This is a genomic window from Mesorhizobium sp. M1227, from assembly GCF_040318315.1.
Lineage (GTDB): Bacteria > Pseudomonadota > Alphaproteobacteria > Rhizobiales > Rhizobiaceae > Mesorhizobium.
Window position 1 is genome coordinate 1 of record NZ_JAMYLZ010000035.1, and the last position, 57,671, is coordinate 57,671.

General features: G+C 60.6%; 51 protein-coding genes and 4 pseudogenes (1 of these 55 running past the window's edge). 18 read left to right on the top strand and 37 right to left on the bottom strand.

Features of this window, described 5'->3' with window-relative positions; all coding sequences use genetic code 11:
• The 5 genes from NKH28_RS27825 to NKH28_RS27845 form a co-directional block, all read left to right on the top strand.
• The coding region (locus tag NKH28_RS27825; RefSeq protein WP_352980898.1) for an IS66 family transposase at positions 1–422 on the top strand (422 nt) is incomplete at its 5' end.
• A 92-nt stretch (positions 423–514) separates the two neighbouring features.
• Positions 515–2,497: a hypothetical protein gene (locus tag NKH28_RS27830; RefSeq protein WP_352980899.1), complete on the top strand. Its 1,983-nt coding sequence runs from the start codon at positions 515–517 to the stop codon at positions 2,495–2,497.
• 424 nt (positions 2,498–2,921) lie between these two features.
• On the top strand, positions 2,922–4,418 hold the full coding sequence (locus NKH28_RS27835; protein ID WP_352980900.1) for a tyrosinase family protein: 1,497 nt from the start codon (positions 2,922–2,924) through the stop codon (positions 4,416–4,418).
• Between the two features lie 46 nt (positions 4,419–4,464).
• Positions 4,465–5,094, top strand: a complete 630-nt coding sequence (locus tag NKH28_RS27840; protein ID WP_352668495.1) for a DJ-1/PfpI family protein — start codon at positions 4,465–4,467, stop codon at positions 5,092–5,094.
• Between the two features lie 378 nt (positions 5,095–5,472).
• Complete coding sequence (locus NKH28_RS27845) at positions 5,473–5,763, top strand: hypothetical protein (protein WP_352668496.1); 291 nt, start codon at positions 5,473–5,475, stop codon at positions 5,761–5,763.
• Here the strand turns inward: NKH28_RS27845 and NKH28_RS27850 are convergent.
• Positions 5,760–8,489, bottom strand: coding sequence for a ferritin-like domain-containing protein (locus NKH28_RS27850; RefSeq protein WP_352668498.1), 2,730 nt, complete (start codon positions 8,487–8,489; stop codon positions 5,760–5,762). The two genes, NKH28_RS27845 and NKH28_RS27850, sit on opposite strands and share 4 nt — an antisense overlap.
• A 420-nt stretch (positions 8,490–8,909) precedes the next feature.
• On the opposite strand from NKH28_RS27850, the gene NKH28_RS27855 reads away from it, so the two are divergent.
• From NKH28_RS27855 to NKH28_RS27885, 7 genes are all read left to right on the top strand, one after another.
• Positions 8,910–10,637: a hypothetical protein gene (locus NKH28_RS27855; RefSeq protein WP_352980901.1), complete on the top strand. Its 1,728-nt coding sequence runs from the start codon at positions 8,910–8,912 to the stop codon at positions 10,635–10,637.
• A 36-nt stretch (positions 10,638–10,673) separates the two neighbouring features.
• Positions 10,674–11,465 carry a hypothetical protein gene (locus NKH28_RS27860; RefSeq protein ID WP_352668501.1) on the top strand — a complete coding sequence of 264 codons (792 nt, stop codon included), beginning with the start codon at positions 10,674–10,676 and terminating at the stop codon, positions 11,463–11,465.
• Complete coding sequence (locus tag NKH28_RS27865; RefSeq protein WP_352668504.1) at positions 11,462–12,817, top strand: radical SAM/SPASM domain-containing protein; 1,356 nt, start codon at positions 11,462–11,464, stop codon at positions 12,815–12,817. The genes NKH28_RS27860 and NKH28_RS27865 overlap by 4 nt, the downstream gene beginning before the upstream one ends.
• On the top strand, positions 12,814–14,271 hold the full coding sequence (gene qhpG / locus NKH28_RS27870; protein ID WP_352668506.1) for a flavin-dependent monooxygenase QhpG: 1,458 nt from the start codon (positions 12,814–12,816) through the stop codon (positions 14,269–14,271). The genes NKH28_RS27865 and qhpG overlap by 4 nt, the downstream gene beginning before the upstream one ends.
• 494 nt (positions 14,272–14,765) lie before the next feature.
• On the top strand, positions 14,766–16,109 hold the full coding sequence (locus tag NKH28_RS27875; RefSeq protein WP_352668508.1) for a hypothetical protein: 1,344 nt from the start codon (positions 14,766–14,768) through the stop codon (positions 16,107–16,109).
• Between the two features lie 37 nt (positions 16,110–16,146).
• Entirely contained in the window at positions 16,147–16,539 is a 393-nt protein-coding gene (locus NKH28_RS27880) for a hypothetical protein (protein ID WP_352980902.1), read from the top strand.
• 9 nt (positions 16,540–16,548) lie between these two features.
• Entirely contained in the window at positions 16,549–19,176 is a 2,628-nt protein-coding gene (locus tag NKH28_RS27885) for a caspase family protein (RefSeq protein WP_352980903.1), read from the top strand.
• A gap of 15 nt (positions 19,177–19,191) precedes the next feature.
• Here the strand turns inward: NKH28_RS27885 and NKH28_RS27890 are convergent, their stop codons facing one another.
• Both NKH28_RS27890 and NKH28_RS27895 read right to left on the bottom strand, forming a co-directional pair.
• Positions 19,192–19,446 carry a hypothetical protein gene (locus tag NKH28_RS27890; protein ID WP_352668513.1) on the bottom strand — a complete coding sequence of 85 codons (255 nt, stop codon included), beginning with the start codon at positions 19,444–19,446 and terminating at the stop codon, positions 19,192–19,194.
• Positions 19,443–20,472 (bottom strand): annotated as a pseudogene (locus tag NKH28_RS27895) (ferritin-like domain-containing protein). Before NKH28_RS27895 ends, NKH28_RS27890 begins: the two are co-directional and overlap by 4 nt.
• Before the next feature lie 409 nt (positions 20,473–20,881).
• Here NKH28_RS27895 and NKH28_RS27900 point away from each other — a divergent pair.
• The 3 genes and pseudogenes from NKH28_RS27900 to NKH28_RS27910 form a co-directional block, all read left to right on the top strand.
• On the top strand, positions 20,882–21,574 hold the full coding sequence (locus NKH28_RS27900) for a hypothetical protein (RefSeq protein WP_352668514.1): 693 nt from the start codon (positions 20,882–20,884) through the stop codon (positions 21,572–21,574).
• 103 nt (positions 21,575–21,677) lie between these two features.
• Positions 21,678–21,830 (top strand): annotated as a pseudogene (locus NKH28_RS27905) (IS5/IS1182 family transposase); the annotation flags it as partial.
• Positions 21,824–22,213 (top strand): annotated as a pseudogene (locus tag NKH28_RS27910) (integrase core domain-containing protein); the annotation flags it as partial. The pseudogenes NKH28_RS27905 and NKH28_RS27910, both read left to right, overlap by 7 nt.
• A gap of 152 nt (positions 22,214–22,365) precedes the next feature.
• Here the strand turns inward: NKH28_RS27910 and NKH28_RS27915 are convergent.
• The 6 genes and pseudogenes from NKH28_RS27915 to NKH28_RS27940 form a co-directional block, all read right to left on the bottom strand.
• Positions 22,366–22,702 (bottom strand): annotated as a pseudogene (locus NKH28_RS27915) (transposase); the annotation flags it as partial.
• Between the two features lie 14 nt (positions 22,703–22,716).
• Entirely contained in the window at positions 22,717–23,178 is a 462-nt protein-coding gene (locus NKH28_RS27920) for a hypothetical protein (protein WP_352980904.1), read from the bottom strand.
• 77 nt (positions 23,179–23,255) lie between these two features.
• Complete coding sequence (locus tag NKH28_RS27925) at positions 23,256–24,947, bottom strand: outer membrane protein assembly factor BamB family protein (protein WP_352980905.1); 1,692 nt, start codon at positions 24,945–24,947, stop codon at positions 23,256–23,258.
• Positions 24,948–25,759: 812 nt separating this feature from the next.
• Positions 25,760–26,290: a hypothetical protein gene (locus tag NKH28_RS27930; RefSeq protein WP_352980906.1), complete on the bottom strand. Its 531-nt coding sequence runs from the start codon at positions 26,288–26,290 to the stop codon at positions 25,760–25,762.
• Between the two features lie 154 nt (positions 26,291–26,444).
• On the bottom strand, positions 26,445–27,188 hold the full coding sequence (locus NKH28_RS27935) for a DEAD/DEAH box helicase family protein (RefSeq protein ID WP_352980907.1): 744 nt from the start codon (positions 27,186–27,188) through the stop codon (positions 26,445–26,447).
• A complete protein-coding gene (locus NKH28_RS27940; protein WP_352668522.1) occupies positions 27,185–27,652 on the bottom strand; it encodes a hypothetical protein in 468 nt (155 codons plus the stop codon). Before NKH28_RS27940 ends, NKH28_RS27935 begins: the two co-directional genes overlap by 4 nt.
• An 830-nt stretch (positions 27,653–28,482) precedes the next feature.
• On the opposite strand from NKH28_RS27940, the gene NKH28_RS27945 reads away from it, so the two are divergent.
• Entirely contained in the window at positions 28,483–28,713 is a 231-nt protein-coding gene (locus NKH28_RS27945; RefSeq protein ID WP_095521422.1) for a helix-turn-helix domain-containing protein, read from the top strand.
• Between the two features lie 71 nt (positions 28,714–28,784).
• On the opposite strand, the gene NKH28_RS27950 is transcribed toward NKH28_RS27945, so the two are convergent.
• The 15 genes from NKH28_RS27950 to NKH28_RS28015 form a co-directional block, all read right to left on the bottom strand.
• Positions 28,785–29,036, bottom strand: coding sequence for a hypothetical protein (locus NKH28_RS27950; protein ID WP_352980908.1), 252 nt, complete (start codon positions 29,034–29,036; stop codon positions 28,785–28,787).
• Between the two features lie 261 nt (positions 29,037–29,297).
• Positions 29,298–29,798 carry a T3SS effector XopP-like protein gene (locus NKH28_RS34545; protein WP_502906672.1) on the bottom strand — a complete coding sequence of 167 codons (501 nt, stop codon included), beginning with the start codon at positions 29,796–29,798 and terminating at the stop codon, positions 29,298–29,300.
• Positions 29,795–31,129, bottom strand: coding sequence for a hypothetical protein (locus NKH28_RS27955; protein ID WP_502906673.1), 1,335 nt, complete (start codon positions 31,127–31,129; stop codon positions 29,795–29,797). Before NKH28_RS27955 ends, NKH28_RS34545 begins: the two co-directional genes overlap by 4 nt.
• 261 nt (positions 31,130–31,390) lie before the next feature.
• Positions 31,391–33,361 carry a relaxase/mobilization nuclease RlxS gene (gene rlxS / locus NKH28_RS27960; RefSeq protein WP_352980909.1) on the bottom strand — a complete coding sequence of 657 codons (1,971 nt, stop codon included), beginning with the start codon at positions 33,359–33,361 and terminating at the stop codon, positions 31,391–31,393.
• A gap of 184 nt (positions 33,362–33,545) precedes the next feature.
• Complete coding sequence (locus NKH28_RS27965) at positions 33,546–34,232, bottom strand: lytic transglycosylase domain-containing protein (protein ID WP_352980910.1); 687 nt, start codon at positions 34,230–34,232, stop codon at positions 33,546–33,548.
• Positions 34,220–34,768, bottom strand: a complete 549-nt coding sequence (gene lepB, locus NKH28_RS27970; protein ID WP_352683957.1) for a signal peptidase I — start codon at positions 34,766–34,768, stop codon at positions 34,220–34,222. Before lepB ends, NKH28_RS27965 begins: the two co-directional genes overlap by 13 nt.
• The gene (locus tag NKH28_RS27975; protein ID WP_352980911.1) at positions 34,765–35,034 is read right to left on the bottom strand and encodes a helix-turn-helix transcriptional regulator; all 270 of its coding nucleotides are present in this window, start codon (positions 35,032–35,034) and stop codon (positions 34,765–34,767) included. The genes lepB and NKH28_RS27975 overlap by 4 nt, the downstream gene beginning before the upstream one ends.
• A gap of 151 nt (positions 35,035–35,185) precedes the next feature.
• Entirely contained in the window at positions 35,186–35,509 is a 324-nt protein-coding gene (locus tag NKH28_RS27980) for a DUF736 domain-containing protein (RefSeq protein ID WP_023672372.1), read from the bottom strand.
• A 544-nt stretch (positions 35,510–36,053) separates the two neighbouring features.
• Positions 36,054–37,775, bottom strand: a complete 1,722-nt coding sequence (locus tag NKH28_RS27985; RefSeq protein ID WP_352980912.1) for a ParB/RepB/Spo0J family partition protein — start codon at positions 37,773–37,775, stop codon at positions 36,054–36,056.
• A gap of 77 nt (positions 37,776–37,852) precedes the next feature.
• Positions 37,853–38,272 carry a DUF2958 domain-containing protein gene (locus NKH28_RS27990; RefSeq protein WP_352717940.1) on the bottom strand — a complete coding sequence of 140 codons (420 nt, stop codon included), beginning with the start codon at positions 38,270–38,272 and terminating at the stop codon, positions 37,853–37,855.
• A gap of 17 nt (positions 38,273–38,289) precedes the next feature.
• The gene (locus NKH28_RS27995) at positions 38,290–38,493 is read right to left on the bottom strand and encodes a hypothetical protein (protein ID WP_352549568.1); all 204 of its coding nucleotides are present in this window, start codon (positions 38,491–38,493) and stop codon (positions 38,290–38,292) included.
• Complete coding sequence (locus NKH28_RS28000) at positions 38,490–39,452, bottom strand: ArdC family protein (protein WP_352618503.1); 963 nt, start codon at positions 39,450–39,452, stop codon at positions 38,490–38,492. The genes NKH28_RS27995 and NKH28_RS28000 overlap by 4 nt, the downstream gene beginning before the upstream one ends.
• 487 nt (positions 39,453–39,939) lie before the next feature.
• The gene (locus tag NKH28_RS28005; protein ID WP_352529543.1) at positions 39,940–40,260 is read right to left on the bottom strand and encodes a sunset domain-containing protein; all 321 of its coding nucleotides are present in this window, start codon (positions 40,258–40,260) and stop codon (positions 39,940–39,942) included.
• A 58-nt stretch (positions 40,261–40,318) separates the two neighbouring features.
• Positions 40,319–40,546: a hypothetical protein gene (locus NKH28_RS28010; protein ID WP_352529541.1), complete on the bottom strand. Its 228-nt coding sequence runs from the start codon at positions 40,544–40,546 to the stop codon at positions 40,319–40,321.
• Between the two features lie 154 nt (positions 40,547–40,700).
• Positions 40,701–40,934 carry a helix-turn-helix domain-containing protein gene (locus NKH28_RS28015; RefSeq protein WP_023679646.1) on the bottom strand — a complete coding sequence of 78 codons (234 nt, stop codon included), beginning with the start codon at positions 40,932–40,934 and terminating at the stop codon, positions 40,701–40,703.
• Positions 40,935–41,039: 105 nt separating this feature from the next.
• Between NKH28_RS28015 and NKH28_RS28020 the strand changes: the two genes are divergently transcribed.
• Positions 41,040–41,321 (top strand): DNA -binding domain-containing protein, encoded by a 282-nt coding sequence (locus NKH28_RS28020; protein WP_352610886.1) that lies wholly within the window; start codon positions 41,040–41,042, stop codon positions 41,319–41,321.
• 95 nt (positions 41,322–41,416) lie between these two features.
• Here NKH28_RS28020 and NKH28_RS28025 read toward each other — a convergent pair whose 3' ends face one another.
• From NKH28_RS28025 to NKH28_RS28075, 11 genes are all read right to left on the bottom strand, one after another.
• Positions 41,417–43,324, bottom strand: a complete 1,908-nt coding sequence (locus tag NKH28_RS28025; protein WP_352980913.1) for a putative bifunctional diguanylate cyclase/phosphodiesterase — start codon at positions 43,322–43,324, stop codon at positions 41,417–41,419.
• A 303-nt stretch (positions 43,325–43,627) separates the two neighbouring features.
• A complete protein-coding gene (gene ubiM, locus NKH28_RS28030) occupies positions 43,628–44,809 on the bottom strand; it encodes a 5-demethoxyubiquinol-8 5-hydroxylase UbiM (RefSeq protein ID WP_352980919.1) in 1,182 nt (393 codons plus the stop codon).
• Between the two features lie 423 nt (positions 44,810–45,232).
• Positions 45,233–45,385, bottom strand: coding sequence for a cbb3-type cytochrome oxidase assembly protein CcoS (ccoS, locus tag NKH28_RS28035; RefSeq protein WP_023679633.1), 153 nt, complete (start codon positions 45,383–45,385; stop codon positions 45,233–45,235).
• Positions 45,382–47,670, bottom strand: coding sequence for a cation-translocating P-type ATPase (locus NKH28_RS28040; protein WP_352980914.1), 2,289 nt, complete (start codon positions 47,668–47,670; stop codon positions 45,382–45,384). The genes ccoS and NKH28_RS28040 overlap by 4 nt, the downstream gene beginning before the upstream one ends.
• A complete protein-coding gene (locus NKH28_RS28045; protein WP_352474118.1) occupies positions 47,667–48,164 on the bottom strand; it encodes a FixH family protein in 498 nt (165 codons plus the stop codon). The genes NKH28_RS28040 and NKH28_RS28045 overlap by 4 nt, the downstream gene beginning before the upstream one ends.
• Positions 48,161–49,720, bottom strand: coding sequence for a cytochrome c oxidase accessory protein CcoG (ccoG, locus tag NKH28_RS28050; RefSeq protein ID WP_352980915.1), 1,560 nt, complete (start codon positions 49,718–49,720; stop codon positions 48,161–48,163). Before ccoG ends, NKH28_RS28045 begins: the two co-directional genes overlap by 4 nt.
• Positions 49,721–49,852: 132 nt before the next feature.
• Positions 49,853–50,716, bottom strand: a complete 864-nt coding sequence (ccoP, locus tag NKH28_RS28055; RefSeq protein WP_352980916.1) for a cytochrome-c oxidase, cbb3-type subunit III — start codon at positions 50,714–50,716, stop codon at positions 49,853–49,855.
• A gap of 2 nt (positions 50,717–50,718) precedes the next feature.
• Positions 50,719–50,868, bottom strand: coding sequence for a cbb3-type cytochrome c oxidase subunit 3 (locus NKH28_RS28060; RefSeq protein ID WP_352457387.1), 150 nt, complete (start codon positions 50,866–50,868; stop codon positions 50,719–50,721).
• A gap of 11 nt (positions 50,869–50,879) precedes the next feature.
• The gene (gene ccoO, locus NKH28_RS28065; protein WP_352979912.1) at positions 50,880–51,611 is read right to left on the bottom strand and encodes a cytochrome-c oxidase, cbb3-type subunit II; all 732 of its coding nucleotides are present in this window, start codon (positions 51,609–51,611) and stop codon (positions 50,880–50,882) included.
• Positions 51,602–53,233, bottom strand: coding sequence for a cytochrome-c oxidase, cbb3-type subunit I (ccoN, locus tag NKH28_RS28070; RefSeq protein WP_352517895.1), 1,632 nt, complete (start codon positions 53,231–53,233; stop codon positions 51,602–51,604). Before ccoN ends, ccoO begins: the two co-directional genes overlap by 10 nt.
• Before the next feature lie 604 nt (positions 53,234–53,837).
• On the bottom strand, positions 53,838–54,584 hold the full coding sequence (locus tag NKH28_RS28075; RefSeq protein WP_352493084.1) for a Crp/Fnr family transcriptional regulator: 747 nt from the start codon (positions 54,582–54,584) through the stop codon (positions 53,838–53,840).
• A gap of 154 nt (positions 54,585–54,738) precedes the next feature.
• On the opposite strand from NKH28_RS28075, the gene hemN reads away from it, so the two are divergent.
• Positions 54,739–56,088 (top strand): oxygen-independent coproporphyrinogen III oxidase, encoded by a 1,350-nt coding sequence (gene hemN, locus NKH28_RS28080; RefSeq protein WP_352778478.1) that lies wholly within the window; start codon positions 54,739–54,741, stop codon positions 56,086–56,088.
• Positions 56,089–56,648: 560 nt separating this feature from the next.
• Here the strand turns inward: hemN and queE are convergent.
• Complete coding sequence (queE, locus tag NKH28_RS28085; protein ID WP_352474110.1) at positions 56,649–57,383, bottom strand: 7-carboxy-7-deazaguanine synthase QueE; 735 nt, start codon at positions 57,381–57,383, stop codon at positions 56,649–56,651.
• On the bottom strand, positions 57,380–57,671 hold the 3' portion of the coding sequence (gene queD / locus NKH28_RS28090) for a 6-carboxytetrahydropterin synthase QueD (protein ID WP_023679623.1). Its footprint extends 65 nt past the window's final position; 292 of the gene's 357 nt are visible here — the last part of the coding sequence; its start codon lies off the right edge, out of view; its stop codon occupies positions 57,380–57,382. Before queD ends, queE begins: the two co-directional genes overlap by 4 nt.

A 57,671-nucleotide genomic window follows, 5' to 3' on the forward strand; every position in this document is an offset into this window, starting at 1 on the left:
TTCGCCGCTTCCGCCAGCAACATAGTGTCCCCATCCTCCATGCTCTCAAGGCATGGCTCGACGACATCGCCCCAAAAGTCTTGCCGGACAGCAAGCTCGGCGAGGCCGTCTCCTACACGCTGAACCAATGGGGATATCTGACTCGTTACACCGAGGACGGCAGCATGCCGATCGACAACAATCTTCTCGAGCGTGACATCAGAATCTTTGCCACTGGCCGGAAAAGTTGGCTGTTCAGCGATACCGTCGACGGAGCCAGGGCCAGCGCCGTCATCTACAGCCTGATGTTGACCTGCCGCGCTTGTGGCGTCGAGCCGTTAGCGTGGCTGCGCCACGTCCTCACCGAATTGCCTCAACGCAACGAGGACGCTGATATCTACGATCTGCTGCCCTTCAACTTCGCCAAAGCAACAGCAGCCTGATCAGACCAGATACCGTTCCCAATTCGAAGGCCATCCGTCGAAAGCGCCGGCGTCAACGTGCAGGGAAAATCGCGCTTACGATCATTCTGCTGATGGCGGCAGTGACCGTAGCTATCAGCCCAACGCCGGAACACCTTGCGTCATGGATGGGCGGACTGGGTCTCTTTGGTTGGACTGGTATCCTGGCCTGCGGGTTTATAGCGAGCCAGATCTTGGTCGCGATCATGGGAGCGCCGCCTCGCTGGAACCTCAGGAGGAGGGAGAAGTTTGCGAAGGCAATGCTGCTGTTGCCGTTGTTCGTAGTCGTCGTCGCTCTCCTCGAATTGCAGGCGTACGTTATTCAGTATCTTCTGCTCTACGAGACCGGCTACTGGTCGAAGTGGTTCTCAACCTCTCTCCCACAGCTATGGACTGGCCTCGCTGCTGTAGGTGGAGTGCTGGCGGCTGCAGCTGGCAAACTTTCTTCCATTGTCCGGGCGACGATCGGCGACACTACGTTTGCAGGAACCCTGAAGCGGCTAGCCAGCAAAGCTGCTCTCTACCTCGTGGCAACGATTATTCCGCTTCTGCTCTGGGGGCTGTACATATTCTTCTCATACTGGGGTATCCGATATAGCATGGATAAGCCCCCTCCGGGTCATCTTGAAGTACCGTCGTGGCTGACCTGGTTACTGGTCCACGATCCATTGGCAGGTACGCCAGCCTTATTCTACCTCTGGGTTGGTGGGATTGCCGCCTTGGTAGCAATCTTTGTTGCGCCCAATTCGGGATCGCTTCACTACTACTATAGGGATCGGCTAAGCCGCGCATTTTTGTGGCGCCGGGACGAATTGGAGAAGGCAGCCAAAGCCGAGAATCAGCCTCTTCCCTCCATCGAGAGTCAGCTCGTTACCACCACCAAGAGTCAGACCCTCCCCCTCAAAGGTAGGCTCAACAAGTGGATCGCCGAAGGGCGGGAACGCTTCAAAGCCGAGCCTCCGATCGACGTGGATAAATTTACATTCTCCTCCTTGAAGAAGAAGAAAGGTGCGATCTGGGACGATGACATTCGCTTCTCTCCCTATCTAATCGTCAACACTGCGGTGAACCTCGAAAGCTCCAAGTATCTGAACCGTAGGGACAGAAATGCCGACTCGTTTATTTTTACACCGCTTTTCATGGGAAGCGAGGCCACTGGCTTTGTGAGGTCCGGGGTCATCGAGAGAATTGACAGGAACGTTAATCTGGGGACCGCAATGGCCGCCTCGGGTGCGGCTGCAGCTGCAAACATGGGATATCAGACGATCAAGGCTCTTACGTTCAGTCTCGCCGCGTTGAACGTGCGCCTCGGCTACTGGCTGCCAAACCCGTGGCGGGTACTCAATTGGGATTGGAAGAGTCGGCTCATTTCCCGGCTCGGACCGCTGTACTACGCTCAAGAGTCGTTCGGTTGGCTCAACGAGAGAACCAGAAACGTGTATCTCACAGACGGAGGCCACTTCGACAATCTGGGCTTGTATGAACTGCTTAAGCGGCGTTGCCGGCTCATCATGGCGGTTGATGCTGAAGCTGATCCTGCCATGACGTTCACCTCATTCATTCGCCTGCAAAGACACGCGCGTATCGATCTCGGTGCGCGCATCGATCTTCCGTGGGAGGTTTTGCGCAAACGGACAAAGGAGGTAAGCGATCCTAACTGGGATAGGCCGATCGTGCCTGAGCCGCATCAGGGGCCGCACGTAGCCGTGGGACGAATTGATTACGGGGCACTTGGCAGTGGGGTAATAATTTACATAAAGTCTTCGATGTCGGGCGACGAAAGTGACCTTATCCTCGACTACCAAAAGCGTTATCCTCAGTACCCCCATGAGACCACGGCAGACCAGTTCTTCAGCGAAGAGCAATTCGAGGTCTACAGGTCTCTGGGCTTCCACGCCACCAACGGTTTCCTCAAGGGGGCGGACGCATTCGGCCTCTTCCCTGCCGATCGGTACGAAAACTGGATTGATGATCTCAACGGTGTACTTACCTACGTCAACCTGCCGAAAGCGGCGATCGAGAACATCGTCGCACGAGCAGCTGAGGGACCTCGATAGGCCTTGCCTCGCGTAGCACACTTCAAGGAAACCTCGCCGTGCCGTCGCAAGCTATTGCAGCGAACCGCGCAACAAAAAGTTCGCGGTCTGACTCAGAGAGGGCGGACAATGCAACCAACATTTATCAGTCATGTATTAAACTGCCTTCAACGATCCGCTCGGCGGATCCTGAGATGGTTTGCTATGTTCACCACGCCGATCGCCAGCGGTTTCACTGATCTCCTTGCTTTTCAGGCTTTCCCATGGTTTGAATTGTGCTGGCAGCGTGATTGGGCAATCGTGCTTGCAACCAGCGCACAGACTGCAAGGATGCTTCTCGCTACCAGATTTATTTCAGTGAGCGCACCCGGGTCCGACTGCGGGATCGACGGGTCTCGGGGGGGGTAGTTGACATGACTGCCTATGGCCGAAAAGGGAGGGGACAATGCTGACACCTGAACAGGGCGACCAAGTTGTAGTTGAGCCGACTTATATGGGGGACATTCGGTATTTCTTTCGAGATAGAGATATCGACCATATGGGACAGAAAGGGTTCGACCTGGGCTCCTACGAGGGGGTCAAAAGAAATGCACTCGCCGTTTATGCACACACTGGTCCGGAAGGGGACATGCCGCCTGAAAAGGAGGCAAAATGGAGTTCAAACCGGAAGCAGACATTTCTAAACTGGATCTTGCGCAGCTATCCGGTCGGCACGCCTAAGGAGCAGGCAGGTTTGCAGCTCGTGGCTCCCCGCACTCCCTCCCGTCTGCGGAAAAACGTCCGCAACTTGACCGCTGGAGAGGCCGCCTTGCTCAAGAGAGCATTCCAGGGACTGATGGACCGTGACCCGTTGGATTCAAACAGCTACTACGCTATCGCTGGCCTGCATGGTCTGCCGGGCTCATGGTGTTCTCATCACATCAATCAATACAATCCTTGGCACCGCATTTTTCTAAGAACATTCGAGGACGCACTCCGCTCGGTTCCTGGTTGCGAGGGCGTAACCCTTCCCTACTGGGATATCGAGACACCGTTGCCTCCGTTGCTGTCGGAAGACCCATTCGCTACCTACACGCTGCCTATCGATCCAGGTTTGCAGTCACAGGCACCTCAACCAGGCAAATACTACCCATACACGATCGAGCGCAATGACCCTGCAACCATCGAAGCCAATGTGAAAGCCTTCGGGATGCTCGATGATATCGAGACGTCCCGTTCACAGACAATGTGGGGCGCATACAATCAAGGCGGCTATCAAAAGTTTAGCATACAGGCTCATGATTCCGGACACCTCTCCATCGGTCCCACAATGGCCGCGCAAGAGGTAGCAGCTTTCGACCCGGTCTTCTGGTTCTTTCACTGCAACCTCGATCGTCTTTGGCTTGAGTGGCAACAATCAGTGGATGCCACGACTCTTCAAGGCTTCAAATCAACAGTTACCGGAGACATGACTTGGCTAGATGGTCCGGCCCCCTTAGACAGCCTGCCGCCATTCATGTCAACAAACGCCCAGTCGATTGAACTGGACGTCGGTTATGAAGGAGACGCAAGTGTGAGCGATACTCCAGTAGCATTCGAAAACACCTTCGGGAGCTTGTCTGCTGATCGAAAGTTCAAGATACGAAAAGACGCTGTGTCCATCCGCGTGAAAAATATTGCGCGGCTCAATATTCCGGGATCGTTTATCGTCAACTTGCTGGCCGATGGCAAAGTGGTGGCTCGTAGAGCTTTCTTTCAACCCGACGCACCTAAGAAGTGCGCGACGTGCGCCAAGCAGGAGCTAGTGAACTTGGACTTTCGCATCGAACAGAAGAAGGTCGTCGGGCGGGAGATTTCCATTTCGATAGAAGTGCCTTCGCAAGCTGAAATAGGAGCAGCCTTCCCTCTTGGCGGTGCTGGCAGTCCAACGATCAATGCGAGGCTGCTGCTCCAAGACCAATAGACGCCGCCCCAGGCGCTTAGCGCTAAAACGACTAGGAGAATTTGAGGTGAAGCTGGGGATCCCTGTTTATGACGGCGTTAACCTGCTTGACGTCGCGGGACCTCTCGAGATGTTCACATGGGTCGGCGAGAGCAAATTGTCGGCGAAGATCGTGTCTTCAGACGGCGGTTCTGTCACCACAATGAATGGTGTCCGCTTTGAAGCGCACGCCAGCTTTGCAGAATCGCCGGAATTTGAGGTCTTGTGGGTACCTGGCGGTGCACCCTCGGCGCTCAGTCTGATTATGTCCGACCAGGCATCATCCTATACAGCTTACCTGCAGCAGGTCGGACACGGCGCCAAATGGGTCTGCTCAGTGTGCGAAGGCGCTCTCCTTCTGGCGCGAGCTGGCTTGCTCGATGGACATCGGGTCACGACACATTGGGCCTTCACCGAATGCCTGCGGCGATTTCCTAGGATCCAGGTCGCAGCCGGACATCCTCGCTTTGTCGTTTCGGGGAACCGCCTCACGGGAGGCGGCATCTCCTCGGGGCTTGATGAGGCCTTGCAACTGATTTCGATGCTGTTTGACGAACAGACTGCGATAGGGGTTCAGATCACGACCCAGTACTTTCCTGAGCCACCTGTGGCCGGCGAAATTCCGTCGCCACCACCGATCTGCAGGGTGCAGTGGTGAACCGTGAAACGAACGCAATCGTTGCATCATCAATGGAGACAATAGCAGGATTCGCGTCGGTAGATTGGGTGGCTGCAAGTCGAGCTTCCTCACCGCCGTTCTGCTGGCGTTTGCGCCTGCTGCTGCCGTGGCAGGAACGGCAACGCCGCCAATCTTTGCACTGAAGTAGTTTTACGTCTCGTCTAACGGAGATCGATATGGCCAGTGGCATGACGTCTATTCGAATGCATCGTGACGATAAGGCCATGGATTTGACGTTAAACTCCGTTCAGCCGAACGTAGCCGAGACGTTGCGTCAACTCGATCCCGAAAGCGCCGCGCCGCTACATCGACGCAGTTCTCGGTTCGGGGCCGAACACGATTGCTCGCGCACCGACCATGAACGACTTGGCGGCCGAATATAAGGTGCTTGGCATAGACCGGATTCCATTTCTGGAACACCAATATGTAAAGTTTCGCCAATACTTCCACAAAATACCGGTCTATGGCTCTCTGGTTACGGTTGAGCTGGATAAAAGCAACGAATTCGTCTCAATAAACACGAGTGTTGGAGACCCCTCGAATGTGGATCCTCTATCGTCAATTTCGCCCAAAAAAATCATCGGCACGCTTGCAGAGCGCCTAGACGTTCAAGAGTCGGTGGTCAGGATGGAACGTGATAACATCTAGGGGATATAGCGAAAACAAGGTCCATAGTTTCCAGCGCCGTCGGACCGTGGCTTGGTGACCAGCTCGGAGGCAGCCGTACCCATTTCGCCCATCTCTTCGAGCGCCGAGAAGAGAGACGACGCGTCGCCGTTCAGCCAGGCTGCCTCAAGAAAACGAAGCATGCTCGAGTAACGTTGATCAAGGGTATGAATCAGGTCCCACGTTGCAAGATCCGGCACATCGGCCTGCAGATAACCACCTACCGGAATGTCGGCCATGTCCCATACATCGGGAAGCAGCACCGGCGCGGAGGGATCGTAGCGCCACTTCCCAGTCGCCGGATCCTGATTGAAGCGCTTTTCATTGTAGATCTCGCCGAAGCGATAATAGTGCGCGAGATCGCCAGGCCCCTCCTCGGGAGTGACATTCGACCCTTCACCCTGCAAGTTGATGAGTTTGATGGCATCTTGAACCTTAGCAATTGTTCCGATCTTGAACAAACCGAGGGAGGAGAGCTGCCGGTCGAGGGTGAGCGTCGGATTCAACTCTCGGAAGGCCTCCAATATCGCCGCATAGAACTCGCCGATCGAATCGAAGGCCTCTGTTGCCGCCACGAGTGCCAGCGGTCCATCCTGCGGGTACTCGATGTCCATGAATACCTTGGCCTGCGCCTTGTCCAATTTTCGCAACGGCACGATCAGTCCCGGACGGACGCCGGCGGGCAGTGGACCTGGATAGTTCGGTATAACGGCAGGGTCGGTAAGCAACGGCGTGGCGCCAATCGCGACCAGCAAATTGCAAGCAAGCCCGAAGTGGGCCATCTCCTCGCGCCAGATCTCTCTGATCGAGCGCTTGGCTTCGTGTGTGGCGTCCTTGATGGTCCAGTACGCGGTCAGGTAAGGCGGAATCGTCGCCAGCTCAAGCTGGATAGCGATCTGCAACGCGTCCTTCAGCCACTGAAGATCGCGCTTGGGCGACGTCTCTGCCATCAGCGCCGCGACGGTCAAGCGTCCGGCGCGCGGCGCCGCCAGAGACAGGGTCGGCGCCGCAACGCGACGTCCTTGCGCGCGTACGGCAGCCGGCGTGTTTCCGAGTGTGACGATGCTGCTTGCGGTCATGTCATCAGCGGTCAGGCGAACGATGTAGTCGCCCGCGGGGAGCGTAGCGCCGAGGTCGTCCTTCCCCACCCACTCGAATGTCCGCCAGCCATCACGCGGCTTGATCTCGTCGAGCAGCCGCCCGAATTCGAGACCGAAGCGGTCCCAGACATCGAGTGTCAGGCGTTTGGTCCCCGCCGGAATAAGCATCGTGATGGAAGCAGATGGCCCCACAGCGGCGATGCGTCTGTCCGGCAACAACTCGGCCGCCCTCCCTTGCGCCGCGACCATCGAGACCTCAGCGATGGGCACCGGATCGGATGAATATCTGTAGACAGTGTCGCCCGAAGCATATCCCATCGACACCGGGTTTCCGAAGAAGCGAAAGCGGTTGATGAACTTGCCAATCTCGTTGGAGGCAGTCCATGTCGCGCCGCCGTCGAGCGTGGCGCTCGAGTAGCCCTTCGATAAATCACTTGAGCCCCAGCCGCCAACCCAGCCGCGCCGCTCATCGAGGAAGCCGACCCCTTCAAGGTTTGCGTTGCCTTGGCCGTCGTTGACCTCCACCCGGCTCCAGGTATGCCCGCCGTCGGTGGTCTTGGCGACCGCCGCCGCAGTGAAATTTTCAAGCGAAACGAAGCCGACTCGATCGTTGACGAAGAAAATCTTCCAGCCCCACTCGCCTAAGGGGAACTGGGCCTCCTGCCCGGCCAGCCGGTTAATCCAAGTGCCGCCGCCGTCCGTCGTTTCGAGAATGACAGGTTTCACCTTGTCTCTGGTTGTCGGGGTGCCTTCGGCAGCCCTGCCACCGACCACCCAGCCATGCAGCGCATCCGTGAAATAGGTATCGATGAGGATCGATGCATGCGCCGTCATGTCCCACGCCGACCACGTGGCTCCGCCATCGGTGGTCTTCATCATAGCCGGGACGTCGTTGGGCCGGTTTGAGCCCGAGGCGTACACAACTAGCTCGTTGACGACCGATAATCCGCACACGGCCGCGGGTGCATTCGCCGGCAGTGGCTTCACCTCGTCCCAGTTAGTTCCGCCATTCGTCGTTCGGTAGAGCCGTCGATTTCGGGTGAGCGTCCCAACCCATCCGAAGTTCGCGTTGGCAAAGGCGACAGAGCGCAAATATACGCCGGGCGCCGAATGCTGGACCACCCACGCACCACCGCCGTCTTCCGTCTTGATAATGTTGCCGTCGCTGTTCACGGCCCAGCCTACGCGCGGATCGATGAACCAGATATCGTCCGTCCGGGAGCTGGCAGTCGGTGCGTTTGTCTTGCGCCACGTCAGTGCGGCCGCAATCGGGATTTCATCCTCCAGGCAGCCTTCATTGATCCACGTCTCGATGAACGCGATCTCGGAAGCGGCCACGGGGTCGAGTCCCGACGGCATGCGACTGAACGAGGCATCGTCGGGCGCGTTGGGAAGGTCAGCGCCGAACGGCGGCTGCCCTTTGAGCGCCTTGACCAGATTGGAGCCTGCGCCGTCGCCAACGGTGATCAACTGCAAGCCGAATACTTTCTTCGCGACAAAGTCGTTGCGCGTGATGTTGCGCCAGAAGGCGCCATGGAAGCCGACGGATGCGTTCGAGCCTCCGACAGCGCCGTCAAGTATTTCGATAACGCGTTGGAATCTAGTCACGCTGTCGCCTCCTCCGGATTCAATAATTCTCTTGTTCGACTCTGTTCGCCTGTCTTCATCTTCTGCACGCAAAGCTACACGTGATCGACCAGGTCATGATGCCGATGGCCAGGAAGACTGCACTGGCACGAAGCTGGTAACAGCTCCGGAGAGCTGCCAAATCTTTGGTGAAGCCTTCCCGCCTGCGAAAGAGTGCCTAGTTCCGACCACGTATCTGCAGTGCAGCATGATTGCATTTCGAGTGCATCATGATTGCATTTCCCTTGCAACAATAATCGCGGGGCATTACTATGGTACCGATAACTGACCTAAATATTCAAGTATAGATTGCCTAAATGGGCGCGTGCAGCGCCTTCCGTGCCGGCGCGCGCTTGTCGGCCGGTCGTGTCGCTCAAACGACCGTAGTGGACGGAGAATTGCATGGCCATCAGCGACATCAAAGAAATCCGCCTTTTGCCCTCACTCGCGATTGCACGGTTTGGCTCGTCGGCCGAGCCTATGGATAACTACGACGTCGTCCTGCCGCCGCACGATCCAGCCAATGGCCAGGACGGCACTGGCTTCCGGAGCCTCGTGCCCGCGCCAACGCTCATCGTGGTTGACGGAGGCATCTCCCAGGAGTCCACGCCCGACCGTGTCGCTTTCCGCGATGCCGAAGGGCGGGTGAAGCCAGTTGCTCCGTTTCTAGAGGTCTGGGCTCGCTTTGAGGATGACGGCAACTTGGAGCCCCTTACGCGGCAGCATCTGACAGACCTCAAGCTGAAACCACGCGACATTAGTTGGCGTGTCGAGGTCGTAAACCAGAAAGCCTTTCGCCGGACCGGCGATGCGAACGATCGCGTCACAGCCACTGTCGACGACATCCGCGACCACACGCAGAGACCGCTTAAGGGAACCGCCGGCAACTTCAAGGCCGGCAAATCAATTCCATTCGGGGACGTCCAGTATATCAAGCCCACGCCGAAGTTTCCCGAGATTCGACTGCGCTTCACGCCGGCAGCCGGCCGCGTGTTCGGGCCGCGCGCCGGCGATCCCAACCTTGTCGACGATGTCTACGACTCAGCCACAGGAAATTGGGACAACTATCGTGACGATCTGCCGAACGTGCCGCTTGGCACAAATCCAGGCGGCATCTATGCCAGCGGCCAAGACGGCGTCAGTCTCGGTTATTTTGACGACGCCTGTGATGGCCTCATCGAGGTCAAGCTGCAGGTCAATGGCGTCGAGCGCGCGGCTCATGCGCATGTTGCGTCGGGGCCGCCGGATTTCGCACCCGACAGCTATCACGTGCGCACAGTCAGCGACGAGTTCGAACAGATCTTGCACGGGCATGAAGTACCCGGTGATGTGCCACGCACTGAAATGATTGATATCATTCGCCGCGCACTCGAAACGGTGCGGCTCATGAACACCGAAGCCATGAACGGCAGCCCGCCCTTCCTCGGGACGACCTCCAACATGTCCGGGCACGACGCCCGGCCCAATAGCCCCGGACGCGCGCTGGAGCCGATCTTCCTTCCAGCAATAGTTGAAGAAACGCAGGTGCGCTCCTTTCACGCGGAAGCTCTGGCGGCGCTGCTCGACGGCGCGCAGCCGTGGTTCGCCAATATCCTTCGGCGGCCGGAGAATGCAGGCGACCTGACAAACGCCGGGCGTCGGCGGATGCCGGCGATGATGCGAGGCGGGGACGCGGAGCATCTGACGCTGACACGCCGGCAGATCGCCAAGATCGAGGCGGCCGCCGCCGGCCGGATATCCGACGGGCTGATCGTCGCAAGCGCGATGCCGGCAATCGCCGACACGGCGGAGGACGATATGCGCGCCCTGATCGCTCATTTTCGAAACCGCGCACCCTTGCACCGGGCAATCGATGTGGATGGCAGCGGAACGCTCGGCGACCTGTTCGCCGACGACACGAGGCTGATGGACTATCTGAGGACCGCTGTCGCCAAGGGAAGCGAGGCGGGGCCTGTCGAGGGCCAGCCGCTGGTCACACCCGGCGACCCGGACGCCTCCGCCTTCGTGCGGCTGCTACGGCGCGCGGATCATCCCATGTCGGCGCCGTACTCGCGCGTGGTGCCCAATACCGGAGGACGCACGGGACTGGAAATCGTCGAACGCTGGATCCGCTCACTGCCGATGGCCTGAGCCTTCCGACACATCACATTATGCGGGGGTACCGACATGCCGTCCATTGAACCGAAAAACGTCACCGCACAAATTTTGCATCGAGCCCGAGGCAACCCGCCGTCGACGACCGGGTACACCGCCATTTCGAACTGCTTCCCCGGACTCGAATTCGATATCCGCAGCCTCCTGCGGCATATCTTCGTCGGCGTCGTGCTTCACGAGTCGCTCCCCTTCGTCGTCGAAATCGAACCCGGCGGTCCGCAGGAACTCGCGGGCAGCCAAGACTGGCTTCTGGTCGAAGTTGAAGGCAATCAACTGATCGGTAGCACCATGGGACCACGGCAGCCGAACGGCCCAAGCGAGCAACTTGGCGCTTTTGGGCTGGAACGGTTCAATGCCTTGGCGCCAATCTTCCGCAACGTCGGTCAACGCGTACGCTGCGTGTTTGTCAACACCGGGAGCAACCAGCAGGTCGAGATCAACCTTGAGGTTCGCTCGATCCTCGAGCGGCGGACCAGCAGCACTGGCCAGCAAGAGACGGGGCCAGCTTTGTCGAAGGACATGGCGGCGCCCGGCGATCTGACGCAGGGCTTGTGCTCGCCCTGGTCGGCCGACTTCCTGGAGTGCGGCTGCTACTACTGGGCCGCGAGCAGACCGGACCTGGTCAATGCCGAGGCCGGAGCCGATGGCAAGATTGATGGACACAACTGGCGGCACCGCGACCGGACGGCGGCCACCCCGCCGCAATACTCGATCCGGAACAGCGACCTAGTGACCTACGAGGAACTGTATCGCGATTGGGAAGGCGCGTTGAAATTCATCGTCGGCGGTAGGGACGAGACATGAGCGCCTTGCCCCTCGCCTCGGCGCCGGTGGATCGTCGAGCCCACCTCTTCGATGTTGACGGCGCGCCGCATCTGTTCCTCGCAAACGGCTCACGCGTCTATGGTTTGGCCGATGATAACGTGTCGCGCGTCTTGGCCGCGCTTAAGGACACCGACGCCGGCCACCTCGATCGCCTCCTCTTCGATTTCGGCCTCGATGCGCCCCCGTACATCGAAGCCGCTGCGCCCACGTCCTTCCCGACGCGCGCGCTGTCGCTAGCGGTGGCGCAAAAATGCAATCTCGGCTGCACGTACTGCTACGCGCAGGGCGGCGAGTTCGGCGGCCCGGCACGCAGCATGGATCACGAGATCGCGCTTGCTTCAGTCGACCGGCTGTTCGAGAACGCCCGGGCCGGCGAGCGTGTCAATCTCGCCTTTCTCGGCGGCGAGCCGCTGGTCAACCGCGAGGTCATCGTCGCAGCCACGCGGTACGCCTTGCAGCGGTCGCAGGCCACAGGCGCCGAGGTTGGCTTCTCCATCACGACCAACGGAACGCTGCTGACGCCGGAGGACGGTGCCTTCTTTGAGCAGCACGGCTTCGCCGTCACAATCAGCCTGGACGGCCTCGGCGAGGTGCATGATCAGCAACGTCCGACCAAGTCGGGTAGAGGCACCTTCGAGCGCATCGTCGCGCGCGTCGCGCCGCTGCTTGCGATGCAGCGGCGCATGCAGGTCACGGCGCGTGTCACGGTGACGCCCGCCAACCTGCGCCTGCGGGAGTCGCTCGACGGTCTGATCGACATGGGTTTTCACAGCGTCGGCTTCTCACCGATGCTCGCTTCGCCGACTGGCCAGGGCGAGATGGCCGGAGAGGACATGATGGAGATGCTCCGACAGATGGTCGATTGCGGCCGGGCTTTCGAGGACGCCATCGCCAGCGGCCGTCCCTATCCCTTCGCCAACATGGCAACGGCGCTGGCCGAAATCCATCGCGGCACCCATCGTCCTTATCCCTGCGGCGCCGGCGGGCCTTATCTAGGCGTCTCGGCGGACGGCGGCTTGTTCGCCTGCCACCGTTTCGTTAACGACGAGATCGGCCGACTGGGTGCGCTCGACAGCGGAGTCGACGGTGATCGTCAGCGCGACTGGCTGGCCGAACGTCATGTCGACGCACAAAGCCCATGCCGCAATTGCTGGGCGCGCTATCTCTGCGGTGGCGGCTGCCACCACGAGGTCATCGCCCGCGGCCGTCCGGCTTGCGACTATATCCGCGGCTGGCTGCACTACTGCCTCCAAGCCTATGTCCGGCTGTCGGATGAACACCCGCACCTGTTCATCGCGGAACCGCGACCCTCGGAGGTCGCCGTGGGGTGACCGCCGACGCAATCCGCTGCGATGTTTGCGTCGTCGGGGCCGGACCCGCAGGCGTCGCCGCCGCGCTTCGGCTGGCCGATCTCGGCCGTGATGTGTGCCTCGTGGCACCCTCGCCGTTGGGCAAGAATCGCCGTTGGGAATCGCTGACTCCGGGCGCGTTGAAAATACTCAATGCGTTGGGGCTCGGTACGGCGCTGGCAAATGCCCACTGCCAGCCTTCTCACGTCGCGGCCGTCACTTGGGGCGGCGACGTGAATCGCGCCAGCCATGCCGAAACCACTTTCCTGGTCGACCGCACATGCTTTGACGCCTGCCTGATGGACGCGGCGCGCCGGCGGGGCGTACGGCTATTGACGCCCGCGGTCGCAAGCCGGCCACAGAACATCGGCAGTGCTTGGCTGCTGCCGATCACCACGAACCAGACGATAGCGTCGATTCACGCCGCGCATATCATTGATGCAACTGGACGCAAAGCCCTTAGCGGCGGTAGGCGGCGCAGGCTCTCGCCTGCGACCTTGGCGCTGTGCGCGCGCTGGCGAGGTCGGCCCCATGTGCGCAACGCGACAAGAATTGAAGCCACCGCCGGCAGTTGGCTCTGGTCGGCTAGCTTGGTCGAAGGCATCCACTACGCAGCCGTGTTCGTGGATCCGCGGAGCCTGCGGGTCGCAGGAGACACGCCAGCCGCGACATTTCTCGCAGCGGTCAATGGCAGTTCGTTGCGCTGGGATGGTGCGCTGGGTTCGACCGTTACAGCCTGCGACGCCTCCGCGATCGGCATCGCGCGCGCGCCAGGTATGGACGGCATCATCGCTGCTGGAGAGGCCGCGTTCTCGCTGGACCCTCTATCGTCGCAAGGCATTCAACGCGCACTCGTAGACGGCCAGCAGTCGGCGATAGTCGTCAACACTCTGATCGTGCACCCCGAGCGTCGCGACGTCGCTCTCGCGTTTCATGCGGAACGCCAGGCTGAGGCCGCGTATCGAGACCGTTTGATGTGCCAATCTCTGTATCGCGAACAGGCAATCTCCAACCCATCGCCATTCTGGTCGCGCTATTGCGGACCGGGTGCGCTCCTGAAGCACCTTCCGCGAGAGCCACTCGCCATCGACAGCTTGCGGCCGGAGACCAGGCTTCGATTGAGCCCGCAGGCACGGCTCGAGGACGTCGCTGTCATTGACGGCGATGTGATCGCACTCGCGCCCGCGCTCTTCCATCCTGACTTGGATCGGCCGATTGCGTTCCTAGCCGGGCGGAGCATCCGCAGCCTGCTCGCGCGCGTAATCTCCGGCGTTACAGCAGGGTCGCTCTTCGCTGACTGGAGCGCGGATTCGCTGCCTGAGGGGGCGGCTCTGAAATTGCTACAGTGGTTCTGGCAGCGTCGGTTGCTCGTCGACAATGATTGTACCCCCTTGGTGGAAACCGCAAGTAAAGATGGTTCTGCGTCCGTGCGTTGAACCTGCAACGTCTTGCCGTTGTTGGTCGCAACAACAAAGATCGAGATGTATCATTGCCAAGATCTATGCGAACATCCTTGAGACGGGCGAAAATTTCTGATACACAATGTTTCGAGATACATGTTTATTCCCTCCGGGTATCATAGTGTAATTCCACAAGGAGAGCCCCGCCAATCTCATACCCGATAATATTGTCAACAGGGCTGCGGGCCTGTTCCTATGCCTGGCGACAAACGCTGAGGCAATGGGTGTGCAGAGGGAAAGAGTGAATCTCTCGATGCACTTTGGCGTCGAGAACTATTAGATGGCGTGTACGCTGGCCGAGGCGAGGTCCTCCTACTGGCGACGCGCCATCCAGGAGCGCTCATGGCTAAGCGACCGGTATATACTCTTCCCACTGGCGGCGGATAACGGCAGTGTGACGGCGAGTAGCATGCCTCTTGCCAGGGTTTATTAATGCTCTTAGTCTCGATGAACTTGGGGAGAATTCAGTCATGCTGGTGCGCGTGTTCGCTGTTCTCGCGGTTTTGCTTTCCACGGCCACAGCCGAGGCCGCAACCTGCACTGTTCCAAGCTACAATACGTTCTATACGATCCCTGCTAATCACACCGCCGCCGAGGCTTTCAAGGGAAATTTCGACTATCCGGCGGCGACGAGCGAGCCGCTGCCTAGCTTCTTGTCTATCAACTACCATGCAGACTGGAAAGCGTACCTCTGGGCTGTTCTGGACTACGCCTACGAAGGCAACAATGCGGTCGATTTCGACGTCACCAAGAACAGCGTCCGGGGCTGGTACCATGCTCTCTGGATGCACGTGGGCGAAGACGGCCGAGAGTTCTTCCACGGGCTCACTCAGGAACGTCCGACGAGGCCCAACCAGCTCAAAGAAAATACCAGCACGACCTTTTTCACCTGGGCTGTGGGGTACTACAACAGCTTTGGGGCAACGACGTTTGCCAAGGTCTATGCTGATCCGTGCAATCCGGCCATCGACAGCATCCTGTTTCCGGTCGGGACGGTGTCGTTCAAACTGCTGTTCACATCGGCGACCGAACAACAACTGCCTTACCTCGCCGGCGCGCCCATCTGGAAAACCCACACCGGTAGCGGCAACGGTCGCGACGGCCGCACCGAACGGTCGATGCGCCTGCTTCAGGTTGACATCGCGGTGCGCGACCCGCGGGACAGCGCTACCGGCTGGGTCTTTGGCACCTTCGTCTATAACAATGCCGTGGCCGATTCTGACCCATGGCGTCGCCTGCGGCCCGTGGGGCTGGCCTGGGGAAACGATCCGACCGTTGTGCCGGGACAACCGCTGCTCGAGAGCGTGACCGATCCGACGCTGGAATCTATCCTGTTTGGTTGGACCGGACGTGAAGAGCTGGGCTGGGGTGGACGCGCCAATGGCCCGGCCGACAACCTTCTGAGCTCTTGCCTCTCTTGCCACGCGAGTGCGCAGTTCCCGCGCAGCGACGACTTCGGTAATGTGCCGCCGGCGGGAGCCGTGACTGACGTCTCCAAGCGGCTCACCGACTACTTCCGCAACATCAAGGCGGGCGAAGTCTTTGACCTCAAGACCAAATTCTTTGGCACTCCGGAAATCGTCGACGCCGCTTCCGTGGACTATTCGCTGCAGCTGCAGCGTGGACTTGAGAACATGTGCAGCGAGGCCAAGGCTGGCAGCGCACCGTTCGATGTCGCGGGCGTCCCAACGATTTGTTTGCCGCCGCAGCTCAACGTCGGTGGACCGGCGCTTGCGCCTGACACTCCAGCGGACGCCTTCGAACTGCTACAGTCGATCGACTTCGATAGTCTGGTCAACAACCCGGTACGCTAGGACCGACCAGCTTTTCTCAACGAGTTTGGGGGCTCTCATGGATGGACAGAACGACTTCTTTACGTGGCAGAGTCTTGCGACCTTTGCTGGCACGGCGACGGCCACGACCGCCATCGTCAATGGCGTGCGTAGCGTGTGGCCAACGGTCGGCTCGGCAGCTGCGCTGGGCCTCGGTGTCTCGCTGGTGTTGTGTCTCGTCGCTGCGGTTATCGATCCGGCTACGGGACAGATCGTTTTTGCGCGCCCGTTTGCGATCTATCTGATAGCTATCGTCAACGGCTTCTTCGTGTTCGCGTCCGCTGCGGGGCTTTCGGCCGGCGGCGCAGCAGTCGTACACGGTGAGACCAAGAATGCTGCCACCCCCCGGGGGGCGGATGGCGCAACAAATGCACGGACGCCCGCGCCACGGTTCTGGAAGAGCTGGTTCTAGAGCTTGCCCATGCTCAGTGCAGACGCGCGGCGCTTTTCGGAAACGATGCATGCAGTTGTCGTCGGCGTAAGCTCATACGCCGGCTCCGGCCTGCATGATCTGCCCGCCTGCGCGCCAGAAGCCCGCCAGGTTTCAGAAGCTCTTTCTTCAGGCCATGCCTGTGGCGTGCCTGCCGAACAGGTGCATCTAGTTACGGAAGATGAGGCAGGCCCCACGGCAATCGCTGACAAGCTCGCGACCGTCGCAAACGGCTGCAGACAAGACGACATCCTGCTCTTCTATTTTGCTGGCCATGGGGAAGCGGACGAGACCGACGGTTTCATCCTCCGCACCGCCCCCGACGCTGGCGGATCAAGCCGTCTCGGCCGAGGCCAGATCGTAAATGCCATCTCCGCCACGGCGGCGCGCGGCGTGCTGATCATCCTCGATTGTTGCGGCGGCGCCGGTCTCGCCGAGAATGCCCCAAGTTTTCTACAAAGCCTGGGTGGCCATGATTTCAGACTGCTGCTAAGTGCCTCGCGTGTCGGGCAGTCGTCCTGGGAGCTGCCCGACAAAGGCTCCCTTTTCACGCGCCGGTTGCTGCTTGCACTTCGCGGGGATGCCAGGGTTGGCGATTCGGGCCAAATCTATTTCAGGGACTTGGTCGATTATCTCCAGGCCGGCGTCGCCGAGGACGCTGAGGCTAAGCTCGGCCATCGGGATGCGCAAACACCGATCGTTGCCGGCAGCCTTGCGGAAGATCCTCTGCTTTTCTTGCATCGGGATCTGACACTGGCGCAACTGCGCGTCCGCACCCGGCGCATTACCTCTGAAACCCTGCGCCGTCGCGTAGCAATGACGGCAGGCAGCATTGTCGGCCTCGTATTGCTGGCTGGCATTGGCTACTGGGCGTTCCTCGACTCCCACCAATATCTCCAGCTGCGCGGCGATAACTTGGTCCTGGTCCACGGTTACCCAGGACTGAGTGGTTTTGGCTTGCCTCGCGACGATTGGACCTATGCTTTGGGGCCCTCCGACATAACAGACGATGGTGCCCTGTCGAACGCTACCCCATTGTTGCTCGATCGCCAGACCTCACCGGAAAAGGCGATGTTGCACTATTTGAACCCCAACGCGCGAGGCGCAGTACTGTGGTGGCTTGGGGATACCGGAGCCGCCCGCGCAGCCCTTTTCGAGGCAGCGGCGAAAGGCTCGAATCCTGGACCTGCTCCTGATCTTCTGGCCGATATTGTCGAGCCATCGGACACAATTATTCTTGCTGACCTGGTCAGCCGATTGAACCCATCGGCGCCGGCCAATCTGGTCATGGCGCTCAAGCAGATCGATCCCGATCTTGCCTTAAACCGCTTCGACGAGTCCGCTGCCGGTGCCAATAGCGGGTCGCGGCTCAATCTCCTGGTCAGGTGGAGCGGCGCTTGCACCGATGTTACCCAAGCGTGGTTCGACAATGCGATCGCCAGCGATATCAGCGGGGTCGCGTTCCCGACGGCCACGCAAGCGATCCTGAGAACCCCCCAGTGCAAACTACAAGTCGATCGGGCCATCGACGCGCCCCTCTCCTACATCGACGATGGCATCAACACGCTGCGCCTCACCAACGTCGAAGGGTATGCCCAACTGCGCGCCGTCCTCTCCGGCATGCTCGGCAACCCCGATGCAGCCGTGCGCGATAAGCCCGACTTGCATGCGCGACTTTCCCGCTTCTGGCGCTACCTCGACGAGGCACCCTGCGCGGACTGGCTGCTGGACCCACAGCTGCCCCGACAGGCCGATGCACTCATTGATGCTGCCGTCGCGGCAAGCAGACATTGCCCAAACTTCTCGATTAATGCCCGCATTATCGACAACACAGTCCTCGTCGAACTCCATCGGCCAGCCGGAGCCTTATTGCTCGCCCAACTGCCACTTGATGGGACGCTGGATGCAGCATCTTTCGCACCTCTCATCGCCTCGATTGACGCCAAAGCTCCGAACTTGGGCGACGTCATGCTGGCGATGATCACTGCGACTGGGAGCGCAGAACTTCGCATCTTTCTTGCCGACCAACTCCGGATTGCTGGCGTCGCCGCACCAGACATCGTGGCTCTTCGCATAGCAGGACGACCCGACCTCGATCAGCACCTGTTGCGTTGGCTGGCGGCAAGTAATGCCCCGGCTGCGGCGAAGCTCTGCCTCGAACTGCTCCTGACTGGCTCGGCCGATACACCGCTAATCGAGACCCTGGCCTTTTTAGAAGTCGACGAAACTCAACGAGCAACGCTGACTGAGCTCGCCGGCCGCCAGAACCTCATTGGCCGAACCACGCTCGGCATGCTCGTCGGACCGCCTAAACTGGCAGCGGCCCTGCTGACCTCACCCGATGCCAGGGTGCGAGCGCTCGCTACCCGCTACGTCATTGCCCGCGATGACCGGGGAGCAATTCTCAACGAGGCCGCCGCGGCCTTGCAGCACGCAGATTTCAATTTGATCGCCGCGCGTCACGCCAATGACCGATTGGTTGGCTTTCTGGCCGATCTTGAGGCCTTGCCAGAATGGGCGCGCCCGTGGAGGGCGCACTGGATCGAGCAATTGGAAGTCGACGACAATGGCTTATCATTGGCGCTCGAGAAGGCGATGGGCAGGCTGGGAAGTTCCTAGTCTAAAGGCGTGACGCTATTCGAGCCGCTCGGAGGAAGGGCACGCCGTCCGGCCTGCCGTGTCTCCTTCGACTGGCGTTGACACGAGCTCGGCCGCCGTGACGGACAGGTTGTGCATGCCTTCAAGGATAGCGGGATACAGGGACTTTGGCGTCCGGGTCAGCGCCTCTTCAACCTGAAGCAGGAACCGGGTGTAGCTCTCGTTGAAGGCCGCGTTGAGCTTCGCGGCAACGGTTCCCGCTGCATAGTCCGACTGGCGTCCGTTGGTCATGAGTGGCCACACCTGGGTGAAATCGACGCCGATGAGGTCCCCGGTGGGCAAGCCAGCCGGATCGTCTGACGGCAGATAGCGACGCCGGTGCGAGAGCTCCTTGAACCGGTAGTAGTGTCCGATCTCAAAGGGCTCGCCGAATCCTGCCGCCCCGCCGTTGCCTGGTACCCAGGCGCCTGGCCGATAACCTGCAGCAAGGCGTTCTTCGCGCTTGTGAGATCATGCACCGGTGAAAGCTCACCCCCAGACGACCAGTAATAGTCCGGTCCGAGCTGGCGTGCCAGGTCGCCGATGAACAGGGCCGCCGGGTAGATTGCATTGAGATCTTCGAGGTCGGCGATGATGCTCATGTAGAAATCGCCGATAGTGGGTTCAGGGATGTCCAGTTCCGTTCGGAACGTGGTCACCGTTAGAGTGCTCGGTTCCTCGATACTTGAAACGGTTTGGAGGCTCGCCGGCGAGAATGCGGCGAGATCCACCGGGAAGCGGCGATCTTCAAAAGGCATGCCCTTGAAGTTCAGCGTCACCGGATAGATTGGCACCGCATTTCGTCCTAGCGAGACGCCGCCGCCAATACTAGTCATGACGTTCCCGACCAGTCAGATGCAGCATTTCCTCGACCTCGGCACTGCGAATGGTCTCGGCGGCGGCACGATTGGCGTCCTGCTTCGAGCTATATAGCGCCGTGAGGTATGGCGGGATCCTGGCCAAGCACGCAGCCGCTGATCGAAGGGGCAGCAAGCTCGGGAACCGATTTGTCGGCCGCGGCTGCCACCATGTTGAGCGCCCTACCGGCGGTGACTGTTCTCCCTGAGCGCAGTTTTCCAGTGGCTTGGCGAGCTTGCGTTCGGGCCGACAACGACTGTGGGAGTTGACCCGAGGGACTGAAGCCGCCCAACCATCCCAGGCGGCCGTTAGTCGAGCGCTGCACTGCCGCACTCTGAGATCAGCATGCTTACGACCCACCAGCACTTGGCCGAGCCACAGCGGTCGGGGTGAATTGACGCTATCTATCACCCATACCATCAATAGTTCCTCAACGCTGGTTCCCCGAGCACGGCTTCTTCGCTAGCGACAACGGACGCGTCGACTGGACCCTAGGCGAGGTGTTCTCCGGCGCGTTATCGGGAGCCACACTACGGATCGACTGAAGACGGCGGATGATGCGAGCGACTTCGCCACTCGCCTGGACCCGCGCCATCGAGTTGCCTCCGCTGCCCATCGTCGTTAGCCGGCATATTACGCGCGCAGGCTTTCCCTGCTTCAGCCCGCGTGTTGCCGGGGCTACGACCATTGCCGACCCCCCTCCGCTTAAGTTCTATGGATGCGCAAAGACTGCGCGTTTTTCGCGGTTGGCTATCGCCTTTCGAAATTCTGCAAGTAGTATGTGGCGAAAGACTTAGGCGCATTTAGTCTCGTAAAGAGGAGGTGTACAATGGCCGAAGGACTTCCATTACCCTGGCCCTTCCCGTGGTCTACCCGCAGCTCGTTGCTGCGCAAACATGCACGGCAGGACAGATCAAACCAAGCGCCAGCAGGGTTCAAGTCTGCTGCCGTCGAGCCGATCGCCGCTATTCGATCGAGCGCGGAGAGAGCGCTCGCGGAATTTGGACTGACGTTGCCACAGGTGAAAGCTACGGAACTTTATCTGATCCGCGGACTGACAACCTACAAATCCTCCGAGGGTGAAGTTATCGGCGTGATCTATCCGCCAGAGTTCCTCTACGTCCTCGACGTTGGTACCCCAACGCGAATTGGCGGCAGCTTTCAATGGCAGAATCTGGGAACTGGCGATCCGACCTTCCCTGACCCATCGAAATTGACGTTGCGCTCGATCATCGGCGACGATGATGCACACCTAATTTACCCAGTCGTGCCTGGATCGCTTCTGATCGGGCTCAAGCCCGGCACACCAGAGGCCGACGTTCGTGCAGCTCTCGAGAAGGAAGGCCTCAAAGACATCGAGTACCTGGATTTCTTAGCCTTTGCCCGCTGTGCACCGTTCCAAGAATCGGATCTGGCTGCCACGCTCGGCGGAAAACTTGATTTCGCCACCTATATCGAGGTCGATCATGTCGTTCGGCTTATCGATTTCTCGCCGGGATGGCGGGTCGAACGGCTGCTTTAGAGTCAGAACAAGACATGGGCCAAGGCTTCTTGGCCTAGAAAAACCTTGGTGGCGGAGAGGGCGATGAAGGCACGGGGCATCCTCGTCAAGGTGAGCGTGCGGGCGCATTGAGGAGGCGTTCGGATGGATCAAGACGGTCGCCGGACAGGCGAAGACGAAGTTGCGTGGCCGCGACCGCGTCGGATGGGCCTTCACCTTCAGCGCCGCCGCCTACAATCTAGTGCGGCTACCGAAGCTGCTAGCGGTGCCGACGTGACGCGCGAATGCCTGGCTGCGATCCCGGACACCTCGATCTCCGGCCGCCGGGTGGCGCGTGAACTGACGGAACTGATCGCCCGGCGCGGCAAGCCGGGCATGATCGTCTCCGACCACGGCACCGAGTTCACCTCGAACGCGATCCTCGCCTGGTCGAAGGATCATCAGGTGGAATGGCACTTCATCGCGCCGGGCAAGCCGATGCAGAACAGCTTCTGCGAAAGCTTCAACGGGCGGATGCGGGACGAGTTGCTGAACGAAACCCTGTTCTTCGGCCTCGACCATGCCCGAACAACCATCGCCGAATGGGCAGACGACTACAACCGATCGCGCCCACATTCGGCGCTCGGATACATCACGCCTGCGGCTTATGCCGCCAATCTCACCGCAACGGACGATCGGCCGATCGGCTGCGCAACCCCGACCAGCTCCGCCGATCACCCGTTGCTCAACCCGCGCCATACGACGTAAAACCCGCCGAGGCTCTAACTGCAGCCGGATGGAAATTCAGCGGCAGGTCACAGCCCATGCCCCATGTCGCGGTTCTTCGAGAATACCGAATGGTCCCAAGCAGCAGCATCGACGCCGATGCCGACGAACCAGCGGAACAGAAGATCGTGTTCGAGCGCTCCATCAAAAGCCGTTCCGAGCGGATCGAATAGAACGCTGCAACAGCATCGCCCGCAGCAGCTTCTCCGGTGGGATCGACGGCCGCCCGATCGGCGAGTACAGCGCCGCGAACTCCCGCTCCAGTGCCGAAAGCACCTCGTTCACAATCGCCCGAATCGTCCGCAACGGATGATCGCGCCGCACCCGCACCTCAAGGTCTACGTAGCTGAACAACTCGCCACGGAACTTAGGCGAGAACATCATCTCAAGCAGCGCTGTTATTCAATCTCCGTCACCTCAAACAGCGCAGTATCATCACTCGTTTTAAGAAACAAACTGTCGCGTTTGCTAATCGTCAAGACTTCGCCTTCTCGCATCGGATGGGATGTGCCATTGATTACTGCCGTTGCATCGCCTGCGACTAAATTGATGACCCTGCTCTTTCCGGGCGCAACTTCAGCGCTCTGATTCCCAAGGAGCGAGTATTTCGAAACCAGAACCGTCTTTGGTGAAAGCACCCGGATGCTGTCTTCGCCAGGCGCCCCAAACGGGACCAGGAGCTGGCCTGCGAATTCGTCTCTCAAGACGAGGTCGGGTGCTTTCACTTCCTGCTCGACCAAGACGTGGGCCTCGGTCAGTGTTCGCCTAGTCAACGGTTCTTCTGCATTTTGCGCAATGCCAGGAGCCGCCCAGGATATTGCGGTCCAGACAGTGCACCACCACAACGTATTACGGTTCATCACTGAGCTCCCACGGCTAACGGCTAGGCCGCTCCCTGACGCGCGCTACGCCAGCCGACCAAAAGTAACCGGGGCTATCAGTCGGTCCGAAGCGCATATAAATAGCCTGCTGTCGTTGCGACGTAAATCCTGTCGGAAGTCAGTACCGGTTCTCCGGAGATGGCTCCTTGGAGCGGAACCTCAGCCACGACCTTCGGATCGGGGACGAGACGAAATCCAAACTGCGTGCAGTTCGGCGTCTCAACATCGGGGTGCTCGCACCGATACCCGCTCGCCGGTTCGATGCTTGGGTCGGCGAAGGCTACAAGCCACCCAGAACGGGTGCCAACAAAAATGAACCCATCTCGTCCGCTCGGCACACCGAGAGAGTAGGCTTCGCCAGGCGTGGTTCGGGGCACATCAATAATCCACCGCAATCGCTGCTCCGCCGAAGAACACACATTAAAGGAATGAAGGCGAGCATAGTTCGAGATTTTCCTTACATTTATGTTCAAGCCGCCAGCCATCGTGACGAAAGTGTCGTTCCAACCGAGACCGGAACGGAGAAACCGTGTGTCCCCGTGCTCCGTCCAATTATTTGTCGGTGCAAACGGGAAGCCAGTTTGTGGGTACTGCCATGCCAAATCCGCCCCGCTCTGGTTCGCGGATTCGGTACGGACGGCGTAAGTCCACCCGTCCTTCATCGTAGAAACAGCCAGCACTCCGCAGGGGCTCTTCATTATAGTCACGCCAGCCGCCCAATCCGGATCATCATCTAACTCGACCGGCACCGGCTGCAATTTCCACTTAAGGCTGCCCGTCAGTCCATCAAGCTTTAGTAGGGCGAGGGCATGATTTGAGACGATCTGATCGCCTGGTCGCAAACCGGCTCGTATGTTCCCGGTCGTCGCATAAACGTCCATCCCATCGGAGGCGAGCGAACTCCAGATGCCTCCGCCGCGCGGCGACGCAGCCTCAAAGGAGAAGTTCGCGTCAAGGCTGCCGTCGCTCAACCGCACCGCCTTAACCGAACCAGCCTGGATTGGATTGTCACAATGGTTGGCGATGCCGACATAGACCCTATCGTTGACAACTAGCGGCGCCGAATAGCCAATCTGCTGGTGAGTTTCCTCGAATGCCTTGGCAACCTCCTGATCGTTCGCAGCTTCATACAGGCTGGTCAGTCCGGTTATCGGCGCTAAAGCATCAGATTTCCAGATAGGGCCCCCGGTCTCGATATCCAAGGCAAAGAGCCGCCCGTCACCGAGTCCCGCACCTATAGAGCGGTCCGGGGCGCCAAAGATTACCGCATTGCGCCCATCGACTTGCGCGATCACTGCGCTTGCGGCAATGCCGTAGCTCGACGGATTACAAGTGAATTGTGAGGTAAGGGGAAGCTCTCCGGCGCGAGGATACTGCCAAAGCTGTTTCAGAGTAAATCTATCAAAGGCATAAAACACACCATTGCCGCCACCAATAAACAAGCGGTCTCCGTGTACCACTGGAGACGACCAAAATCCCCGGCTACGCGGCGGCGCTGCGTGGTCAGTTAGAGGAGGGAGCTGCCACTGCACATCGACTCGGAGCTTTTGAAGTTGCGAGAGTGTGTAAATATCGTGGTCAACGGAAGCAGGCGCGCCCGTTCGCGCCGGGTCGCCCCGATAAGTCGCCCACTGCGCCTCCGCAGTGGAGCAGAAAAGCAGAACTGCTGCCGCGAGAAACGCCGAACCGGTCTGTCGCGAGGACCGATTACGGCGCAGCGGTGATGATCCGAATTCGAATATCCACATGCTGTTCGCCCCGATTCTCTAGGAGGAACGACTGGCCGGATGACAACGACCAACTCGAACCTGGTTGAAAAGGCCTCTCAACGATAGCCCCTCCTTCCGCATACATAACTTGTCCACTACCGCTAAGTACCAAGTGCGTTGAAGGGCCACGCAAAGCGATGCCTTCCGTTTGCTGGCCAGGGCCAACCAAGACATCGATTATTTGAATTCGGAGGCCATCAACCGTCGAGTCGTTAAATACGCGAGCAAGGAGCCCGCTCGCGAGTATTCTGTACGGCTCGCTTGGTACGTAGGGCGAAAAAGTCGGATTGGCTGGCAGGGGAAGTGGCTCAGCTATCGCCACGGTCGCAATAAGAAGCGATGCAATCACTCCGCAGGTTGCATTACCACCACCTATTCCGGAAAGCCCCCGCCGCATTTTTGTTCGCCTTGTGAAAAACGCACGCTTGATGCAGATCACACGCGACTGCTGCAGCGCTTCCTACCCGCGATCCAACTTATACTTGCACGTTTCTACTCCGATAGTAAAGGGGGATCGCGAGTCGGCGCAAATCAACGGCGCTCTGCAGGCGGATTTCCGTCCACAAGGTAGGCCAAGAGCGACAGGCAATCATTTTGTCGGTACAAGCGTCTGAAGTCGGCGCTACTAGGCATGCGTCACGAGCAACTTGCAGCTACAGGGCAATTTCGTCAGCGCTCGTGTAGTCGGAACAGGTAAATCCCCGCGTTAAGCTCCACTCCGACGTTAGAGTTTCGGGCCAATTGATTTTGGCTTACCCGGGTCTCGGGACCGATTAGCGGTTGCGAACCTCTCAATTCTGGAAATGATTCCCAGTGGCCTCTCGATACAATCCAGTCAGTTCGCCAAAGTGCGAATGCCTTGCATGACGTATCTCTCTTTGAAGACCTCGACGTTCGAGCGGCTGGCGGTCGATCAGGGGTTGCTTTTCGTCAACATCGCGTTGGGTACAAGCAGCGGTCTCCAGTTCGTTCTGCCTGCATACTTCCCATGTTGGCCGGTGACGCGGTCCCATAGAACCGCGAAGCCCTTTGCGGAAGCGTGCAGCATGGACCTCAATTCTTCGGCCCGGCGCTTTTCGTGTTTGGATTGGAGGTCGCGTCGTTCGGCGCGATGACGTTCGACCCCTCGCCAGCCGCTGTTCCTCCAGTGTTTGTGCTGCTTCTGCAAATTCGGCCGTGATGCTGTCCATGAAGCCGGTGAGCTTCTCGCGCACCACACTGGCGACCTGTGCCTGCGGCACGTCGATGTGCTCGTTCTCAGCCTTCAGCAGATGCTTGCCGAGATCAATGGCGCCACCGCGCTTGCTGTCCTTCAAGATCATGGCCGAGGGCGGTCATCAGCCGCCTCTGAGGGCATAGTATTCGCGCCATGGGCTGAGGCTGTCGCACCGAGCCGCATTTCCCCTGATCCGGCGCCTCCAACAGTCGCTAGCCCGAGCCCCCCTCCCGTGGGGGATGACCACAGTAAAACAAGCCTTAGCGATAACTTGCAGGAGCCAGAGGAGCAGAAAATGCCCTGTTCCCACGCCATGCTCCATCCTGCTTGGCGCAATCTCTATAGCCGTCGGCCTCAAGCATTTTAGCGATCAGCTCCTCGAACTCCCGCCAAGAAAGATCATCGAGTAAAATCAGCTTGCGCTGAACGTTCTGCAAGAGCCCTGAGCTCGGCGCAAGTTTTTGAAGATTACTCTGCGTGTCCGGCCGCGCCAAGGAATCGCTGCCGAAGAATTCGAACGTGAACTGCGAATCCACAGCTATGGGTGGGACCTCGGTGGAAACAAACAGAGCACGTGAGCCAGGGAACCGCGCAATGGCGCTAGCTACTATTGCTTCAACCTGATCACCAGCCCAATCCACTTCGTCGAAAACAAAAAGCCAGCGCGTATCGGCGGCGACTTCCCTCCACATCCGATCAGGATCGCGGGCAAGTGCGGCATAAGTCGTAGTAACCGATACGTCGCCTGCCGCATCAACCGGCCACGGGTCAGTGCCTTGACCGACGTGTTGCCACTGTTCCCCTAGTGCACGGTGGGCACTTATGAGCAGAACCTTATCCACCAGGCCAGCCGCAACCATGCGGGTCGCCGCAACGTGCGATGTCGCGGTCTTCCCCATACCCGGTGCTGCGACGAGCAACGTTCGCTGATCGCTTCGGGTAAGGAAGCTTTGCAAGAATTTTTCTTGAAACGGCGCAAGTTGTAGCGGACTGAAATCCGTCATCTGCCTTTGCCAAACATTCGGCCAATCTTGAGATTTACAGGACGACTGGTGAGGACTCTTACCGCCTCACGAAGCACTGCATGCGCCTCTTTCACGAGCGTTGCATCGCGCTCGAACTGACCTTCTGGTCCGCCAACGAATTTCTCGCCGTGGAGGTAGCTGTTGCGCACACGGCAGACGCCATTGACGATGAGCTGCGCCACATTCGTGAGAGGCTGGGTTTTCTCAGGCGACCATTTCATGGTCGCGAGCAGGCGTCTTGGTGGATCGCCCACGAGCGTAATCGCGATTCCACTCGCCACGATATGTTGGAAAAATTCTGGCCCGAGTTTCTTGGCGAACTCGTCCCAATCGGCCTCGGCGATATCCTTATCCTTGCGCAAGTACCCAGACCTTTTGAGCGCATGCTCGGTTTGCGCAAAGGTTCGAGCGAAGTCCTCTGCTTCCTTATATGGATTTGTCATTACGGCGACCCCTCCTCAGACCGGTAGCCTACCGGTCGTAGTGGTTCGCGACAATTGCGAGGGCATGCCGTATAGCCGGGACAGGATTCTCCGCACTAGAGAGCGTTGGGCTGGAAGGCAAACCCATGTCTGTTTTCCCGGCCTCGTTCGCCCAAGGCGGCCGGTACCCTTCTGGCCCCCCAACAATTGGGCTCTGACTAGACGGCCAGTTTTGTACTGCGACAGTAGCGAACCGAACGACCGCAATGAGGTCCTTTCACGCCGGGAGCGTCACCATCAGCTTTTCGCTCTTTCAGCCTGAAAGCGGACCACCCGCTAAGTCTCAAGACCCGGTCTTTTAGGCCAGTCAGCATCTGAGCTCTGCGAACGGCAGCTCCCGGGATTGACGATTGGACCATCGAGTGTCCGGGATGGGCGCAAAGCAGTCATCGTCTGACGCGGTCGGTGCATTTTTTCGGCCATCGGTCGCTGCCAACGCTACGCTGGGGTGCTCCCGACGGCTCGGCAGTAACCAGCGCGGTGGCGGGCCGAAAGGATTCGACCGTGTTCCCTCTGCCTTCGGAGGGCCCTGCTGGTTGATCCTGCCCGGAGCATCAGACTAATGATCGCGCTTCCCTCCGGCCTTTTTCTAGCCGGCAGCCCGAGACGGTCCTACCGTGGTCAGAACCCCCTTTCAGTCCTGCGCGAAGTCGGCGTAGAGATGCGTGAGGCACCGGTATCGACAGATGTTCTCAATGAAGATTGCCTTGTCGATCCGAGCGTAGGAGGTCGTCTCCGTTCATCATTCGCGGACGCGACCATCCCAACCAAGATTTGGTTTGAGGTAGAAGATGACGGAACCACTGTATCTGACACCGGAGGAAGTGAGCGAACGTTTTCGAGGCGCGATCTCGACCGGGACATTGGCCAACTGGCGAGCAATGCGCGTCGGGCCGGCTTTCGTGAAGATTGGAAAGTCCATCGTCTATCCCGTGGCCGACCTAAACCAATGGGCGAATCAGCAAACCGTTAAGTGCCGCGCGACAAATCGACTCAACGGGAAGGAACATGAGCAATCGTGAACCTCGTCGAATAGAGCTCCCTACACACCCCAGAAACCGCCCTCACCTACTTCGCTATCACAATTTTCCCGTTAATTATCAAGTAGATAGGGGGTGGCGACGGGTGGCACATAATGAGCATCATCACGCAGCTCGTGCGGGGTCGGCGGCAAAACAATCAGAGTGCCAAGCCCTTGATAGAAATCTGACGACGGAGCCCTTGCCGGTGCCGCTAACGCAGCTTCACTCATCGGCCCAAGTCGAGGGTGATGGATAAGCTGAACGTCATAGGGCCCTGCCGGCCCCACGGCCGTGTAGCGCTCACCGCGAATGTCGTAGCTCAATATCCGCTGTTCCGCGTTCGGAAGCAACCCGAAATGGCCACAAGCGGCACTCTACTGCGAGGCCCCGACTACATCCCATGCCGAGCAGTCTGCGTCGACCGGTGCTCCGCCTCAGCAAGCGGATGGCGTGGTTGGCCGCTAAGCCCTGCGGTCAACAAGGACTTACAGAACGCAGGGGTGAGCTTGCCGCGGTGGATTACGACGTTATTGTGACCGATCGCAGCCCGGGCGTCCTGCCACTGCCGATTGTAGCCGCGCTGTTCATTGGATTTGACGTGGCAAGCGGCGAAGGAGGCCATCCAGCGTTGCCAACTGCGCCGCACCTACCGGCCGGTTCGTATGGATGTGCACCCACATCGGATTCGGCATTGCACCATTGCGCAGCGCCTTGGGTTGCAGCCTGATCTCGAACAGTTCCCCTGGCTCGCCCTTCAACGCGCGCGGTAGATCCGCAGGCGTCAACTCCTTGGCCTCCCGCAAGTTTTCCAGGTACTTCTGCGACGGAAATGCGTAGGTTTTCATGCAATCGATCGTATTAGTGGCCTTTCGCTTGTTCACATCGTTGGCCACTCCCCGCGCGTCGGACAACATCACCTTGAGCCGGACTGTTTTCTCGTGCACTTCGCGCACATGCGCAGACGTGAGCAGGCCGCGTCGACGAGGCTCTTCCAACGCGTCCAGACAGGCCTGCATCTCGGCGGCCTGCGTCTGCAGGCGTTCGACCACGATGCCCACTACGTGATCGGCGTCCTCGGGTTTCATCTGGCGCGCTTGCGAGACGGTCCTTTGCTGACCAGCCAGATCAACCGCTTGAGCAGTGGCGTCAACGACTGCATCGACGGCGGTGCCTGCCAGACTGCCAAGTGCGCCGCCGCCGCCGCCGCACTCGCATGCGCCTCATTCGCGCTCACGAGCTTCTTCGTACCCAGATCCGAGCGCACGAGAACCTTGGCTGCGGGCGCTGCGTCGTCGTCGTTCGCAGCAACTTGCGGCGCCGGCCGCCCGGCGGCCAAAGTCTCGGCGCCCGCGGCCGGCTTGCTCTTGCCTTTCCCTTTCCTGCGGGCTGCGGTGCCTTCGGCCATTTCAGCTTTGCCCGCAGTGTCGGCCGTTATCGTAGCCGCCGGCGTTGCAATGATGGCGGGCCTCTTCGGCTGCAGCGCCAGGAGGCGCATGACATCGTGCGCAGTGATCCACGCGTCGTCCATGATATGGCACAACAGGTCCAGTGGGAGGCCGGCACCTGTTGGGTCATTGCCTAGCTTGGCAAGCATGTCTTGCAACGCCGATCCAAATTCCGAAAGTCGCTCCATGACTCCTTCCAGAACAGCGCAGTGCTCTGCGTCGAGTGGGCGCCCTTCGCGGCGAAGAACAGCCTCGGACGTGGAGATAAATGCCGGAAAAACGTCGGCGATAAAGGTTCCCAGCAGACGCACCCGCCCGTTCTCACCCATGAGGGTTTCTCTCACGTCTGCCCCAAACGTGCTCGCCAGCGGCTCAATCTCGACCTGTGCGAGAGCGACACGCGATTCCAGCTGCATGCACGTCGTGTACAGCGCCCAGCCGGTGTGCAGCCGCAGCGTCGCCTCGTCGTCCCGCCGCATCTCTGCCGCTGTACCTGGTATGTTGACAGTGGCGGCGCAGGCAGAGCGCGTCCATTCGCAGCGCCGTGCTTTTTTCTCCCACCACTCCATGCAAGGCACATGGTCCTTCGCCACACTGGAAGCCACTCGGCTCAGCTGGTCGGGGGTAGCGTTGGATTGGAGCGTCCGCTTGAGCAGGGCTGCCGTACGCTTCCTGCGCTCTTCCAAGGGGAAAATAGTCTCTAAGGCCAGTTGGTTGCATTGGTCCGCCGCATCGAGCACGGCGTAGCGGTATCCACGCGCCTCATCGTGGGACAGAATGCTCCGCGCCACAGCCGGCGGCAGGCTCGCGTAGTAGTCCAGAACTGTTGAGCCTGCCTTGACGAACCGATCGGCCAGCTCTTGCCCCTCCTCCGAGTTCCGGGCTTGCGCGGCTGCATTGCGGCAAGCGTCCAGTTCCTCAATCAGGCCGTGCATTCGTTGCTTGGCTGCGTTGATTTCTTCGCCTGTCAAGGAGATGGGGACTGCCACACCCGACCGCGTCGGCGCGGCTTCCGTGGCACCGGGAAGAGTGCCGTGGTGGCGCAGGAGGGTTTTGGCTCAGAATCATGGAACACGATGAATCATCGCGGCGCATTTTGTAGAGCGAACGATAAGTCTTGCACGACCAGCCATTTATCCCTCGCGAGATCAATGCCGCGGGCAATTAGCAGGCGAACTCCGTCCGGACTGAGTACCTGTTTCAACGCGGGCAAAAGAAGTTGTGTAGCCATGTCACGAAATGCTTGGTCCGCTTCTCTGCCGGCCGATGGTCCATGAAATCCCCTCTGCACGCACGACGCCGGAAACCTCCTTGCCGATATGATGCTCAAGCACCCGCCGCCATGGCACCAGCGTGAACTCGCGCGATTTCTCGATGACAGCGTATTTTCCGCCGGCGAGCTCGACGGAGCGGCGGAGCGTGCCTTCTATTCGACCTCCACTCTGGGCTTCAGAATAGGGCAGACCGAATTCGTCAGACAGTTGACCGGCAACACGGTTCAGCTCACGTTGACGCAGGATCGAAAGCATGTTGGCGCGATAGACGATCCGGTCCTGCTCTTCCCGAGCAAGACCTTGCGCAATCAGCCACTGCTGTCGACGGGCCTGGACCTGACGTACTTCGCGACCGAAGCCAGAGTCACGCAAGGGCTCAGGATGAGCTGATACGAGCTCCTGGTCGATCCAGGTGGCGCCGTCGAAGCTGACTTGGCTCTCCAGCAGCATTGATGAGAGCTTGTCGACGACAACAGGCTCGGCCCTCGCTCGCTGACGCTCGTAGCCCGCGACACGGTCGAGATGATCCGGTGCGACGATCCAGGTGCCGTCCGGCTCGCGCTCGACACGACCGGTCGCCCGGCGGATCGCCTCCAGTCGCCGCACGTGCGGCTCGGTAAAGCGTTCGGTGGCCGACGGGTCATGCTTGAGATGGATATCGATGCTGTAGCGCCCGTCATGGGCCGTGGCGATCTCGGCAATTGTGCGGTCGACTTGCCTTGGCCCGGTGTCCCTCGGCGTGACCCGCACTATGCAGCCCTCTGGCGTCGGTTGGGTGGCCTCGCCTTTGCCGATATCAACATAGTGGCTTTTGCCGTCCACGCCGTCGACGACGAGGTAATGGCGGTCAGTGATTTCGTCGGCCAGGCCGCGCGCAATGATGCGGCCGACGACAGGCTGCATCTGCTCTGCAGATCGATCATGGACAACATAGTCGGCGGCACTGCGGGCGAGCCCCTTGCCGGTCAGTTCGCGGTGCATGGTCTTGATGATGTCGCCCCGCTCGCCGATGCGGCGCAGCGTCGCTTCAAGCTCGCCATCAAGGCGCCAGCGGCCCGAGCCGACTTCCTCAGCCAGACCCATCCGCTCGAGCTTGCGCAGGCGGCCCTGGTGCAGCGTCTGGCGAAACGTGTCTCGGCTGGCCGGTGAGACATGCCCCTCATGGTCGCGGATGCGGAGCAGCTGCCGATCGATGCTGGTGAAGCGTTCCCGCTCCATTTCCTGGCGCAGGCGTTGCTCGATCTCGCGGTCCGTTCTCGGGCCAAGGTCGAGGCTGACCAGCTCCGCCGCCCGTTCACGGATTCCAGACGAGATGTAGTCCCGCGCGATGACGAGGTTTTCGCCGCGCTCGTCCTTGCCGCGGACGATAATATGGGCATGCGGATGACCAGTGTTGAAATGATCGACGGCCACCCAGTCGAGCCTGGTGCCGAGGTCTTCTTCCATCTGCGCCATGAGGCGCCGCGTGAGCGGCTTCAGGTCATCATACTCGATGCCGTCTTCAGGGGCGACGATGAAGCGGAAGTGATGCCGGTCGCCATCGGCACGATCGATGAAGGCCTTGCCATCGACGCGGTCGCTGTCGGCGCTATAGAGCTCGCCAGGCTCGCCTTCGCGGGTCACGCCGTCGCGCTGGAGGTAGCGAAGGTGTGCACGTGCCCCGTCAACACCCTTGCCGGCCAGCTTGACGATACGGGCCTTGACGACGGCGCGCCGCTGCCGAAACGCCGCGTGGGGGTCGCGCGCTCTGAGAACGGCGGCAGCAGCCCCGCCGCGCCCCGCCCGGCTTCCGATGAAGCGGCCACGGCGACCGCTGCCGCCGCCGGCTCGGTTGATCGCGGCGCGGATCTGGCCGGCGAAACGCTTGCCTGCCTTCGAGCCGCGCGATCCGATTTTGCCCAGGCTCGGCTTGAACTCTTCATCCTGCATTGAGCCTCCTAGTAATCTTGAGCAAAATCAAAACTTTGTCGGCAGAAGCTCTCCTGACGCTGAAGGCAGCCTCCATGAAAAACGATGTGCAGACAAAGACTTCGCCGCCTCCAGGAGGCGATGCCTTTATCTTGCCTTCCCGGACCTGCCTCCCTGCCCCGCCCGACCCACGGTACCCCTGCCCTCACCTGCGATCCGGCCGGCCTGATCTTGCTCGCTCCGATCCGAGCGGCACCACAATTTGGCCATTCGGATTGGTCGCGGAAACACCGTTTCGCAGGAAAAACAGCGACTGGCCGGACGGGATTTCCGGCGCTTTTCCGGAACGGGATTTGCCGGTGAACGCGTCCATGTCGGCGGCCGAGATCCCCGCCGCCTTGAGCTCTTCCAGATACAAAACCGTCTCGCTGGGCAGCGGTCGCCGACGCTGCAAATGCTGTTCGTAGCGGTCCGGCCCGGCGTTATAGGCGGCAAACAGGCCGGGAAAGCCGAAGCGGTCATACATGGCGCGCAGATAGGCAGTGCCTGCCAGAATGTTGTCGCGAGGGTCGTGCGGATCGGCTCCCAGGCCAAGCTCTGCGCGCAACTCCTCGTAGGTGCCGGGCATCACCTGCATGAGGCCGACGGCGCCGGCGTGGGAGGCGATCGGCCGTCCATTCAGCTTTGTCTGCCCCCGGCTTTCGGCATCCATGACGGCATAAATCCAGGGCTGTGGAATGCTGAAACGCCGGCTTGCCTCAGCTACGTAGTGCTGCCATCTTGCCAGCTGCGGACCACGGGAGATGGCGGCCGGCTGAGCGTCGGTCGCGGCGGAACAGGCGCATGGCGCTATCGCGACCATGCCGAGCATCAGGAGGGTTACTCGGTCCATAGCGGCACGAGCCTCCCGGCAATATTTTCGGCCGGCACCGGCCCGAAATAGCGGCTGTCGAAGGAGTGATTTCTATCGTTGCCGAGCAGGAAAACCTCGGCGGCGGCGAGCTTGCGGCAGGCATTCCACCAAGGCAGCGGACGGTGCTGCGTGTCGGTTGCCAGCCGGCGCGCGACAATTTCGCCGCCGATGATGATGGCGTCGCCGAAGGCGCAGACATGCTCGCCAGGCAGCGCGGCAAGGCGCTTGACCAGCGGCACGTTGCTGGGCAGATAGAAGCGTTCGGCGGCGAGATCGGCGACCGGTTTTGGCGGGCGGACGAGCACCAGGTCGCCACGAGCCGGTGATCCGGACGCGACGCGATAGAGGCCGACCGGCGCACTGGCCGAGGCGTTCCAGACCAGCCAGGGCGATGGGTTGTCGAAAGCGGCGAAGCCGATCAGGCTGAGGCCTATACTGGCCACGGCGATCGTCTTGCGCGCCCGAACGCGCCGCAGATGGCTGCCGATCAGACGGGTAGTGGGACGCCGGCTCATGAGCGGCCTCCCTCACCGGCCGAGCCGGAATCGTGCCCGCCATCCTCGGATCGGGTCTCCTGCGCGCGTCCCTTCGACCAGTCGTCGAGCTCGTCGATGTGATAGCGGACATAGCGGCCGTGCTTGCGAAATTGCGGGCCACTGCCTTTGAGCCGCATCTTCTCCAGCGTGCGCTGGGACAGCCCGATATAGAAGGCGGCCTGCGCGGTGTTGAGAAACGGACTGCCCTTCTTCGCGCGGGCCGCGCGTTCGTTTTCGTCGTCCATGATGGTCCTCGTTTCGCTACGGACAAGCGAAGGCGAGGATCGGCGAGCGAGATCATTTTGGGGACGGGCGAAGAGTGGGGGGCGAGTTTTCGCCGCCCCTTCTTGAGAAGAGCCCCGCGCCGGGTGCGGCGCGGGGCGCGGGGCTGGCGGTTCAGTCGACCGGGTTCCAGATGATGGCGTATGTGTCGTCATCGTCCTGGCCGGCGGCGCGGCCGAGATTGGCGTAGAGCTTGCGCGGACCGAACTCCGGGGCGGCAATCGACAGGCTCACATAGTCCTTGCCGGAGGTCTCGCCGGTGCGGATCCAGCCGGCCCCTACTTCGACCCCTTGCGTCAGCACCCGGAAGTCGGGATGGGTGTCGGCGCTCTTTGCCTGATTGGGCACGATGTCGATGTCGGCGCGGACGCTAAGCGTCTTGAGCTGGCCCTTGTAGCCGCCGTTTTCCTGTTTGGTAACGTATCCGATCGCGGTCATTTTCAGTCTCCTTTGGTGCTCGCAGGGGACCATTCCCCTGCGATGGCGGACCGTGATGGGCGCGTCCGGACCGCCGGAACCCGGGACGGCCGCAGCGATAGCGGAGGACCCGAGCGGGCAGCTTTTTTGAAGCGAAGCGGCGCGAGGAAGCCGCCGCAGGCGGCGGGGAAAAAAGCTGCTGGCGAGGGTTTCGGGCGGGCCGGATCCGCCCATAGGTCGTCAAGCCAGCCGCAGGGGAATGGTCCCTGAGACACATGGAGACAGGTGGCGCGATCGGTGACACAAACGAGCAGGCGGCATTACAGGGCGCTGGCTGCGGGGGCTCTGTCGCCAACCGGATCGGTAATTGGCCCATGCGCGGAGCGCCTCGGCAAGCAACCCGGCGCGGTGCAGGGCTGCCGAAACGGGCGCGAATTGGCGTCGGGATTTCTCGCGCAAGGCACTGGCTCGACAAGATGACCAATCGGCAGCCGGCGCGGCCCGGAGCGGCGCGCGCGATCTGAGCGGCGGCACTCGAAAGAACCGCCGCTTGACGCTAATCGGTTCATTCGCGCACGAACAGCGGCTGCACATGTGTCCGCTGATCGGCGGTGCGGAAGCCGCCGCGGCTGGTGTAGCTTTCGGCCGGGAATTTCATCCAGCGCGGCAGCCAGGTCTCAATCTTCTGGCGGCCGTTCTCGCCCGCCAGGAAGTCGCGGGTGATCTTCTTTTGCGTCTTGACCTTCTCGGCGACATTGCCGTCCGCGACCAGCTTGCCGCCGGCCTCGGCCAGCATCGAATTGGCGATTTCCTTATCGCGCAAGAGGTCGAAGAAGGCATCGTCCGGTTGCCACAATGTGCCCATATCGACGTTCAGATGGTTACCGAGCGCCTCGATGACGGCGCTGCCGGCTGCAAGCTTCTCGGCCATGACAAGGGTGAGAACGCGCATGACATCGTCGTCGCACAGCGCCAAGAGGCGCGCGAAGACGCGGGCGATAGCAAAGGCGTCGCCATTGCCGCCGGCGACCACGCCATCCTCATCCGGTGATCCGAGCAGGGCCAACACTTCGCGCAGCTTTTTGCCGAATGCGGCTTCAGCCTTGCAGCCGGCAAGGCTGGCAGTCACCGTCTCGTTGGCTGCTCGCTGCGGTTCACGGCGCACCTGCCACAGGCCGGAACCGGTGATGGCGTGCGCCACCACGAGGCGCAGCGCCACGGCGGGATGGTCGAACATGGCCGCGCGCACGCCAGCATGGCGATGCAGATCGACATAGTTCTGCATCGGGCCGGTGAGTTCGGGGCGCGGCGGCTTGGCGGCTGTTTCTTCTTGCTCGCCGCCCTCGCGGGCGCGGCGGACTTGCTTGTGTGACAGCCAGCCCTCGTGACACTCGACCTCGCCGCGATACGTGACCGCGATGAAGACCTTGCCGCCCTTCTTCTTCGGGGTCTTCTCGTGGTCCCATGCGTGGAAATATTGGCCCGGTTCCAGCAGCACCACCTCGCTCCAGCCGTCGTTGAGATAGGTGTCGCGTCTGGTGGCAATCGCTTCGTTCTGCTTTTGCCAGAACAGGTCGGCATCGGCGAAATAGCTGTCCTCGCCGAACAGGTCCGACGTGATCAGGCCGGGATATTCGTCGATGGCAAACAGCGCCACCTTGGTGGAAATCGACTGGCCGCCGAACAGCCATTGCTTCAATTGATAGCCACGCGGCGCGTATTGATCGGGATCGGCACAGAGTGCCAGCCAGTCCTTCTGCTGCGCCTTGGACGCCATGGTGAGATGGCGCACCGTCTCGGTATCGATCTCCTCGCGCCGGTAGGCTTCGCGGATTTTGGGCAAGAGGTCGCCAAGCGCCAGAATGCGTTTGACCTTCAGGTCAGTGATGCCGAAGGTCGCAGCGATATCGGGAACGGTGCGGCCTTGCCTGACGAGCCGCGAAAACGTCTCCCATTGCGATACTTCGTCAGGATCGAGACGGGCGAGGTTTTCGATCAGCGAGGCTTCCAGCGCATCGGCGTCGTCGCCATCCTCCATGATGGCGCAGGGCAAGGGATCGCCTTCGCCGCGCTCGTCGGCAAGCGATTTCGCGGCGAAATAGCGCCGCCTGCCGGCGACGATCTCGAAGCTTTCCGGTTGCCCGTTCGGTCGCACAAGGAGAGGCACCAGCACGCCGCGCGCACGCACGGAGGGCAGGATGTCGGAAATGTCGGGCGCGCGTCTTCCATGGCGCATGTTGAGCGCGGAAATGTTGAGGTGATCCAAGGGGATGTGGGCAAGCTGCATGGCTACTCTCCTTCGCTTTGGTGAGGTTGTCCCCGCCGCAGATGCCGACGGCCGGCGCGGCGGGACGGTTTTTGCGCCTATCGGCGCTGCTGTTCCGCCGTGTCGGGCGGAAGCTCGGAATGGGACTTTGAAAGGGCGTCTGCTGCCTGCCGCAGAAGTCGCTCGGCCTCGGTGATGTGGCCGCAAATGCGGGCGGCTTCGGCATAGGCGGAGAGCGGATAGCGCGCCTGGAAATGCAGGTCGCGCTCGATGCCGAGGCCAAGCGGACCTTTTGCGGATGCAAGCTCGGCCAGACTGACGCTGCCGAGTTCGGGGAAGCCGAAGCCGAGATCGCAAAGGCCGAACAGCGTGTCGCCATCGGCGTCGAGTTCGCTCAGAAGCCACGTGGCGGCACCTGTGGGATTAAACAGTTTCACAACGGGAAAATGGTCGGTTTCGGCGTCGGCGGCGCCATTGGCGAGCAGTCGTGCGCGCAGTGGATCGGTGATCAGGATCATGGAAAGACTCCTTGTCATCAGAACAGGTCGAGTTGATTTCTGCTGGCTTCATCGAAGAGGCCGATATCGAGCGGCTTTTGCGCCGCGCGCGGACACATCGGCGCGTCCATCAGGAGGGTGAGCCGATCGCGCGTGGTGATCGGCCGGACACCGGGAATGAGCATCTGCTCGCCTTGCGGCGTCGGCTCGCTCGCGGTCAGTTGAGGATCGCGCATCGTCATGCCGCAATCCCTTCCTGCGCCTCGCCTTCGGCATCGGCCTGAAGGCCAAGCAGGAAATCGGCGGCCTTGGAGGCAAGACTGGCGGCACGGAAGATCGCGCGGTTGTCCTCGCGCAGCACCTTCAGCCATGAGCCGATGTAATCGGCATGACGCACGGTCGGCTCGATACCGAGATTGCTGCAGACGAAGGCGGCAGTGATTTCGGCGACCAATTCTTCACGCGCGTAAGCCTTGGAGCCGAACGAGCCGGAGAGGTCGCGAGCAAGCCGCGTCGGGTGGCCGGTCCAGTGGCCAAGCTCGTGAAAGCAGGTCCGGTAATAGTCGATCTGCTGATGGAACGCCGGCTGCGGCGGCACCTGAATGTGGTCGCTGCCCGGCATGTAGAAAGCGCGATCGCCGCCGACTCTGAAATCCGCACCGCTGGCGCGAATGAGCGTCTCGGCCTGCGGCACGATCTCGCACTGAGGCAGCGGCTCGGCGGCGGCATAGAGGTCTTCCGGAAGATTATCGCACTGCGCGACATTGAAGACGGTGAAGCGCTTCAAAAAAGGCACGGCCTGTGGTTCATCGCCCTCGTGGCGTGCGCGCTCCTTCTCGTCCTTGGGGACAAAGCGGTCGGCATGCACGATGGTCGTGCCGCGCTCGCCCTTCCTGACGTTGCCGCCAAGGACGAGCGCCTGCCGGAAGGTGAGCCAGTTCTGGCTGGGATAGCTGCGCTCGATGACCGCGCCCCACAGGATGAGGATATTGATGCCGGAATAGGTGCGCCCAGAGGATGCATTCCTCGGCAGGCCAAGGCCTGCCTTTGCGCTGCCCCATGGCTTGACCCATGGCACGGTGCCGCGCTCCAGCTCGGCAATGATGCGGTCCGTGATCTCCTGATAAAGGCTGGCGCTGGGGCGCCCGCCCTTGCCTGCGCCAGCCTCTCCGCTGGCGGAACGCTTGCTGTTTGCATGCATCGTCTCATCCTCCGCTCGCCAATCGCCGCGCCTTTCCCCGGAAGCGGGGTGGGCGGCGAGTCGCGACCGGAAAGGCCCGCCGTGGGAGGCGGACCGCATCCGAAGGACCGGAACGAAGAGGAGGACCCTGAGCGGCACGCGAAGGGTTGCGGGCTGCCGCGGCGGGCCTAGAAGGGAGTGCCGCCCACCCCGCGCCACCGGGAAAGGCCAACAGACAAACCCCGCCGCCCGCAAGGGCGGCGGCCGTCACAGCCCGAAGGGCTGCCCACGCCAAGGGGCGAAGCCGAATGGCCGAGACCGCCTGAGCTTGCCGAAGAAAAGCGGGCTCGGTTCACGAGCACCTGGTGCGCGTCGTCAGGCGCGCGGGCGCCCGCCAGGACGGCAGGCTGGACAGATTTTTCGAACGGATCGCGATAAATACTTCAAATGAATGCTGCACCGAAAACATGTGCGATGCAGCATTTTCGCAAGCATTTACCACGGACGCTCAGACCCGAGACTTCCGCCACCCAGCCTTGCGCGCGGCTTCCTCCGAACAAAACCAGCGCTCGCCTTTCAACAGGTTGATGCGCGTCTCCCAGTAATATTCCTGTCCGGGAACATGATAGATTCGCTCGCCCGTGTTGTAGCTGATATTGGCTTTGATGTTGCAGCCGACAGCGGCAGGGCCGATTTCGAAGGCAAGAAAGCCAGCCAGGATTGTTCCACCAGCAACGATCTTTGCCCACAACGGAACGTCCTTCGAACGATGGCGCTCGCCATACCTGCGACGGTTGTACCGATTGTCTTGATAGCGATGGTTGCCCACGCCCCTTCTCCCCGAAGAGAGAATGCGACGTTTGCAGCCTGGAGTCTATAAGTCTGGTCTAATTCACCGGCCCTGTTCCGAACCATTGAATGAACGGCGCATCCTTACCCGTGATATCCTTCACCGTCTTTAACAGCGCGTCATGGGTGCGTTGGAGAGCCCGGTAATGGTCGCTGCTAGGTGATAGAAGCGGCTGGACGATGCTCTTGTGCAGCCGTTCCGCCTCCGCCAGAAAGCGCTCGATTTCAGCCTGTGAAAGCTGCCTGGAAAGTTTGGTCCTAGCCATTGCGATCTCCGTTGAGGAATCGCCCCACCTAGGATTATCATCCTATATCGGCATGGCCTGGTAAAGACCCACCCGCAGCGGAATGGCAGCTTGCCGAAGAAAAGCGCGCTCGGTTCACGGCACCGGCGCGAGCCGTTAGGCGCGCGGGCGCCCGCTAGGACCGCAGGCTGGACAGAATCTCGCACGGATCAGCGTCAAGCGCCGCAGTTAAGTCGAGAAACTCGATGACGTCGAGACGACGCTCTCCACCCTCGTACTTGGCCACGAAGGATTGGGGACGATCAAGCTTCTCGGCCACCTGCGCCTGAGTCAGACCTTTGGCCTTGCGCAGGGAAACCAGCTGGGCCAGAAACCGCTGGTGGCGGGGCGATCGAAGAGACTTGGGCATGTAGGCGAACCGGTCGGGTAAAGACCGGATCAGCGACTAATCCCGGTTTCGGATTATCCCATTTTGGGATATGCTGCGGGCGCTCAACAGGCGAGGTTCGCAGGCATGAATCGATCAATGGGAACAGATGAGAGTCGAAGCTCAACGTTGAGCGATGAAGTCCCCTGGTCGGAGAACCTCACGAGCTACGACAGGGAGCATTTCACGATCTACCTGCGGATCCTGGATGCCTGCGCCGACAATGCCAGCGAAGAGGAGATGGCCGATCTCATTCTCGGCATCGACCCGGCCCTTGAACCGGTCCGCGCCCGCAAGGCTCTTCGCAGCCATATCGACCGGGCGAACTGGATGGTGACGACCGGCTACAAGGAACTGTTCGCCGGCTGACGCACAGCACGGATTGTCATGCTCTTCAAACAAGGAAGTTCAGATACCCGTCACTCATGAGCGCACGGCCGCGAGAGACGGCGCGGCGGGAGCGGTCACAACTGGTTCGCGTGCTGTTTGACTGCCATTTCCAGTGCTTGGCTCAGAGGCACAGCCTTGGAGAACAGGAAGCCTTGAGCGGTTCGGCAGCCAAGCTTGTGCAGGGTTTGCCGATCCGCCTCTGTTTCGACGCCCTCGGCCATGACCTCGATCCCGAGCATGTTACCGAGATCGATGACCGATTTGACAAGCAGTCGGTCCTCTCGGGACTTGGCCAAGCCGCGAATGAAGCCCTGGTCTATTTTGACCTTGCGTATCCGACTGTCCTTGAGCGATGCCAACGTAGAAAAGCCGGTGCCGAAGTCATCGAGCGCGATGGAAATGCCGGCATGTGAAAGCCGTCCGAGCTTTTCATCCACTCTGTCCGGGTCAACCGGGGATTCTTCGGTAATCTCGATCTCGAACATCGTTGCAGGGAGACCTCTTGCCGCCAGACCATCCAGAACCATGTCGTCGATATCGCCGGCTTCCAGTTCGCGCGGTGAAACATTCATCGCCACACGGAGATCACGACAGTCAGCTTTCACCAAGCCGTCGATAAAAGCACAACAGTCGGCGAATACGGTTTGCGTCAGCAGCTGAAGCATTCCGGTTTCGCGTGCAGCTGTGATGATTTCGGGTGGAGAGATGGCACCATGAGTCGGATGGGACCACCTCAGCAAGGCTTCAAAGCCGACCACGGCCTCGGTGTCGAGTTTCACGATCGGCTGGAACCAAGGTTGCAAGCTTCTCGTCTTTATCGCCGAATGAAGGTCCCGTTCGACGGACTGGCGGCGTTGCAGTTCCCTGTCGAGTTCGGCATCGAACAGGCAAAATTCGTTCCTGCCACGACGCTTGGCCGTATAAAGGGCGATATCCGCCCGCAACAACATTTCGGTCAGGCCCGGGCTTTCCGCCAGATATATTCCTATTGATGCCCCGACCCGGACGGACGCGACCTCCCGATAGGGGCGGGCAATTTTTGCTATGATATTGGAGGCGAGATCATTGGCAGAAAGCGAAACCCTCGTTGAGGGAAAAAACAGCACGAATTCATCGCCGCCGATACGAGCGAGCGTTGAGCCTTCCGGTGCTTCCTCCTCTATGCGGCGGGCGATCCTGACAAGCAGTTCATCACCGGTCCTGTGACCGTAGGTATCGTTGACGGATTTGAACCCGTCCAGGTCAACCAGCATTGCCACGAAGGGGCCATCCGCGGTCTCGAACCGTCCGATAGCGTCTTCGAGGCCACGCCTGTTGAGAAGGGCCGTCAGGTGGTCCTGCCTGGAACTGGCCTTCATCTCCGCCGCAAGCCGCTCGGCCTCATGCCTCAGGCGGCTCGCTTCGCGGAACCGTGCTTGCCCAACAAACGAAGCTCGAACCAAGCCGCCCATGAAGAGCAGAACGGTAAAAGCCAGAATGTAGTCTTCAAAATTGCCTTTCGCCAAAAGGCAACCCACCGTGATGAGGAGCGGAGGTGTGATGAAGTTGATCGCCGCCGCGGCATACGAACTGCCGTATGTAACCGCACCAGCTGAAATGCCCGCCAGAATGACCAGATGCAGCGGTGCTTGAGGTGTCGTGTATCCAACAGTCAGGACGGCCAGGAAGGACCAGGCAAACCCTGCCAGAAGAGCAAGGATGCCAAACCAGCGAAGCCGCGGCAAAACCCCCACTAATCCGTCATGGCGCCCCGTTTCCTTTAGCTGATAACGCGCGAGTGCAAGGCGGGCGGCATTTATCGCATTGACGACCAGGAACCAGATTGCAGCTGCAAAGCCGCTGCCAGAAAGGGCGTGCACCGCCCAAATCAGGCCTGACAGGATAGCGCTTATCGGCATCGACACGAAGAGGCCGGCCCTCAGGTCAGCAAGCTGATCCTGACGGATTTTGGCCTCCAGCGTGTCTTCATTCTTCGGGGCCATGGACGGACCAGCTTGCTCCCATCGTTGTTCGCGAGGACAAGCCTACGCAGGCCCACTGAAGGACGGGTTAACTATCCAGCGGGGATAACCAGTGTGCTCACCATGTCTTCGGGGCGCACGTCTGCCTCTTGGCCTTGCCGTCTGACCATCGAGCTCTTGCCCGCACGCGTGCCTTGATCCGAATCATCCCAGGATCGGCAACGTCACCATGGAAGCAGCCCTACCAACGGCATCAACGCGCCCGGCGAGACAAAAGGAAGCCGGGCCGAGATAGCGTTCCAGAGCGGCAGCGCTGCCTGCGATTCACCGCCTGAGCATGGCCGAAATGCCATGGCGGATAAAGGGAAGATATTGGGCAAAGCGAAGCCCTGCATGTCTTGCAAGCCGTGCCGCCGGGTGCTCGCCTGAGTAGAGAGCGACAAGTACATTCGTAGCATGATAGAGCGGTGCCGCCGACAGACGCAGCCGGCTTTCGTATCTGCCGAGCATGTCGGGATCAGCAATGTCGCGGCGCTCGCGACATGCCGCCAGGATTCTATCGGCGAGTTGCTTCTGGCCACTGAGGCCGATGTTGAAGCCATGCGCGGTCACCGGGTGCATGCCGAGGGAAGCATCGCCGATCAGTGCCGCACTCGGAGCCCAGAACTTGTGCGCCCAGGTCGTGACCAGCGGATAGGCATGGCGGGTGCTTGCCAAGGTCATCTCTCCGAAGCGTCCTCGACACCGGCTCGTCGATTCCATGAGGAACAAATCGTCGTCGAGAGCAAGCAGTCTGTCGGCCTCGCTTGAGCGCAACGTGAGAAGCAGCGACGACACGCCTTCCATGAGCGGCAACATCGCTATCGTCTGATGGTGATCGAACCATTCGACCGCGATCTGGTGATGGGCGCGCTCGTGCCTCACTCGGCAAATCAGCATGGAGTTGCCAAGCCGATTGATGTCGGCGCCAATGCCGAGCAGGTCGCGCGTCGCGGACAGACGCGAATCCGCTGCAACGAGCAGCCGAGCGGCCAGTTGCCTGCCATCAGAGAGCGTTATGACTGCTTCTTTGTGGCTGGTTGTTGCATTGACGACCGAGCGGCCGCACAGCAGCTGGGCATGATCCTGGAAGTGGACAAGCTTGAACAGGGCGTCGCGGATCCGACAATTTGGGACCAGAATTCCGAGTGGTTCCCCAGATCCGCTGGGAGAATCGAAGCTCAGGGCGAAAGGGCTCGATCCGTTGAGCACGCGCGCGCCTTGTAGCGGTGATTTGTCCGAAGCGGGGATGGCATCCCAGGCGCCGAGCTCGCGAAGGATTCCAACCGATGCGTGGGTCAGCGCGATCTCGCGACCGTCGAAAGCCGGATTCGCCAGGCTTTCGAGCGACTGCCGTTCAACCACTGCCACCTTGAGTCGGCTCTGGGCAAGCGACGCGGCGAAGGAAAGTCCGACCGGCCCGGCTCCGACCACAATAACGTCGAATCTATCGACAGAGCCGGCCATCAGCGTGCCGCCATTGCGTCGGCTATCTGCGACGAAGGGCACTGGAACGCATCGCAATCGATCCACGGTTTGCGGCTCATCTCCCCAAGCGTCTCCACGCGACCTAACCGTCCGTTAGACATCCGTTCTCCGTTCAAAAATGCTCAATGAAACCATGCCTATGAAGAGATAACCCTGATCTGGATCAACCAGGCTCGATAAACGCGGCAACGGCGGGTTCACGGTCGACTGGTCGACCGCCACACCATGGTCTGGTCAGGTCATCATGGAATGGCCGGCTTCCCGTTCGGTGCGGCCCTTTCCTGGCCGAAAGTTCGGCAACGTATTCTGGCTGATCCGTTCGCACCCGTCGCGCGCCGAAATCGGCATGACGCGAAGCAACCGCGGAAAATATTCGAGCGAGTCCTCGCAGGGCAGGCTGGGTCAACTGCGTGGCTCGTCGCGGTCGATCAGGATCCGCTCGGCGGCGCCATCGAGATCTTCATATTGGCCGCTCCTCAAGGCCCACAGGAACCCCGCCAGCCCAAGCGCTCCGAGGAACAGGGCCACAGGTATGAGGTAGGCGAGCGTCGTCATGAGGATTGTGCCAGTGCGCCAATGTCCGAGCGCCTGTCATGTCGGGCATCTTGCACCGATGCATTTGACACGAAACCTTGCAGACGTAGCGCATTGCCGATGACCAGGAGGGACGAGGCGGACATCGCGACCGCCGCGATCAGTGGCGTAACGTGCCCCAGAATGGCGACCGGCACGGCGATGCCATTGTAAACGATCGCGATGGCGATGTTCTGCCGGATCAGCCGTCCGGCCTTCCGCGAAATGTCTAAAGCAAGTGGGACCGCCAGAAGACTTTTACGCAGGAACACGAAATCCGCGGCGTTGCGACCGATATCCGCCGCCGTGGCCGGAGCGATCGAAACGTGTGCGGCGCCCAATGCAGGCGTGTCGTTGAGCCCATCGCCGACCATCAGCACCTTGTGGCCAGTTCGCGTCAATGCTTCGATGTGTTCGACCTTCCCGGAGGGAAGCAACGAGGGAACGAAGCGCTCGACGCCCAGTGCTTCCGCGACTTCGCCGCAGGCAGCTTCTGTGTCGCCCGACAGCATCTCCACCGACACGCCGGCGCCGTTCAGTTGCTCGATGGCCGCCTTGGCATCGGCACGCAGCTCATCCTCGAAATCGAAAGTCGCGACAATGACCCCGTCCTTCGTCAGAACGGTTCCGCCATAGCCTTGTTTGCCTTCGCCGCCGGTCCGGGCTTTCCACTCACCCCATCCGCGGCGACCCAGCCGCCAGGTACTGCCCTCGGCGATGGCTTCGATGCCGAAGCCCGGATGCTCGCTGACGGACGCGAGTTTCGGCTGGCCGGCAAAGGCTGCATTGCCAGCGATTGCCTTCGAAAAGGGATGGCGGGAACGCGCTGCCATCTCGGCCGCCATGGCGAGCATCGTCGGATCGATGGACGGCGCATTGATCAGCCTGGGCAGTCCGAGCGTAAGCGTGCCGGTTTTGTCGAACAATGCCGTGTCGATCCCCGCCAGGCGCTCCATGGCGGAGCCGTCCCTGACCATGACGCCGCTTTCAAACAGCCGCCGCGCAGCGACCACCTGCACGATCGGCACGGCGAGACCGAGCGCACACGGGCATGTAATGATCAAAACGGCGATCGCGATTGTTATTGCCCGGTGCCAGTCGCCGGTCGCCGCCATCCAGCCGAGGAACGTCACAAAGGCGGTGAGGTGGACCACGGGGGCATAGAGCGCGGAGACGCGATCGGCGATCCTGCGATGGCGGGCGCGGCCGCCCTCTGCCGCTTCCATCAGCCGAACGATTTCGGCCAGGAATGAATCCTTCGCGGCGGCCGTCGCCTCGATGGTCAGCGGACCGGTGAGATTGAGTGTACCGGCCTGGACCTGCGCCCCCGGGCCCACCGTTCTGGGCGTGCTTTCCCCGGAAACCAGGGAACAGTCGAGATCCGATACCCCGCCAATGATCCTGCCGTCGATGGGCACCCTCTCGCCAGCCGCAATCAAGAGCTCCATTCCTGGTTCGATCTCGCCAACCGGCAAGTAGTCGCGCGAACCATCCTCGCGCAGCACCATGGCGCCGCGCGCCGCCAGCCGAGCCAGTCCGTTTACGGCCGTCCGTGCCCGTTCCCGCATCACGTGATCCAGCGTGCGGCCGATCAGCAGAAAGAACAGCAGCGACACCGACGCGTCGAAATAAGCATGGTCGCCATGGTTGATCGTCTCGTAGAGGCTCATGGCGTAAGCGAGCGATACCCCGACCGCGATCGGCACGTCCATGTTCATGCGGCTGTGGCGCAGCGCATTCCAGGCCGAGCGAAAATAGATGCCGCCGGCGAAAGCGAGCGCAGGAATGGCAATCAAGGCCGAGACCCAATGGAACAGGTCGCGGGTCGCGCCTTGCGCGCCGGACCAGACGGAGACTGATAGCAGCATGATGTTGCCCGCCGCAAAGCCGGCGACCGCGACGGCGCGGATCAGTTCCGAGAGCGTCCTGTCCTTCCCGTCAGCCTCGGGATCGAACAGGTGCGCGCCATAGCCCAGCCGTCCAAGTGTGGCGACGAATGGCGGAACCTCGTCGCCGCGCCACCGGACCGAAACACGTTTCGTTGAAAGATTGACACGAGCGCCTTCGACGCGATCCAGCTTGCCGATCGCCGTCTCGATCGTCTGGATGCAGGCGGCACAATGCACAGCCGGCACCGAGAGGTCGGTCTGGCGAAGATTTTCGCCAATCGAGCGGCTCGCCAGTCTGATTTCCTGGCCAGAAGGCAGGACCAGTGTGACCTTTTCCAGGTCCAATGCCATTTGGGCGCCTGGCGCGCAGCAGCTCATTGCAGCGCCCCGTGGGAAATCATGATCCGGCGAACGTCGCGATAGGGTTCCGCAAGGCTCGCATCGGCGTCGATTTCGACGATCCAGAGGCCATCCTTGGGCGTGTGGTGCGCGGCGAATATCTGACCGGAGGCAGCCTCAAGAGTGACGGATTTGTCCTCGGCCTCGTAGGCGGGATGACGGAACAGCACCTTGACGCCATGCAAGGCAACCGGCTTGCCGACAGCATCGGTGAGGCTGTAGCGGACCTCACCGCCTGCGATGGTCAGTTTGCCAGTCCAGCCGAGGGCCGCCTGAGCGCGCCCTTGCTCGGCCTTTTTGTTGAATTGCTGGCTCGCCACATAGGTGTTTTCGACGACAAGGCCGGTCCAGCTCGTGTTGGCGAGCGTCGCCATCGTCAGATTGACCGCTATGACCACGCCGAAGAAGCCAAGGATGGTGAACAGCATATGCCTGCCGGTGAATTCGCGGGATTGTCGCGAGGTGTCGCTCATCTGGCGCTCTCCGGTGCGTTGAAAGTGGCCGTATATTCGTCCGACTCGAACGTTGCCTTGTTTTCGACCCGGAACTTGAAGCTTTGCGCTGCACCCCGAACCTGATCTGCCGGCTGACGCACGAAAACCTTGAGCATCTTGAGCCGGTCGGGTTCGACCGGGACGGCGAAGGAGCGATCCGCCGGCAGGTCGATACCGACAACGCTCATTTCGGCTCCATGCAGGCCCTGCATCGTGACAATGATCGTTCTTGGTTCGGGGATCATGTTGAGCAGCTTGACGGTGTAGCCGTTGCGGATCGAACCGTCGGACAGCGTCACGAACTGCGGGTTGCGATCGTGCAGGACATTCAATTCGAGCCGTTCGCGGGTCAGCAGCGAATAGAGCAGCGCGAGACCGACCGCCGACCAGACGCCCATGTAGATGAAGGTGCGCGGGCGAAAGATCTTGCGGATATGGAAACGGGCCACCTTGTCGGAGAACAGGCCGTCAGCGCTCCTGACCAGTGACGGGTTGACTGAACCGGAGCCGCCCGGGGTCGCCAGCCTCACATTGGCGTTGTAGTCGGCCAGCGTCGCATAGGAAATCAGTCCGCGCTCCCTGCCGAGCTTGTCCATGATACCGTCACAGGTATCGATGCAGAGCGCGCAGGTGATGCATTCAAGCTGCTGGCCATCACGAATGTCGATCCCCATCGGGCACACCGCGACACAGCCATTGCAGTCGACGCAGTCGCCGACGGGCTGCCCGGCGGCAAGGACCCTCTTGGCGTGACGCGAGCGCGGTTCGCCGCGCCAGTCATTATAGGTGACGGTGAGGGAATTCTCGTCGAGCATGGCCGCCTGGATGCGCGGCCATGGGCACATGTAGGTGCAGACCTGCTCGCGCATCAGCCCGCCGAACGTATAGGTCGTCGCCGTCAGCACGGACACGGTGATGTAGGCGACGGGGGCGGCGGTGCCGGTGAAGAGTTCCCCAAGCAGCGTCGGCGCATCGGCGAAATAGAAAATCCAGGCGCCGCCGGTCAGCACCCCTATGACCAGCCAAATGGCGTGTTTCGATGTTCGCAGCACGAGTTTGCGCGCAGTCCAGGGACCGGCATCGAGCTTGATGCGCGCGTTGCGGTCGCCCTCGATGGCTCGCTCGACGACCAGAAACAGATCGACCCACACGGTCTGCGGGCACGTATAGCCGCACCAGGCCCGGCCGACGGTGGATGTGATCAGGAAAAGGCCGACACCGGCCATGACCAGCAGGCCGGCGACGTAGTAGAATTCCTGCGGCCATATCTCGATGAAGAAGAAGTAGAAGCGGCGGTTGGCAAGATCGACCAGCACGGCCTGGTCAGGGGCAAATGGCCCGCGATCCCACCGCAGCCAGGGGGTCAGGTAGTAGATCCCCAGCGTGATTGCCATCACCGACCACTTGAAGCGGCGGAAACTGCCAGAAGCCCGGTTCGGGAAGATCTTCTTGCGTCCGGCATAGAGCGGCTGACGGGTCTTGGCGGAGTTGACCGCATTGGCTTCGAGCCGTTCTATTTGCGTGTTATCGAGCACGAGAAGCTCCAGTCACCAGCGACGATTTCGCCGGAAGCCCGACCCATCGGTTTCTGGATGATGCCGAGGCCCGGCTCGCGCCGGGCCTCGTCGCTTGGCGGTTGGGGGGAGGACGAGAATAGGCTTGCGTTCCTATTCTCCGCCGCCAAGCGAATGGACATAGACCGCGAGTTCCTTGACCTTGATCTCGCCGAGACGCCCGATCCAGGCCGGCATGACGCCATGCCTCGGGGCGCGGACCTGCGCGGCGATGGCTGTTTCGCCAGACCCGTAAAGCCAGATCGCGTCGGTCAGGTCGGGTGCGCCGAGCTCCCTGTTGCCCTTTGCATTCTCACCATGACAGGCCGCACAATTCTCGGCGAAAACATTGGCGCCGAGTTCGATCAGGCTTGTGTCCTGAACAGGATCGGAGAGGCTTGCGACATAGGCGCCGACCTGCTTGATCTGATCCGTCGTGATGATGTCGCCAAAAGCAGGCATTTCCGACAGGCGCGTATCCGGGTCTGATGCGAAGCGGATGCCGTGCGCAATCGTCTGCTGGATCTGTTCGGCGTTGCCACCCCACAGCCAATCGTCGTCGTTTAGGTTGGGAAAACCCTTGGACCCTTGAGCGCCCGAGCCATGGCACTGCACGCAATTGACCTTGAACGTGGCGCCACCTGCGGCGATGGCGAATTCGCGTAGCGTATTGTCGGCTGTAATCTCGGAGACGGTCTTCGCCTGAATGGCAGCGACAAATTTACCCTTGGCCACTTCGGCCGCCGCCAGTTCATTCTTGACGTCTCTGCGGCTCGAATACCCCAGCACACCCCTGGTCGCGGAAGTCAGCATCGGCCATGCCGGATAGACGACGGTGTAGCCGATCGCCCAGGCAATGGTGATGTAGAAGGTTATGACCCACCAGCGCGGAAGCGGGTTGTTGAGTTCCTTGATGCCGTCCCACTCATGGCCGGTCGTCGAGATGCCCGAAACCTCGTCGATATGCTCGCTGCCCATGATCAGTCGTCCTTGAGAGGAATGTGAGCGGCTCTCTCGGCTTGCCTGCGGCTGCCGGGACGAAATGCAAAGGCAACGCATCCGAGGAAGAAAAGTGCCATGGCAAGCAGGCCCCAGCTGTCGGCAAACTCCCGCATGAAATTGTAGGTCATCGCCATTCTCCTCAGCGGTAACCGGCGGCTTCGTCATAGGTCCTGAAATCGACCAGCGTGCCGAGCATCTGGAGATAGGCGACCAGCGCATCCATTTCGGTGACCTGCTGCGGATCGCCGTCGAAGTCCCCAAGCTTGGCCTTCGGATAGCGTCTCTCCAGGCCCGATGTATCGGCATTCGCATCGGCCTGCGCCATGAGATCGGCATTGGCATGAGCGATCATGTCGTCTGAATAGGGCACACCGACACGGCTGCTGGCGATCAGATGCGTCGAGAAATCCTTCACCTCGATCCGTGTGTCCTTCAGGAACGCGTAGCTCGGCATGATCGATTCCGGCACCACCGAACGCGGCTCGGTGAGATGCTGGACGTGCCATCCGTTCGAGTAGCGGTCGCCGACCCGGGCGAGATCCGGCCCGGTGCGCTTCGAGCCCCACTGGAACGGGTGGTCGTACATCGACTCGGCCGCCAGGCTATAGTGGCCGTAGCGCTCGACCTCGTCGCGGAACGGCCTTATCATCTGGCTGTGGCAGAGGTAACAGCCCTCACGCACATAGATGTTGCGCCCGGCGAGCTCGAGCGGCGAATAGGGCCGCATGCCTTCGACCTTCTCGATGGTGTTGTCGAGATAGAAGAGCGGCGCGATCTCGACGATACCGCCGATGGTTACGACCAGCAGGGACCCGAGGAGAAGAAGTGTGGCGTTCTTCTCGATGACCGCGTGTCTGTCCATCAGGCCCATTTTCTGGCTCCTGATCGCACAGGCTGGAGGGCGGGGATGGAGCGCGGCATCGGATCCTCCTCGCGCTGGTAGCCGAGGATGGTCATGGCGATGTTCCAGGCCATGATGAGGGCGCCCGACAGATACATCGCGCCGCCGATGGCACGCATGATGTAGTAGGGATGCATGGCGGCGACGGTTTCGGCGAAGGAGTAGACCAGGAAGCCCTGCTCGTTGTATTCGCGCCACATCAGGCCCTGCATGATGCCGGACACCCACATCACCGCCGCGTAAACGACGATCCCAAGCGTCGCCAGCCAGAAGTGCCAGTTGACGAGCCGCAGCGAATAAAGCCGGTCGCGGTTCCATAACTTCGGGACCATGAAATAGATCGCGCCGAACGAGATCATGCCAACCCATCCGAGCGCGCCCGAATGGACGTGACCGATGGTCCAGTCGGTGTAGTGCGAGAGCGAGTTGACGGCCTTGATTGACATCATCGGGCCTTCGAAGGTCGACATTCCGTAGAAGGCGATGGCCATCACCATCATACGGATGATCGGGTCGGTGCGCAGCTTGTCCCAGGCGCCCGAGAGCGTCATCAGGCCGTTTATCATGCCGCCCCACGAGGGCATCCAGAGCATGATCGAGAACACCATGCCGAGCGTCTGGGCCCAGTCCGGCAGGGCGGTGTAGTGGAGGTGGTGCGGACCGGCCCAGATGTAGAGAAAGATCAAAGCCCAGAAGTGGACGATCGACAGCCGGTATGAATAGACCGGTCGGTTGGCCTGCTTGGGCACGAAATAATACATCATGCCGAGGAAGCCAGCGGTGAGGAAGAAGCCGACGGCGTTGTGGCCGTACCACCACTGCGTCAAGGCATCCTGGACACCGGAAAACGCTGAATAGCTCTTTGAACCCACGAACGACACGGGCATCGATAGGTTATTGATCACATGCAACATCGCGATCGTCACGATGAAGGACAGATAGAACCAGTTGGCGACGTAGATGTGCGGTTCCCTGCGCTTCAGGATCGTGCCGAGGAACAGGGCGAGGTAGGCGACCCATACAATGGTCAGCCACAGGTCCACATACCATTCGGGCTCGGCGTATTCGCGGCTCTCGGTGATACCGAGCAGGTAGCCGGTTGCCGCCATGACGATGAACAGCTGATAGCCCCAGAACACGAACCAGGCGAGATCGCCGCCGAACAGCCTGGCACGACAGGTCCGCTGCACGACATAAAGTGACGTGCAGATGAGTGCATTGCCGCCGAAGGCAAAAACCACGCCGGATGTGTGCAGCGGCCGCAGTCGGCCGAAATTGAACCAGGGCTGGATGTTGAGATCCGGGTAGGCGAGCTGCAGGGCGATGACCACGCCGACCAGCATGCCGACGACGCCCCAGAATACGGTGGCGATGGCACCGTAGCGGATCGGCCCATCCATGTAAGCGGCGGGGTCGATCGGAACTGCCGGCTTGAACTCCGTGTTGCGCAACAGAATCGCAGTGAAGCCAGCCACGGCGAAGAACAAAACCCACATATGCCGCCGAAAAGGTTCATCTACGCCGAAGCCGGCAGCCACCAGGGCCGCAAACGCAAACAGGCTTAGAAGGACGATCTCTGTGCCGAATTTCATCGCAAGCCCCGATTTCCGATTCCGGCGGGCGCCAAACCGCAGTGCCTTATTGCGCAGCCGTGGCCTGCTCGCCCTGATCCATGTCAGAGCCGCACGATTTTGCTTCGAGCAGCATCGAGTTCGGTGCGATCAGACTGTGGCGATCGAATGTGGAAGCGCAGCACCGGCCGCCACGCTTATGGACAGGCCCGGCGTCCCCGGTCTGGCCGGGTATGTAGGCGATCGCGGGCGTGTGGGAAGCGCGCCTTCTGTGACGCTGGAAAGTAGGCCGATGCCTTGCCGAATGTCGATCGTTTCAATGCCTTGGGACAGCCAGCGCCAGCGTTGCGCTGCCTTCGTGACATTCATGATTCGGGGGAACGGCGATTTTCCCCTGCGTATGAGGCGTATTGACTTCGGCCGAGTGCGATCCTGCCTGGAACAGCCGGTTGCACGTCGAGCACCTCGAGGATGGATGCTTCGCCGACGAGTTGGCCGAAACGCACCTGGCTCATCCGATCGGATGGAGAGCGGGCTATCGCTATGCGACTTCTTCTAAGCCCAACGCGAGCATGCCCTGCCCCGAACGAAGTAAGTGACGTAGGCCATGCAGCTTCGGTGTCATTCAAAGGGCGGTTGCGCCTCGGCCGCCGCAGCGCCGTTCCAGCCGGCTCATGCTGTCCACGGTGACACGGCGGTTGTTCTCGATCCGAATCACGCCGTCCATTCTCAGGCTGGTCAGCTGACGGCTCACGGTCTCGTTTGTAATTCCAAGGAAATCAGAGATGTCGGCACGCGTCATCGGCAGCTCGAAGCACGCCGACCTAGCCGCCGGGTCAACACTGGAACCGATGTTCCGGGCGATCATGAGGAGAAAGCTCGCCACCTTCTCCGGTGCGGTCTTGCGCCCCAGAGTCACCATCCATTCGCGTGCCTCGTCGAGTTCGTTCAGCGCCTGCTTGAGCAGGCGATGCACAAATTCCGGTGATTCCTTCATCATCCGTTCGATGGCCGCTCTCGGAAACGAGCATAGCGAGACAGCTGTTGCCGCTTCCGCATTGATCGCGCTTTTCATCTTGAAGGGCCGTCCCAGAAAATCCGGCGCGAACTGGAGACCGACGATCTGCTGGCGGCCGTCCGAAAGGCTCTTCGTGAGCTTCACCACGCCTGAAAGCACGTTTGAATAACAGTCGACCGCCTCGGCGTCGCCGATCAGTTCGACCCCCGGCTCGATATTGTGCCGCGACGACGTCTTGGCGAGCTGAGCCAAATGGTCTGGTTCGAGCGCACCACAGACACCGCGGTGCCGTGCCTCGCAAGACAGGCAAAGAACGGGAATGCCGGAACTGTGAATGTCCTGCCGTAATGTCATTCGATCGCTCTACCGGTCCAGTGCGGGCAGGATAGCAATCGACGGTAGAAAAATCCTTGCGGCAGTTTGTCCGTGCTGAACGTTGATCGAAATCAGGGCTTAGGCTCATCCAAGCATCCACAGTTCCGGCGACGCAAACACGGTGGACCACGACATGCGACTGGAGCTAGCTGCCAGACTTGGCGAGAACGTCCCGCGCTATACCAGTTATCCGACAGCGCCGCATTTTCATACAGGCATTGATGCTGCAATTTGTCGTGGCTGGCTGCAGGCGCTCAACGATGGCGATGAGATCTCGCTCTATCTGCACATCCCGTATTGCGACAAGCTTTGCTGGTTCTGCGCTTGCCACACCAAGCAGACACGCCACTACGAACCAGTGACCACATATCTGCGCTCACTGCATGCCGAGATCGCAACCGTCTCCAGTCTTGTCGCAGGCAAGGGCCGCGTGCGTGCCGTCCATTTCGGCGGCGGTTCGCCAACGATGCTCAAACCGGAGGATCTGGTGGCGCTGGGAACCGTCCTGCGCAACAGCTTCACCTTTCTCCCCGGTGCAAAGATCAGCGTTGAGATCGAACCCAACGATATGGACGATGCCCGCCTCGATGCACTTGCCGAAATCGGCATGACAAGGGCGAGCCTCGGCGTCCAGGATTTCGACCCGAAGGTGCAGAAAGCGATCAACCGCGAGCAGAGCTTTCTGCAGACCAAGACGGTTGTTGATGGCGTTCGTTCGCGCGGCGTCGAATCCGTCAATCTCGATCTGCTCTACGGCCTGCCGCATCAGACCAGGGAGAGCGTCGCCTCCACGGTTGCACAGGCACTGACCCTGGAACCGGATCGGATCGCGCTTTTTGGCTACGCCCATGTGCCGTGGTTCAAGAAACATCAGACGATGATCGACGAGGCATGGCTGCCGGGTCCGGCGGAGCGGTTTGCCCAATCGCAACTGGCGGCGCGGGCGATCATGGACCAGGGATACGAAGCAATCGGGCTCGACCATTTCGCCAAGCCGGGCGATGCCCTCGCGCTTGCCGCCCGCGCCGGAACACTGCACCGGAACTTCCAAGGCTACACCGAGGACCGCTACGAGACCTTGATCGGCCTCGGCCCATCGTCCATCAGCCAGTTTCGCCAGGGCTATGCACAGAACATGCCTTCGACCGCCGAGTATGGGCGCATGGTCGAAGACGGCGGGCTGGCTGCGGTCCGCGGCATTGCGCTTTCCGAAGACGACCGCGCTCGCGGCTGGATCATCGAGCGATTGATGTGTGACTTCGCCTTCTCGGCGATTGAGCTGGTGGAGCGCTTTGGCGAAGCCGGCCAAAGACTTCTCCTCAAGGCGAGTTCCACGGCCCTCCAAGATCCTGCGCGGTTGCTTGAACTTGATGGTGACCGCTTCGTCGTGCCTGCGGAAAGCCGGCCCTTTGTCAGGAGCATCGCGGCAAAGTTCGACAAATATTTCGAAATTGGAACGGCCAGGCACTCAGCGGCAGTCTGAGCACCGCAGAGGAACGGTCATGGTTCTCAGTCGATCGTGAACCGATTGCGCTACGTTTTTCACTGTTGACCGGCGACCGTCGTGTCAAGACAGGATTCGGAGCGGACCAGACGCGTCTTGGCATAGCGACGATATCGTCCGGTCGTGCCTTCCGGCGCCGTATTCCATTTCGCAGTCCCTGAAGCGCCACGTCGAGTCCGGCCTCTTTTCTGTATCGGAAGCAGTCGACAATCGTCCTGGCCAGATCATGGTTGTCGGCCGACAGCTCCCTTCGGCCTTGCAACGAGAATCCGCAAGGACCGTGCCAGCTGCAGCAGGCGCCGCCGGATCGCAACACCATACTATTCCACCCGTGGCTCGCGCTAACCTTTGATTGGTTCCCGCCAGGCCGACGCCCGTCGAAACCGAGCCTCGGCAACAATCCTAATCGTAAGCGGCTGGCCACGCTCTTGGTGCCGGTGGCAGAAAGTCCGCAAGCACCCCGGCAGCGCCGTCAAGCGTGGGACAACCCGTCCACCCGAATATCCGCCGGCGCAGTTTCAGTGAAAAGCGGGCCCAGGCTAGACGGCTCTCTTGTTACCCCAGAGCATAACGTGCAGCTGCGGCAGCACACGGGCTTCGAACCACCTGTCGCGGGTCACGCTATCAACCAGCCACTCCATGCGCTTCAATATTCCGTCAAGGTCGACAGGCGCGTCTTCATTTGCGGGGCGTGGCGGCGTGTGATTGCCGGGTTGCAGATAGATCGGAAGCCGCGGAAATCTCGCAGCGGCGTCTTTCGCGTAGGCGTAGTCACTTTCGTCGAAAACAATGAGCTTGAGCACGACTTGCGGCCTGCCTTGTGCCGCCTGGAGGCACGCCTCGAAAGCGGCCCAATCGGTCGTCATTTGGCTTGACGGCGGCTTTGGGCTGAGGACTAGCACGTCAAGGTCGGCAAACCAGTCCCTGGCCACCGAACCTTGGGTTTCCAGCGCAAAACGGTAACCTTCACCATGGCCTCGCTCGATGAGCGCGCCGAGCGGCTGGATGGCCGGATTGCCGCCTGACAGCGATACCATCAGCGGGCGGCCACCGGAAAGCGCAAGCACGTTTTGCCACACCGCGCCAATGGACATCATCTCCCATTCATGGCGGAATTGATTGTCCACCGCATGCAGGCTGTCGCACCAGGAACAGCGATAGTCACACCCGCCGGTTCTGACGAAGACCGTCGGCAAACCGACGAGCACGCCCTCGCCCTGGATCGTCGGCCCGAAAATCTCACTCACGCGGATTGCGGGATGCGTATCGGTCATGGCCGGTATTCCGCCCAGGTTTTCGGCGTTTCGCTCACCCGCACGGCCGAGGTTTCGGGCAGGCGTGCCTTGCACCATTCATAAAAATGTCTGGCCAGATATTCCGCCGTGACTTGCTCATGTCCCAGCACGTCGTTGAGATGTCGGTGGTCGAAGCTCTCGTCGATGTAGCGTTTGAATGGCGCCAAATCGTGATAGTCGCGCACGAAGCCGTTCTCGTTCAGTCCATTCGCTGAAAGCTCCACTTCAACGATGTAGTTATGCCCGTGCAGGCGCGCGCATTGGTGA

Excerpts from the sequence above, each read along its gene's own strand:
- NKH28_RS28075 (WP_352493084.1), bottom strand. The coding sequence starts at position 54,584 with ATGACATTACGGCAGGACATTCACAGTTCCGGCATTCCCGTTCTTTGC.
- ccoP (WP_352980916.1), bottom strand. The coding sequence starts at position 50,716 with ATGGGCAGCGAGCATATCGACGAGGTTTCGGGCATCTCGACGACCGGC.
- NKH28_RS27920 (WP_352980904.1), bottom strand. The coding sequence starts at position 23,178 with ATGAACCGTAATACGTTGTGGTGGTGCACTGTCTGGACCGCAATATCC.
- NKH28_RS28025 (WP_352980913.1), bottom strand. The coding sequence starts at position 43,324 with ATGGCCCCGAAGAATGAAGACACGCTGGAGGCCAAAATCCGTCAGGAT.
- NKH28_RS28010 (WP_352529541.1), bottom strand. The coding sequence starts at position 40,546 with ATGGCTAGGACCAAACTTTCCAGGCAGCTTTCACAGGCTGAAATCGAG.
- NKH28_RS28040 (WP_352980914.1), bottom strand. The coding sequence starts at position 47,670 with ATGAGCTGCTGCGCGCCAGGCGCCCAAATGGCATTGGACCTGGAAAAG.
- hemN (WP_352778478.1), top strand. The coding sequence starts at position 54,739 with ATGCGACTGGAGCTAGCTGCCAGACTTGGCGAGAACGTCCCGCGCTAT.
- lepB (WP_352683957.1), bottom strand. The coding sequence starts at position 34,768 with ATGAGCCGGCGTCCCACTACCCGTCTGATCGGCAGCCATCTGCGGCGC.
- NKH28_RS27900 (WP_352668514.1), top strand. The coding sequence starts at position 20,882 with ATGGCCGAAGGACTTCCATTACCCTGGCCCTTCCCGTGGTCTACCCGC.
- NKH28_RS28000 (WP_352618503.1), bottom strand. The coding sequence starts at position 39,452 with ATGCATGCAAACAGCAAGCGTTCCGCCAGCGGAGAGGCTGGCGCAGGC.
- NKH28_RS27865 (WP_352668504.1), top strand. The coding sequence starts at position 11,462 with ATGAGCGCCTTGCCCCTCGCCTCGGCGCCGGTGGATCGTCGAGCCCAC.
- ccoO (WP_352979912.1), bottom strand. The coding sequence starts at position 51,611 with ATGGGCCTGATGGACAGACACGCGGTCATCGAGAAGAACGCCACACTT.
- NKH28_RS27975 (WP_352980911.1), bottom strand. The coding sequence starts at position 35,034 with ATGGACGACGAAAACGAACGCGCGGCCCGCGCGAAGAAGGGCAGTCCG.
- NKH28_RS34545 (WP_502906672.1), bottom strand. The coding sequence starts at position 29,798 with ATGAAACCCGAGGACGCCGATCACGTAGTGGGCATCGTGGTCGAACGC.
- NKH28_RS27965 (WP_352980910.1), bottom strand. The coding sequence starts at position 34,232 with ATGGACCGAGTAACCCTCCTGATGCTCGGCATGGTCGCGATAGCGCCA.
- NKH28_RS28045 (WP_352474118.1), bottom strand. The coding sequence starts at position 48,164 with ATGAGCGACACCTCGCGACAATCCCGCGAATTCACCGGCAGGCATATG.
- NKH28_RS27835 (WP_352980900.1), top strand. The coding sequence starts at position 2,922 with ATGCTGACACCTGAACAGGGCGACCAAGTTGTAGTTGAGCCGACTTAT.
- NKH28_RS27925 (WP_352980905.1), bottom strand. The coding sequence starts at position 24,947 with ATGTGGATATTCGAATTCGGATCATCACCGCTGCGCCGTAATCGGTCC.
- NKH28_RS27855 (WP_352980901.1), top strand. The coding sequence starts at position 8,910 with ATGGCCATCAGCGACATCAAAGAAATCCGCCTTTTGCCCTCACTCGCG.
- NKH28_RS27890 (WP_352668513.1), bottom strand. The coding sequence starts at position 19,446 with ATGACCAACGGACGCCAGTCGGACTATGCAGCGGGAACCGTTGCCGCG.
- rlxS (WP_352980909.1), bottom strand. The coding sequence starts at position 33,361 with ATGCAGGATGAAGAGTTCAAGCCGAGCCTGGGCAAAATCGGATCGCGC.
- NKH28_RS27880 (WP_352980902.1), top strand. The coding sequence starts at position 16,147 with ATGGATGGACAGAACGACTTCTTTACGTGGCAGAGTCTTGCGACCTTT.
- ubiM (WP_352980919.1), bottom strand. The coding sequence starts at position 44,809 with ATGGCCGGCTCTGTCGATAGATTCGACGTTATTGTGGTCGGAGCCGGG.
- NKH28_RS27935 (WP_352980907.1), bottom strand. The coding sequence starts at position 27,188 with ATGACGGATTTCAGTCCGCTACAACTTGCGCCGTTTCAAGAAAAATTC.
- NKH28_RS27885 (WP_352980903.1), top strand. The coding sequence starts at position 16,549 with ATGCTCAGTGCAGACGCGCGGCGCTTTTCGGAAACGATGCATGCAGTT.
- NKH28_RS27860 (WP_352668501.1), top strand. The coding sequence starts at position 10,674 with ATGCCGTCCATTGAACCGAAAAACGTCACCGCACAAATTTTGCATCGA.
- NKH28_RS27995 (WP_352549568.1), bottom strand. The coding sequence starts at position 38,493 with ATGACGATGCGCGATCCTCAACTGACCGCGAGCGAGCCGACGCCGCAA.
- NKH28_RS28060 (WP_352457387.1), bottom strand. The coding sequence starts at position 50,868 with ATGACCTACAATTTCATGCGGGAGTTTGCCGACAGCTGGGGCCTGCTT.
- NKH28_RS28015 (WP_023679646.1), bottom strand. The coding sequence starts at position 40,934 with ATGCCCAAGTCTCTTCGATCGCCCCGCCACCAGCGGTTTCTGGCCCAG.
- ccoN (WP_352517895.1), bottom strand. The coding sequence starts at position 53,233 with ATGAAATTCGGCACAGAGATCGTCCTTCTAAGCCTGTTTGCGTTTGCG.
- NKH28_RS27830 (WP_352980899.1), top strand. The coding sequence starts at position 515 with ATGGCGGCAGTGACCGTAGCTATCAGCCCAACGCCGGAACACCTTGCG.
- NKH28_RS27845 (WP_352668496.1), top strand. The coding sequence starts at position 5,473 with ATGAACGACTTGGCGGCCGAATATAAGGTGCTTGGCATAGACCGGATT.
- NKH28_RS27985 (WP_352980912.1), bottom strand. The coding sequence starts at position 37,775 with ATGCAGCTTGCCCACATCCCCTTGGATCACCTCAACATTTCCGCGCTC.
- NKH28_RS27940 (WP_352668522.1), bottom strand. The coding sequence starts at position 27,652 with ATGACAAATCCATATAAGGAAGCAGAGGACTTCGCTCGAACCTTTGCG.
- NKH28_RS27875 (WP_352668508.1), top strand. The coding sequence starts at position 14,766 with ATGCTGGTGCGCGTGTTCGCTGTTCTCGCGGTTTTGCTTTCCACGGCC.
- NKH28_RS27945 (WP_095521422.1), top strand. The coding sequence starts at position 28,483 with ATGACGGAACCACTGTATCTGACACCGGAGGAAGTGAGCGAACGTTTT.
- NKH28_RS28020 (WP_352610886.1), top strand. The coding sequence starts at position 41,040 with ATGAATCGATCAATGGGAACAGATGAGAGTCGAAGCTCAACGTTGAGC.
- ccoS (WP_023679633.1), bottom strand. The coding sequence starts at position 45,385 with ATGACGACGCTCGCCTACCTCATACCTGTGGCCCTGTTCCTCGGAGCG.
- queE (WP_352474110.1), bottom strand. The coding sequence starts at position 57,383 with ATGACCGATACGCATCCCGCAATCCGCGTGAGTGAGATTTTCGGGCCG.
- NKH28_RS27990 (WP_352717940.1), bottom strand. The coding sequence starts at position 38,272 with ATGATCCTGATCACCGATCCACTGCGCGCACGACTGCTCGCCAATGGC.
- NKH28_RS27930 (WP_352980906.1), bottom strand. The coding sequence starts at position 26,290 with ATGATCTTGAAGGACAGCAAGCGCGGTGGCGCCATTGATCTCGGCAAG.
- NKH28_RS27980 (WP_023672372.1), bottom strand. The coding sequence starts at position 35,509 with ATGACCGCGATCGGATACGTTACCAAACAGGAAAACGGCGGCTACAAG.